55 protein-coding genes (2 of these 55 cut by a window edge) are annotated in these 57,671 nt (G+C 35.2%); 33 read left to right on the forward strand and 22 right to left on the reverse strand.

The window, feature by feature from the left end:
- The 7 genes from ACEN2H_RS06550 to ACEN2H_RS06580 all read left to right on the forward strand — a co-directional run.
- A protein-coding gene (locus ACEN2H_RS06550) for a FecR family protein (RefSeq protein ID WP_441731524.1) crosses the window boundary here: on the forward strand, nt 1-1,088 show its 3' portion. The gene continues 22 nt to the left of window position 1, outside the view; the window shows 1,088 of its 1,110 coding nt (coding positions 23-1,110); the start codon falls outside the window, past its left edge; its stop codon occupies nt 1,086-1,088.
- Between the two features lie 156 nt (nt 1,089-1,244).
- A complete protein-coding gene (locus ACEN2H_RS06555; RefSeq protein ID WP_441731525.1) occupies nt 1,245-4,958 on the forward strand; it encodes a SusC/RagA family TonB-linked outer membrane protein in 3,714 nt (1,237 codons plus the stop codon).
- Nucleotides 4,959-4,967: 9 nt separating this feature from the next.
- Entirely contained in the window at nt 4,968-6,449 is a 1,482-nt protein-coding gene (locus ACEN2H_RS06560; protein WP_441731526.1) for a RagB/SusD family nutrient uptake outer membrane protein, read from the forward strand.
- Nucleotides 6,450-6,461: 12 nt separating this feature from the next.
- A complete protein-coding gene (locus tag ACEN2H_RS06565) occupies nt 6,462-7,325 on the forward strand; it encodes a zinc-binding metallopeptidase (RefSeq protein WP_441731527.1) in 864 nt (287 codons plus the stop codon).
- 70 nt (nt 7,326-7,395) lie between these two features.
- A complete protein-coding gene (locus ACEN2H_RS06570; protein ID WP_441731528.1) occupies nt 7,396-8,733 on the forward strand; it encodes a DUF4302 domain-containing protein in 1,338 nt (445 codons plus the stop codon).
- A 175-nt stretch (nt 8,734-8,908) separates the two neighbouring features.
- A complete protein-coding gene (gene bshC, locus ACEN2H_RS06575; protein ID WP_441731529.1) occupies nt 8,909-10,498 on the forward strand; it encodes a bacillithiol biosynthesis cysteine-adding enzyme BshC in 1,590 nt (529 codons plus the stop codon).
- Nucleotides 10,499-10,586: 88 nt separating this feature from the next.
- The gene (locus ACEN2H_RS06580) at nt 10,587-11,006 is read left to right on the forward strand and encodes a nucleoside-diphosphate kinase (RefSeq protein WP_441731530.1); all 420 of its coding nucleotides are present in this window, start codon (nt 10,587-10,589) and stop codon (nt 11,004-11,006) included.
- Nucleotides 11,007-11,148: 142 nt separating this feature from the next.
- On the opposite strand, the gene ACEN2H_RS06585 is transcribed toward ACEN2H_RS06580, so the two are convergent.
- The 12 genes from ACEN2H_RS06585 to ACEN2H_RS06640 all read right to left on the reverse strand — a co-directional run bounded on the left by ACEN2H_RS06585 (nt 11,149) and on the right by ACEN2H_RS06640 (nt 20,523).
- Nucleotides 11,149-11,445 (reverse strand): DUF721 domain-containing protein, encoded by a 297-nt coding sequence (locus ACEN2H_RS06585; RefSeq protein ID WP_441731531.1) that lies wholly within the window; start codon nt 11,443-11,445, stop codon nt 11,149-11,151.
- Nucleotides 11,426-11,869: a hypothetical protein gene (locus ACEN2H_RS06590; protein ID WP_441731532.1), complete on the reverse strand. Its 444-nt coding sequence runs from the start codon at nt 11,867-11,869 to the stop codon at nt 11,426-11,428. Before ACEN2H_RS06590 ends, ACEN2H_RS06585 begins: the two co-directional genes overlap by 20 nt.
- Nucleotides 11,870-12,851: 982 nt before the next feature.
- Complete coding sequence (gene ftsY, locus ACEN2H_RS06595; protein WP_441731533.1) at nt 12,852-13,805, reverse strand: signal recognition particle-docking protein FtsY; 954 nt, start codon at nt 13,803-13,805, stop codon at nt 12,852-12,854.
- A 126-nt stretch (nt 13,806-13,931) separates the two neighbouring features.
- Nucleotides 13,932-14,084: a DUF4295 domain-containing protein gene (locus tag ACEN2H_RS06600; RefSeq protein ID WP_007138098.1), complete on the reverse strand. Its 153-nt coding sequence runs from the start codon at nt 14,082-14,084 to the stop codon at nt 13,932-13,934.
- A 9-nt stretch (nt 14,085-14,093) separates the two neighbouring features.
- Nucleotides 14,094-14,276 carry a 50S ribosomal protein L33 gene (gene rpmG / locus ACEN2H_RS06605; protein ID WP_007138097.1) on the reverse strand — a complete coding sequence of 61 codons (183 nt, stop codon included), beginning with the start codon at nt 14,274-14,276 and terminating at the stop codon, nt 14,094-14,096.
- A gap of 28 nt (nt 14,277-14,304) precedes the next feature.
- A complete protein-coding gene (rpmB, locus tag ACEN2H_RS06610; protein ID WP_291250705.1) occupies nt 14,305-14,541 on the reverse strand; it encodes a 50S ribosomal protein L28 in 237 nt (78 codons plus the stop codon).
- Between the two features lie 72 nt (nt 14,542-14,613).
- Nucleotides 14,614-15,867 (reverse strand): CinA family nicotinamide mononucleotide deamidase-related protein, encoded by a 1,254-nt coding sequence (locus ACEN2H_RS06615; RefSeq protein ID WP_441731534.1) that lies wholly within the window; start codon nt 15,865-15,867, stop codon nt 14,614-14,616.
- Between the two features lie 93 nt (nt 15,868-15,960).
- On the reverse strand, nt 15,961-16,305 hold the full coding sequence (locus ACEN2H_RS06620) for an Hpt domain-containing protein (protein WP_441731535.1): 345 nt from the start codon (nt 16,303-16,305) through the stop codon (nt 15,961-15,963).
- Nucleotides 16,305-16,916: a fumarylacetoacetate hydrolase family protein gene (locus ACEN2H_RS06625; protein ID WP_441731536.1), complete on the reverse strand. Its 612-nt coding sequence runs from the start codon at nt 16,914-16,916 to the stop codon at nt 16,305-16,307. The genes ACEN2H_RS06620 and ACEN2H_RS06625 overlap by 1 nt, the downstream gene beginning before the upstream one ends.
- A gap of 92 nt (nt 16,917-17,008) precedes the next feature.
- Nucleotides 17,009-17,779, reverse strand: a complete 771-nt coding sequence (locus ACEN2H_RS06630) for an exonuclease domain-containing protein (protein WP_441731537.1) — start codon at nt 17,777-17,779, stop codon at nt 17,009-17,011.
- Nucleotides 17,780-17,964: 185 nt separating this feature from the next.
- Nucleotides 17,965-19,275, reverse strand: a complete 1,311-nt coding sequence (locus ACEN2H_RS06635; RefSeq protein WP_441731538.1) for a dihydrolipoamide acetyltransferase family protein — start codon at nt 19,273-19,275, stop codon at nt 17,965-17,967.
- A gap of 84 nt (nt 19,276-19,359) precedes the next feature.
- A complete protein-coding gene (locus ACEN2H_RS06640; protein ID WP_441731539.1) occupies nt 19,360-20,523 on the reverse strand; it encodes a glycosyltransferase family 2 protein in 1,164 nt (387 codons plus the stop codon).
- 241 nt (nt 20,524-20,764) lie between these two features.
- On the opposite strand from ACEN2H_RS06640, the gene ACEN2H_RS06645 reads away from it, so the two are divergent.
- The 3 genes from ACEN2H_RS06645 to ACEN2H_RS06655 all read left to right on the forward strand — a co-directional run bounded on the left by ACEN2H_RS06645 (nt 20,765) and on the right by ACEN2H_RS06655 (nt 24,718).
- Entirely contained in the window at nt 20,765-21,727 is a 963-nt protein-coding gene (locus ACEN2H_RS06645; protein ID WP_441731540.1) for a T9SS C-terminal target domain-containing protein, read from the forward strand.
- Nucleotides 21,728-21,819: 92 nt separating this feature from the next.
- Nucleotides 21,820-23,682 (forward strand): ABC-F family ATP-binding cassette domain-containing protein, encoded by a 1,863-nt coding sequence (locus ACEN2H_RS06650; RefSeq protein WP_441731541.1) that lies wholly within the window; start codon nt 21,820-21,822, stop codon nt 23,680-23,682.
- A gap of 265 nt (nt 23,683-23,947) precedes the next feature.
- On the forward strand, nt 23,948-24,718 hold the full coding sequence (locus tag ACEN2H_RS06655) for a prolyl oligopeptidase family serine peptidase (protein WP_441731542.1): 771 nt from the start codon (nt 23,948-23,950) through the stop codon (nt 24,716-24,718).
- Nucleotides 24,719-25,701: 983 nt separating this feature from the next.
- On the opposite strand, the gene ACEN2H_RS06660 is transcribed toward ACEN2H_RS06655, so the two are convergent.
- Entirely contained in the window at nt 25,702-27,252 is a 1,551-nt protein-coding gene (locus ACEN2H_RS06660; protein WP_441731589.1) for an SDR family oxidoreductase, read from the reverse strand.
- A gap of 169 nt (nt 27,253-27,421) precedes the next feature.
- Here ACEN2H_RS06660 and ACEN2H_RS06665 point away from each other — a divergent pair, with 169 nt between their 5' ends.
- From ACEN2H_RS06665 to ACEN2H_RS06740, 16 genes are all read left to right on the forward strand, one after another.
- Nucleotides 27,422-28,201, forward strand: coding sequence for an O-methyltransferase (locus ACEN2H_RS06665; RefSeq protein WP_441731543.1), 780 nt, complete (start codon nt 27,422-27,424; stop codon nt 28,199-28,201).
- A 183-nt stretch (nt 28,202-28,384) separates the two neighbouring features.
- A complete protein-coding gene (locus ACEN2H_RS06670) occupies nt 28,385-29,071 on the forward strand; it encodes an ABC transporter ATP-binding protein (RefSeq protein WP_441731544.1) in 687 nt (228 codons plus the stop codon).
- 129 nt (nt 29,072-29,200) lie between these two features.
- Nucleotides 29,201-30,058: an ATP-grasp domain-containing protein gene (locus ACEN2H_RS06675; protein WP_441731545.1), complete on the forward strand. Its 858-nt coding sequence runs from the start codon at nt 29,201-29,203 to the stop codon at nt 30,056-30,058.
- Between the two features lie 48 nt (nt 30,059-30,106).
- Nucleotides 30,107-30,676, forward strand: coding sequence for a cob(I)yrinic acid a,c-diamide adenosyltransferase (locus tag ACEN2H_RS06680; RefSeq protein WP_441731546.1), 570 nt, complete (start codon nt 30,107-30,109; stop codon nt 30,674-30,676).
- A gap of 162 nt (nt 30,677-30,838) precedes the next feature.
- Nucleotides 30,839-31,060 carry a DUF2795 domain-containing protein gene (locus tag ACEN2H_RS06685; RefSeq protein ID WP_007138072.1) on the forward strand — a complete coding sequence of 74 codons (222 nt, stop codon included), beginning with the start codon at nt 30,839-30,841 and terminating at the stop codon, nt 31,058-31,060.
- Between the two features lie 84 nt (nt 31,061-31,144).
- Nucleotides 31,145-34,492 carry a preprotein translocase subunit SecA gene (secA, locus tag ACEN2H_RS06690; protein ID WP_441731547.1) on the forward strand — a complete coding sequence of 1,116 codons (3,348 nt, stop codon included), beginning with the start codon at nt 31,145-31,147 and terminating at the stop codon, nt 34,490-34,492.
- A gap of 262 nt (nt 34,493-34,754) precedes the next feature.
- On the forward strand, nt 34,755-34,964 hold the full coding sequence (locus ACEN2H_RS06695) for a hypothetical protein (protein WP_441731548.1): 210 nt from the start codon (nt 34,755-34,757) through the stop codon (nt 34,962-34,964).
- A gap of 7 nt (nt 34,965-34,971) precedes the next feature.
- Complete coding sequence (locus tag ACEN2H_RS06700; RefSeq protein ID WP_441731549.1) at nt 34,972-35,193, forward strand: site-specific integrase; 222 nt, start codon at nt 34,972-34,974, stop codon at nt 35,191-35,193.
- Nucleotides 35,194-35,205: 12 nt separating this feature from the next.
- Nucleotides 35,206-35,469 carry a GIY-YIG nuclease family protein gene (locus ACEN2H_RS06705; protein WP_441731550.1) on the forward strand — a complete coding sequence of 88 codons (264 nt, stop codon included), beginning with the start codon at nt 35,206-35,208 and terminating at the stop codon, nt 35,467-35,469.
- A 95-nt stretch (nt 35,470-35,564) separates the two neighbouring features.
- On the forward strand, nt 35,565-36,089 hold the full coding sequence (locus ACEN2H_RS06710) for a tyrosine-type recombinase/integrase (protein ID WP_441731551.1): 525 nt from the start codon (nt 35,565-35,567) through the stop codon (nt 36,087-36,089).
- Between the two features lie 122 nt (nt 36,090-36,211).
- Nucleotides 36,212-37,060, forward strand: a complete 849-nt coding sequence (locus ACEN2H_RS06715) for a helix-turn-helix domain-containing protein (RefSeq protein ID WP_441731552.1) — start codon at nt 36,212-36,214, stop codon at nt 37,058-37,060.
- Nucleotides 37,061-37,135: 75 nt separating this feature from the next.
- Nucleotides 37,136-37,318: a YgaP family membrane protein gene (locus ACEN2H_RS06720; RefSeq protein ID WP_441731553.1), complete on the forward strand. Its 183-nt coding sequence runs from the start codon at nt 37,136-37,138 to the stop codon at nt 37,316-37,318.
- A gap of 3 nt (nt 37,319-37,321) precedes the next feature.
- A complete protein-coding gene (locus tag ACEN2H_RS06725) occupies nt 37,322-38,122 on the forward strand; it encodes an SDR family NAD(P)-dependent oxidoreductase (protein ID WP_441731554.1) in 801 nt (266 codons plus the stop codon).
- Nucleotides 38,123-38,285: 163 nt separating this feature from the next.
- Entirely contained in the window at nt 38,286-39,398 is a 1,113-nt protein-coding gene (locus tag ACEN2H_RS06730; protein ID WP_441731555.1) for a ligand-binding sensor domain-containing protein, read from the forward strand.
- 326 nt (nt 39,399-39,724) lie between these two features.
- Nucleotides 39,725-40,126 carry a hypothetical protein gene (locus tag ACEN2H_RS06735; RefSeq protein ID WP_441731556.1) on the forward strand — a complete coding sequence of 134 codons (402 nt, stop codon included), beginning with the start codon at nt 39,725-39,727 and terminating at the stop codon, nt 40,124-40,126.
- Nucleotides 40,127-40,193: 67 nt separating this feature from the next.
- Nucleotides 40,194-40,745: a peptide-methionine (S)-S-oxide reductase gene (locus ACEN2H_RS06740; protein WP_441731557.1), complete on the forward strand. Its 552-nt coding sequence runs from the start codon at nt 40,194-40,196 to the stop codon at nt 40,743-40,745.
- A gap of 99 nt (nt 40,746-40,844) precedes the next feature.
- Here ACEN2H_RS06740 and ACEN2H_RS06745 read toward each other — a convergent pair whose 3' ends face one another.
- Nucleotides 40,845-41,720, reverse strand: coding sequence for an EamA family transporter (locus tag ACEN2H_RS06745; protein WP_441731558.1), 876 nt, complete (start codon nt 41,718-41,720; stop codon nt 40,845-40,847).
- A gap of 532 nt (nt 41,721-42,252) precedes the next feature.
- Between ACEN2H_RS06745 and ACEN2H_RS06750 the strand changes: the two genes are divergently transcribed.
- Nucleotides 42,253-42,381 carry a hypothetical protein gene (locus tag ACEN2H_RS06750; protein WP_441731559.1) on the forward strand — a complete coding sequence of 43 codons (129 nt, stop codon included), beginning with the start codon at nt 42,253-42,255 and terminating at the stop codon, nt 42,379-42,381.
- A gap of 236 nt (nt 42,382-42,617) precedes the next feature.
- Here ACEN2H_RS06750 and ACEN2H_RS06755 read toward each other — a convergent pair whose 3' ends face one another.
- The 3 genes from ACEN2H_RS06755 to ACEN2H_RS06765 form a co-directional block, all read right to left on the reverse strand.
- The gene (locus ACEN2H_RS06755) at nt 42,618-43,148 is read right to left on the reverse strand and encodes a fasciclin domain-containing protein (RefSeq protein WP_441731560.1); all 531 of its coding nucleotides are present in this window, start codon (nt 43,146-43,148) and stop codon (nt 42,618-42,620) included.
- A gap of 81 nt (nt 43,149-43,229) precedes the next feature.
- On the reverse strand, nt 43,230-43,421 hold the full coding sequence (locus ACEN2H_RS06760; protein WP_441731561.1) for a DUF4136 domain-containing protein: 192 nt from the start codon (nt 43,419-43,421) through the stop codon (nt 43,230-43,232).
- Nucleotides 43,422-43,443: 22 nt separating this feature from the next.
- On the reverse strand, nt 43,444-43,824 hold the full coding sequence (locus ACEN2H_RS06765) for a hypothetical protein (protein WP_441731562.1): 381 nt from the start codon (nt 43,822-43,824) through the stop codon (nt 43,444-43,446).
- A gap of 303 nt (nt 43,825-44,127) precedes the next feature.
- Here ACEN2H_RS06765 and ACEN2H_RS06770 point away from each other — a divergent pair, with 303 nt between their 5' ends.
- From ACEN2H_RS06770 to ACEN2H_RS06780, 3 genes are all read left to right on the forward strand, one after another.
- Nucleotides 44,128-44,547 carry a hypothetical protein gene (locus tag ACEN2H_RS06770; protein ID WP_441731563.1) on the forward strand — a complete coding sequence of 140 codons (420 nt, stop codon included), beginning with the start codon at nt 44,128-44,130 and terminating at the stop codon, nt 44,545-44,547.
- A gap of 241 nt (nt 44,548-44,788) precedes the next feature.
- Nucleotides 44,789-46,435 (forward strand): amidase family protein, encoded by a 1,647-nt coding sequence (locus ACEN2H_RS06775; RefSeq protein WP_441731564.1) that lies wholly within the window; start codon nt 44,789-44,791, stop codon nt 46,433-46,435.
- 453 nt (nt 46,436-46,888) lie between these two features.
- Complete coding sequence (locus tag ACEN2H_RS06780) at nt 46,889-47,404, forward strand: hypothetical protein (protein ID WP_441731565.1); 516 nt, start codon at nt 46,889-46,891, stop codon at nt 47,402-47,404.
- A gap of 220 nt (nt 47,405-47,624) precedes the next feature.
- Here the strand turns inward: ACEN2H_RS06780 and ACEN2H_RS06785 are convergent, their stop codons facing one another.
- The gene (locus ACEN2H_RS06785; protein ID WP_441731566.1) at nt 47,625-48,287 is read right to left on the reverse strand and encodes a TrmH family RNA methyltransferase; all 663 of its coding nucleotides are present in this window, start codon (nt 48,285-48,287) and stop codon (nt 47,625-47,627) included.
- Nucleotides 48,288-48,439: 152 nt separating this feature from the next.
- On the opposite strand from ACEN2H_RS06785, the gene ACEN2H_RS06790 reads away from it, so the two are divergent.
- The 3 genes from ACEN2H_RS06790 to ACEN2H_RS06800 all read left to right on the forward strand — a co-directional run bounded on the left by ACEN2H_RS06790 (nt 48,440) and on the right by ACEN2H_RS06800 (nt 53,013).
- Nucleotides 48,440-49,132, forward strand: a complete 693-nt coding sequence (locus tag ACEN2H_RS06790; protein ID WP_441731567.1) for an SIR2 family NAD-dependent protein deacylase — start codon at nt 48,440-48,442, stop codon at nt 49,130-49,132.
- Nucleotides 49,133-49,199: 67 nt separating this feature from the next.
- Nucleotides 49,200-50,546 (forward strand): adenylosuccinate lyase, encoded by a 1,347-nt coding sequence (purB, locus tag ACEN2H_RS06795; RefSeq protein ID WP_441731568.1) that lies wholly within the window; start codon nt 49,200-49,202, stop codon nt 50,544-50,546.
- A gap of 226 nt (nt 50,547-50,772) precedes the next feature.
- Nucleotides 50,773-53,013, forward strand: a complete 2,241-nt coding sequence (locus tag ACEN2H_RS06800) for a cation:proton antiporter domain-containing protein (RefSeq protein WP_441731569.1) — start codon at nt 50,773-50,775, stop codon at nt 53,011-53,013.
- 65 nt (nt 53,014-53,078) lie between these two features.
- On the opposite strand, the gene guaB is transcribed toward ACEN2H_RS06800, so the two are convergent.
- The 4 genes from guaB to ACEN2H_RS06820 all read right to left on the reverse strand — a co-directional run.
- Nucleotides 53,079-54,551: an IMP dehydrogenase gene (gene guaB / locus ACEN2H_RS06805; protein ID WP_441731570.1), complete on the reverse strand. Its 1,473-nt coding sequence runs from the start codon at nt 54,549-54,551 to the stop codon at nt 53,079-53,081.
- A 328-nt stretch (nt 54,552-54,879) separates the two neighbouring features.
- Nucleotides 54,880-56,277 (reverse strand): DUF5723 family protein, encoded by a 1,398-nt coding sequence (locus tag ACEN2H_RS06810; protein WP_441731571.1) that lies wholly within the window; start codon nt 56,275-56,277, stop codon nt 54,880-54,882.
- Entirely contained in the window at nt 56,274-56,825 is a 552-nt protein-coding gene (locus ACEN2H_RS06815) for a hypothetical protein (RefSeq protein WP_441731572.1), read from the reverse strand. The genes ACEN2H_RS06810 and ACEN2H_RS06815 overlap by 4 nt, the downstream gene beginning before the upstream one ends.
- A gap of 114 nt (nt 56,826-56,939) precedes the next feature.
- Nucleotides 56,940-57,671, reverse strand: the 3' portion of a protein-coding gene (locus ACEN2H_RS06820; RefSeq protein WP_441731573.1) for a hydroxymethylglutaryl-CoA lyase. It continues 132 nt past the right edge of the window; only the last 732 of its 864 coding nucleotides appear in the window; its start codon lies off the right edge, out of view — the gene reads right to left on this strand; its stop codon occupies nt 56,940-56,942.

The raw sequence follows: 57,671 nt of genomic DNA on the forward strand, positions 1-57,671 counted from the left end.
CCGAAATAGAAGATTTTTTAGCTGATGAGTCATTCCAGTCATGGGTACGCTCAAACGAAGACCTGAAAAACTGGGAAGAGTGGACTTTAGAAAATCCTTTACGAGCTAAATTAGTTGAGGAAGCAAGGCTATATATCTTAGCTATGAAGGTTCCTGAAAATAATTTAGATTCTTCCCAAATACAAACCGCACTAGTTGCCACTTGGAATAAAATTGAAAAGAAGGAAATATCAAGAAAAAAAGAAATTAAAATCTGGAATAGTAATTGGCTAAGGTCTGCTGCAGCAGTTTTGGTTTTTGGTTTACTCGCTGCTTGGACCTATAGTCATTTATTTATTACAAGTAATTCTACCCAAATATACAACGCACTTATACATGAAAATGACGAAGGCCTTGTGGAGCAAACCAATAATTCAAGCAAGCCTCAAATTATAACTTTATCTGACGGAAGCTCTGTCTTATTGCATCCAGAAAGTAAGCTGAGTTACCCTAAAAGTTTTGTGGGAAACGAAAGAAGAGTTTATTTATCTGGAGAAGGTTTTTTTGAAATTAGTAAAAACCCTAAAAAACCATTCCTCGTCTTTGCTAATGAAATTGTCACTAAAGTAGTTGGGACTAGTTTTAGGATAACTGCTTTTTCTAATGAACCAGATGTTGAAATACTTGTAAAAACGGGTAAGGTAAAAGTTCAGTCTAATGAAATGGCATTAAGTTTCAATAAAAAAGAGGAAATCACTTTGCTACCTAATGAAGCCTTAAGGTTCTCCCGCAAAAGTTCGACCTTCAATAAAATAACTGATATTACAAAAGATGAAACTTTGGTTCATTCTGTTAGAACAATAGAGCAATTGAGTTTTGATTTTACGGACATTCCAATTAGTAAGATATTTAAAACAATCGAACAAGCTTATTTAGTAAACATTCAATTTCCAAAATACAAATTGAAAGATTGCCATCTAACAACTTCACTAAACGATCAGCCATTACCCGAAAAACTTAAAATTATCTGCAAAGCGTTGGGAAACAAAACGAGTTATGAAATGAATGGAAACCAAATCACCATCTATTCTGATGGTTGTAATTATTGATAAAATGCCTATGTAACAAGATCAAAAAGAAAAAAGCGCCGAAGATGCTTTAACATTTTCGACGCTTAAGTGAAATCAAATTGCCTTCTCTAAAAAGCAATTTGTGTTGTCCCTATAATACCCGATAAAAAGTACTAACAAAAACAAACCAAAATTATGAAAAAACCTGTTGTTAAACAACGATTACTCTTCCGAATCATGAAAATAACATTATTTCAATTGCTTTTGGCCGTTGTATTTTCCACTGTAACCATGGCAAATAGCGTTAAAGGCCAGAAAAAATTAGATACTAAAGTTACCCTTAATATTGAAAACTTAAGCTTATACAATGCTTTGGCTAAACTTGAAAAAACCGCTAATGTAAAATTTTCATACAATTCAAGAATAAGTCAGCTGAATCTAAAAATAAATTACAAGGCTAATGATGAATTATTATCATCTATACTTAGTAATATTTTACAGCCGCTGAACATTACTTATTCTGAAGTAAGTAATCAGATCATATTGCAGAATAATACGACTCAAACTAATGGTTCAACGAGCAACACCTCTGCACCATTATTGTTAACTACTAATGCATTAGCCACTCAAGTTAAAGGGCGCGTTCTTGATGAAAAGGGAAACTCATTACCTGGCGCTACCGTATTGGTAAAGGGAACAAAAGTAGCTGTAATGACAGATATTGACGGTAATTTCAGTATCGAAGTGCCTGCAAATAGTACCATACTTGTTATTACTTATATAGGGATGGAAACCCAAGAAGTAGCTATAAAATCTACTCCGATGACCATTATACTAAGCGAGTTTGGCCAAAAATTAAATGAAGTAGTCATTACTACGGGATATGAAAAAACATCTAAAAGAACATTTACAGGAGCTATCAGTAAAATTTCTGAAAAAGATTTACTTGTAGAAGGAGTTGTGGATATTAGTAGAATGATTGAAGGAAAGGCTGCAGGAGTAACAGTCCAAAACGTAACAGGAACCTTTGGTACTGCACCAAAAATTACTGTACGTGGGTCATCATCTATTTTTGGTGATACTAAACCTCTATGGGTAATTGATGGTATTGTTCAAGAAGACATCGTAAATCTTTCTTTTGCTGATTTAGCATCTGGAAATTCAGAAACTTTATTGAGTTCATCCATAGCGGGACTAAACCCCAATGATGTTTTAAGTATCGAAATATTAAAAGATGCTTCGGCAACTTCTATTTATGGTTCAAGATCTTTGAATGGTGTTGTTGTAGTAACTACTAAACAAGGTAGACGTGAAGCTCCTTTGAGTGTTAATTACTCACTTGAACAAACAGCAAGAACAGTACCCAATTATAGCCAGTATGACATTTTGAATTCTCAGGAAACGATGGGCATTCTTAAGGAAATCGAATCGAAAGGATTCCTTGGCCTTCCTGACACTTCTCAGGGTCGCTATGGGGGAGTTTATAACATTCTTGCAAATGCCATTAATACTTACGATCAAACTAGCGGAACATACGGTGTTAGAAATGATGAGCCTAGTAGAAATGCATTTTTAAGAAAATATGAATTGACCAATACAAATTGGTTTAAAACATTATTCAGACCGTCCATTACACAAAATCATTCCTTAAGCTTTTCTGGCGGGGGAAAGAACAATGCTTATTTTGCCTCTCTTGGTTTTTATCATGATCCGGGTTGGACACTAGCTGATAGTGTTGATCAATTGACCACAAATATTAAAAACACTTTTTTTATAAATGATAAATTTAGCTTAACGCTGTCTACTCAGGCTTCGGTTAGAGATCAATCAGCTCCAGGTTCTTACGATAGTCTTCGGGATGGTGTGAGTGGAAGTACTACGAGAGACTTTGATATTAATCCATTTAATTATGTTTTAAATACAAATAGAACTTTAAGACCTTATGATGATAATGGTAATTATGAATATTATAGAAATAACTGGGCTCCAATAAATATAGTTGAAGAATTGCAAAACAATTATATGGATATTAAAGTTAAAGATATTCGTTTTCAAGCGGATTTAGCTTACAAAATAAATTCGAAATTGACGTATAACTTTACTGCGAATGCTCGTTATGCCAATACTACAAGAGAACATAACATTCTTGAAAACTCAAACATTATTGGAGCTTATAACGCTCAAGAAACAACAATTGTAAGAGATGCAAACATATTTTTGTATCAAAATCCAGATGACTTAACTGCTCCAAAAGTTTCTGTTTTACCCAATGGTGGAATACTTAGAAAATTTTCTAATGACTTGACTTCTTTCAATATTAGAAATAGTTTCAACTATAAAAATGTATTTGGCGAAAAACATGAACTAGAAGCATTATTTGGACAAGAATTAAGATCCGTTGACAGAAACAGTAATAATTTTACTGCGTACGGTTTACAGTATGATAGAGGCTTAACTGCTTTTACTGATCCAAGAATCTTAGAAAAATTAATCAACGGAGGAGAATCTTATTATTCATTCAATGAGGAAAGAGAAAGAACAGTTGGTTTCTTTGGCAAAGTAGGATATACCTATGATAGACGTTACACCGGTTCGATCACAGGTCGTTATGATGGATCAAATAGACAAGGAAATAGCGCTTCTTCAAGATGGTTGCCAACGTATACTTTCAGTAGTAAATGGAATATTAAAGAGGAAGACTTCATGAAAAACAACAATACCATAAATAACTTGAGCTTAAGAGGTTCTTATGGTTTAACTGCAACTGCTGGCCCAGCAACCAACTCATTAGCTATCTATAGAAGCTTTATTACAGATCGTCTTAACCTAGGCGATAGGGAAACAGGACTCAATATTGATGAACTCCAAAATGCAGACTTAACTTGGGAAAAACAATTTGAAACTAATATCGGTTTAGATTTAGGTTTATTAGATAACAGAATTCAATTCACAACTGATGTTTATAGTCGTAAAGCCTTTGACTTAGTTGACTTTGTCACAACTTCAGGAATTGGCGGTCAAAAAGTCAAACAAGGGAACAATGCTGATATGGAAACCAAAGGAATTGAAATAGCTCTTACAACTCAAAATTTAAATAATTCTCGACTTAAGTGGTCTACTTCTTTTAATTTTTCTGTTTTTAATCAAAAAATTACCAAGCTACAAAACAACCCTTCTGTTCTAGGTCTAGTTGATGGTACCGGAGGAAATACTCTTGGACATCCCAGAAATGGTCTGTATTCCTATCAATTTACTGGATTAAACAACCAAGGATTACCCACTTTTATTATGGCAGATGGAGAAGAGGATAATATTGCTGGTGCAAATTTTCAAGATTCAGAAAATGTAACTCAATACCTGAAATACGAAGGTTCTATTGAACCTAATAAATCTGCTGGTTTTTCGAACACATTTACTTATGACAACTGGTCTTTAAATGTGTTTATAGTGGCCGCTGGAGGAAACAAAGTACGATTAAATCCAATCTATTCTGATAGATATGACGATTTGACTGTTTTTACAAAAGAATTTACAAACAGATGGATTAATCCTGGCGATGAGGCCCTTACAAACATTCCTGTAATAGCTGATCAAAGATTAATTGCAAATTATGCAGCTGATTCTAAGGATTTAACAAGGGCTTATAATGCCTATAATTATTCAGACGAACGTGTTGCTGACGGAACTTTTGTGAGATTGAAAAATGTATCCTTACGTTACGAATTCCCGAAAGATTTAAAGAAAAAATTAGGTCTTAACGTTTTTTCAATGAAAGCTTCAACAGCTAATCCGCTATTGATTTATTCTGATAAAAAGTTAAACGGACAAGATCCTGAATTTTACAGAACTGGTGGAGTTTCCCAACCAATTACGAGTCAATATACATTCTCTATTAACGTATCCTTTTAATAAAAAAACATGAGAAAAATAAAATTAACCCTATCGCTATTAGCAATTTTAACGCTTAGTAGCAGCTGTGATGATTTCCTTTCGGAAATTCCAGACAACAGAACTCAATTAGACACACCAGAAAAAATATCAGAAATATTAGTTAATGCTTATCCACAAGGAAACTATATGGAATTTGCTGAAACAATGACTGATAATGTTTTTGATAGTGGAGATTTGACACTTACGACTATAAAAAATAGTCAAAATTACAATTGGGAAATGCAGGACGATATCAATAGAGATACCCCTTCAGATTATTGGGATGCTTGCTATGCTGCAATTGCACACGCTAATCAAGCGCTTGATGCTATTGAAAAACTAGGCAATCCAGCAAGTTTGAATCCACAAAAAGGAGAGGCCCTATTAGCAAGAGCCTATTCACACTTTATGTTGGTATCTCTTTTTTCTCAAAGATACAATCCAGCTACTGCCTCAACAGATCTTGGTATTCCTTATGTCTTAGAGCCAGAAACTGTATTGCTGAAAAAATACAATCGTAACTCAGTTGAAGAAGTTTATAAATATATCAAAGCAGACATCGAGCAAGGATTACCATTAGTGACCAGTGATTACGAGCAACCTAAATTCCATTTTAACAGGGGAGCAGCAAATGCTTTCGCCAGCCGTTTCTACGCCATAACAGGCGAATGGGATAAGGTAATAGAGGTCTCTAATGAATTAGGAAATACACCTATTGGTGAATTAAGAGATTACCAATCGTATTTAGATATAGACTTTGAAACAGGTACCAGAAAATATTCTCAAGAAAGTGAAAACACTAATCTATTGATTGCTTCCACTTCTTCAATTTATTCAAGAACTTTTTATTTAAACAGGTTTCAATTAACAGGTGCTGATGTAGATCAACTTTTTGGCTCGAACACCAATTTAACTAACCAAAACTACTTATACCGTCCTTTATCTTATAATGGTCAAATAACTGTTTTTGTGCCAAAATTTGTTGAGTATTTTAAATACACTAATGCTAATGCGGGCATCGGTGAACCTTATGATGCAATTGTATTACTATCTAATGACGAATTATTCTTAAATAGAATAGAAGCTCATATAATGACGAATCAATTATCCCTTGCAAGCGAAGAAATGGATTATTTTTTATCTATTAGGATTGAAGGCTATGATGTAGCGTTTGATAAAGTAACACAAGCTAAAGTAGTAGCTAAATACCCCGTTATTGATAATGAATACACGCCATTTTACAGTTTGACAGCTGTTCAATCTTCATACATCAAAGCTATTGCAGAAATGAGAAGAAGAGAATTCATCCACGAAGCTTTAAGATGGTTTGACATCAAACGTTTTGCTTTAAAAGTAACTCATAAAGTTTACAACCAACCTGACAATGTTTTAACTAAAGACGATTTACGTAAAGCAATTCAACTGCCGTTACATGTAACTAATACTGGAGTAGAGAAAAACCCACGTTAATATCTAAAAAAAATGAAAAAATTAAATTTTTATAAAAAAATAGTTGTGCTCTCCTCAGTTTTATTGCTTGGAGCTTGTTCAGGTGATGAACCACTTACAGATAGTATTCTTGATGTATCAACTCCTTCTAAAACGGAATTAGACAATTGGATTGATACTAATTATTTAAATCCATACAACATCAACATACAATACAAATGGAATCAAAATACGGTAGATAACAACCGCTTTTTATATCCTCCATTGCAATCAAAAGTTCAACCGGCCTTAGAAATTGTGCAAAAAATATGGTTAGATAGTTACAAAGCAATTGCTGGCCCTGATTTTGTGAAAACAATTGCCCCAAGAGAATTTGTACTTGTAGGTGGGAGAAATTTAAATACAACTGGAACCATAACACTTGGTCTAGCCGAAGCAGGACAAAGAATTACCTTATTTGAAACCGATAATGTAAATAAAAAAGATCGTGCTAATGTAAAACGCTTTGTGCAAACAATTCAACATGAGTACATTCACATACTGAACCAAACTAAACCGTTCGACGAAAAAACACTTGCTAAAATTACTCCAACAGGCTATACATCAAACTGGTACGCTACACCTACTTCTGTAGCAAGAGAGGAAGGTTTTATTACAGATTATGCAAGATCTAATATTAATGAAGATTTTGCAGAAATGTCAGCAACGATGCTTGTGAACTCGAAGGCTGAATATGCAGCAATCCTAGCCAGTATAACAAACCAAACAGCAGTGGCAAATATTAAACTTAAAGAGGCCGTCGTTGTAAAATATTTTAAGGATGCTTTTGGTATTGATTTCTACAAATTGAGAGATGAAGCAGAGAAAAACACAACAGCTGTAATAAACGGAAATTAGTATGTATAAAGAGCCTAATATAAAAAGTGCTCTTTTAAAAAATCTATTTATAACCCTATAAATTAATAGTATGAAACTAAAAACTATAATTAACTACCTATTCATTGCCGTTTTAGCAATGCAATTGGTTTCTTGCGACAATAAGGAAACCTTAGAATCCCCATTTAATGCGACTCCTACAGAGCGATTAAATGCGCAACAAAAAGAACTAAACGATGTATTAGAATCATCTGAATTTGGATGGAAAGCTATCTACTTTACCGACACCACGCAACTAGGAGGCTTCACACATGTATTTAAATTTAAAAACGGATCTGTAGATATGGCCTCTGATTATGATAATGATACTTCAGTTAATACTAGTGAGTACAGTATCGACTTAGGGAGTACGGTGAGTCTTGTTTTTACAACAAAAAACAGAATTCACTTATTATCTGATTCAAATAATTCCCCCACAGCAGCACTAAGGGGAAAAGGATATAAAGGCGATTTTCAGTTTTTATATTATGGCCAAGAAAACGGTGAAATTATTTTTAAAACAAATAGAAGTTTTGAAGAACTGCGCTTTATAAAAGCAACTGCAACAGATTGGACTGACTTAGCCAAAAACAGAGCTATGATTCCTAATGTAATTGGCGAACCTGCGAGACCATTATTTCGCCTGTTAGAAACCAATGACGGTTCTAAAGTAAATCAATTTGATTTTTCTTTTAGCGCACCATCTAGATATGCCACTGCTAATTCAATAGAAACTGGCTCCTCTGTGACAAGCAATATGGGTATTGCATATTCCCCTACAGGTATTATCGTAAGCCCCGCAGTAAAAGTGGGTACACAGGGTCTATCCGTATTTACTTATGATGCTGCGACTGGTAACTTCAATGCAACTGGAACTGCTGGAGTAACTGCCTCGATCAAATACACGACAAAACCTCTTGTATTAACGAATGATTACAAGATATTATTAGCTGGAAACCCATCAACAGCTTTTGGTTATATTGCATCCTATTTAAGTACTGCACCTACTAATTCGTTAGTAACTAGAAATTTATTAGAAGAAATAAATGCTACTCTTCCATCTGGTGTAACTATAAGTAGAGTTCAATTCCAATTCAATACTCCGTTTGGAAGCTATATACAATATCTTTTCGCCGGTGGCAAAGCAACTGAATTTCATTTCATAATTACCTCAGAAGACCCCGCTAATAAAACAATGATTCTTACAGATGATGGATGGAATTCAGGTACTGAACCAGCAATACTGAAAAAAATTGATGCTGAATTACTTAATCCGACAGGACTATATGTTAAAAGAGAAAACTTTAGGTTTGGCGGACCACCTAATACGATATACACTTTTACCAGTGCATCAAGTAATTTCAGAATAACAACTTACGCTTTTCAATAAAGTATAGTTAACGACCCTAAAAGGCTACCTCAAAAGGGTAGCCTTTTTTAATTCTAAGACTCCTTAAAAACTTCAGTTTTAATACTTAATTCAAAAATTCACAAAGCTTTCATAAACCTAAAAAGCCTAACTTTGTGTTTTATTACCTTAGCATTAAATTTAGAAATTCTTACTTATGCCAACAGACTGTATCAGCTATAAAAATTCAGGATATTTCTCTCCATTGATGAATGATTACTTAGCCGAAAAAACAAACTTACGATCCTTATATAATAGATTCCCAACACTTGAAAATTTTGAAGGACAAATCCTTGAAAAGCAAGCCAATTATAATGATGCCACCAGAGCTACGCTGGTTTCAGTATTGCAAAAACAATACTCAGACATTGCGACCTCTCATTTGACACAGCAAAACATTACAGTCTTAAAAGCATCCAATACATTTACCGTTACTACCGGACATCAATTGAATTTGTTTAGTGGCCCGTTGTATTTTCTGTACAAAATAATCTCTACCATAAACCTCACCAAGGAACTGAAGGCAAAGTATCCTGCCTACAATTTTGTTCCCATCTATTGGATGGCGACAGAAGACCATGATTTTGCGGAAATCAATTATTTTAATTTCAAAGGAAAAAAATTCAGATGGAACAGGGAAAGCACGGGACCCGTGGGGCGATTATCAACTGAAGGCCTATCGGATTTGTTTGAAATTTACGCACAAGAATTGGGTTCGAGTACCAATGTCAATACTTTGCAAAAATTATTTTCTGAAGCATATCTAGAACACGACAATTTAGCCGATGCCACACGCCATTTAGCCAATGCGCTTTTCGGGGCCCAAGGACTGGTAATACTTGACGCTGACAATCAGGATTTGAAACGCAGTTTTATTCCTTATGCAAAAGAAGAATTACTGAACCAAACATCTAATAAAACGGTGCTTGAAACCACCGAAAAATTAAAAGACTATAATATTCAAGTAAATCCCCGCGAAATCAACTTGTTTTATATCGAAGACCAGTTACGCGAACGCATTGTTCTTGAAAATGGGATATACAAAGTAAACAACAGCAAGATCGAGTTTACCGAAGAAGAAATCCTAAGATTACTAGACAATAATCCAGAAATGTTTAGCCCTAACGTGATTATGCGTCCGTTATTCCAAGAAGTGATTTTACCTAATTTATGCTACATTGGAGGAGGAGGAGAAATTGCATATTGGTTGGAACTAAAATCTTTTTTCGATGCAGTACAAGTTACTTTTCCGATACTTTTAGTACGAAATTCAGTGCTTTTGGCTACAGAAAAACAAGTGAAAAAAGCAGATAAACTAGAATTGACATGGAGTGATTTGTTTGCAAAACAAAACGTTTTAATAAACAATTTAACAAAAAAAGCCTCTCAATTCCCCATTGATTTAACAGCCCAAAAAGAACAATTGCGAAAACAATTTGAAACCCTGTTTGAATTAGCAAGACAAACTGACAAGTCCTTTGTCGGAGCGGTCAAGGCCCAAGAAGTAAAACAAACCAAAGGACTGGAGAATTTGGAGAAGCGCTTGCTTAAAGCACAAAAAAGGAAGTATAGTGACACATTGGAACGTGCAACAGCCTTGCAAAACGAATTGTTTCCTAACAAAAGTTTGCAGGAACGACAAGTTAATTTCTCTGAATTTTATTTAGAAAATGGCGAAAATTTAATTCCCGTTATAATCGAAAAATTGAAACCTTTAGAGCAAAATTTTGATGTCATTACCGTATAATTTCAGTTTCTGCACGATAATATAAAAATCGTAACATAACTAAGCAAAAAAGACTATTTTTGCAGACAAATTAAAAAAATATAACAAAATGGCTACTAATACAACATTTACAATGATTAAACCTGATGCTGTCGCTAATGGACACATCGGAAACATTCTTGCAATGATTACAAATGCAGGTTTTAAAATCGTTTCTTTAAAATTAACTCAACTTACTGTTGCTGACGCTCAAGCATTCTATGCTGTACACGCTGCAAGACCTTTTTACGGAGAATTAGTTGAATTTATGTCAAGAGGACCAATCGTTAGTGCTATTTTAGAAAAAGATAACGCTGTTGAAGACTTCAGAACTTTAATTGGCGCTACTAATCCAGCTGACGCAGCTGATGGAACTATACGTAAAGCATATGCTACTTCTATTGGAGAAAATGCAGTTCACGGTTCTGATAGCGATGAAAACGCAGCTATCGAAGGTTCTTTTCATTTTGCAGGAAGAGAGCAGTTTTAGTACTCAGTGTTCGGTTTTTAGTATTCAAGCTCAGATTGCTGGCAAAAACCTTCCAAAATAAAAAATCCCGTCCTGATTATAAATCGAGACGGGATTTTTATTTAAAAGTTCATATTAGTTGTAAATTAAAAAACTCAGATAATTACCTTAATACAACATTAGTCACCACATCTCGACGCAATTCTTCGTTAATCATTGTCACAATTTTAGATTTTCCATGATTCAATTCCTCTCGCAGTACAGACGAAGTTAACTCTACATACAAAGTACTTCCTTTCAAAACCACATTTTGCGTATAGCTGTTAACACCGTTCCCCATAAGATTTTTCCAAGCGTCTTTTACGTCTATCTGATCCATTCCTGGTTGCAATTTATTAACCTGGATGATTTTTTTGAGAACATCCCCTACCGTACTCTGATTATTTAATCTTTTCGCCATCTCCTGTCAAATTTATTGGTCCTGCTTTTTTATAATGATATTCATTTTTCTCTGTGTTCTTTACCACTAACTTCTTATCCGATAATGCGATCACCTCTTCGGTCCATTTGGCGTAAAGAGTAGAATAATCCAAGAATACCTTCTCTTCTTCAAATCGCACTGTTACATTTTCGTAGGCGTCATTCGTTAAAAAACTACCGTCTAATTGTGGCATCACTTTCTTTCTAATTCCCTTGTTTTCCTTCCCTATTTCAAAGTAATCATAACTCTCATTCATTTTATAATCTTTATCCTTACCCGAGTCGAAAACAACTTTTTCAATTTCCCAATAGCCATTTATCTTAGTAATATCGTTAGGTTCAACTTTTTGTTGACAGCCAATAAAAAACAAAGAGAGCAACAAAATTTTAAAGGTATTTTTCATATAATTATTTTATTTAGGCACTATTTCCTGCTGTATGGTATATCCCAGATAATAAGGCTAAGGTAAAAGAGTCTTGTTTTTCTAAGTCGGGATATTCATCTTCCATCAGGTCTATAAAATTTAGGAACTAATCGATTTTTTTATCAGTACAAAGTTAACCTTAAAAAAAGGCAAACTAAGAAAAAAAGCAAAAGTCATTAAACAATTTTACACATTTTTTATCTTACTAAAAACAAGTAATGCGATGGTGTCGAAAACAATCTATAATTTACTTATCCTTATTTTATATGTAAATACTATCTCAGAGTCTTCAGAAAATCCTCCTTTTACATCACCCGCAGAGAACACCTACTTTCCCTCACTTATGAGTGTTCAAAATGGAAAACAAAATCAATAAGAAGTTTCAAATGACAACAAGTACCAAAGCCTGCTTGCAATTTTAATGGACAATGAATGAAAATGGAAAAGTAATACAATCTTAACTAAAAACTATTTTGAGGCTAGTACAAACGAAGCGTAAATTATAAATTTAGGTTAAAGTTACCTTTAGTTGATAAATGACCAAAATATTTACCATTTACCACAATCATAATTACAGTTCTCTGGAAATCCCATACCTTTTGCAGCTGCAGATACGATTGTGGCTTTAAACAAAAATGAACAAAAGACATACGTAATACTCCGTAAGAACTTGGCTGTCATTAGAATGTATAATTTCGTAGACCATTCCAATTTGGCACAATCTAATTTTTATGATGCCTTATGGCAAAAAATTAATCCGTTATACCAATAAAAACTATTGCTGTTTTGTTTTTTTAATAAGGCCTAAAACAAAAAAACCTAATCCTACCACTAATAAAACATAATAGGCAACGATGTTTATGTCTCTAATAAGGTTTGCTATAACAAAGCAAAACACACTTATTAAGTAAAGGTAAATAGTCTTTAAATTTTTAATTGAAGAAAAATTCATTGTGTGTTTTTATTTGAAAAAGCTATCTACAAACTCAAATTTATTAAAGACCTGCAAGTCCTCGATTCCTTCTCCAACACCAATATACTTTACTGGTATTTTAAATTGATCCGAAATTCCAATGACAACACCACCTTTTGCGGTTCCGTCTAATTTGGTTACGGCGAGTGAAGTTACCTCAGTTGCGGCAGTGAACTGTTTGGCTTGCTCAAAAGCATTTTGCCCAGTTGAACCATCAAGAACCAATAAGACGTCATGAGGAGCATCAGCTACGACTTTTTGCATAACACGTTTCACTTTTGTCAATTCGTTCATCAGATTAACTTTGTTGTGTAAGCGTCCTGCGGTATCTATAATTACAATATCAGCATCTTGCGCAACTGCAGATTGCAAGGTGTCAAAAGCTACTGAAGCAGGATCACTTCCCATATTTTGTCTTACAATAGGAACTCCCACTCTATCTGCCCAAATTTGTAATTGATCAATTGCGGCAGCACGAAACGTATCTCCTGCACCTAGAACTACATTATAGCCCTGTTTTTTGAATTGATATGCTAGCTTACCGATAGTTGTTGTTTTACCTACACCATTTACCCCTACAACCATTACAACATAAGGCTTGGTTTGGCTTGGAATAATAAATTCAGTAGCTTCGCCTGTATTTGTTTCAGAAAGTAAGGCTGCTATTTCTTCTTGTAGAATTTTATTGAGCTCTTCAATACCAAGATATTTATCAGAAGCGACACGGTTTTCTATTCGGGTAATTATTTTTAAGGTCGTATCAACGCCTACGTCCGAGGAAACAAGTATTTCCTCTAAATTATCCAAGACATCATCATCAACTTTAGACTTTCCAGCTACTACTTTGCTTAGCTTCGAAAAGAAAGTACTTTTTGATTTTTCAAGACCTTTGTCTAATGTCTCTTTTTTTTCTGACGAAAATATTCTTTTAAAAAAACTCATTGTATTAACCGTATTAAGAATAAAGCATTGGACACAATGAACTAACACTTAGTTCTACGGGTAAAGATATAAAATAAAAAGCTACTTCCGAATGAAAGTAGCTCTTCTATATAATGCTTTAATTGATTATTTCTTTTTCAAGAATTCTTCAACTGCTTCAGGAGCCATAATAGATTCTACGAATGTATATGCACCAGTTTTTGGAGATTTCACCATTTTGATGGCTTTTGATAATCTCTTAGAAGATGTTTGTAAGGTTGCTACTGTTTTCTTTGCCATGACTAATTATTATTTAATTTCTTTATGAAGAGTTACACGCTTCAAGACTGGATTAAATTTTTTAATCTCTAATCTGTCTGGAGTATTCTTTTTGTTCTTCGTTGTTATGTATCTTGAAGTTCCCGCAACACCTGATGTTTTGTGTTCAGTACATTCTAAAATTACCTGGATTCTATTACCTTTCTTTGCCATCTTGCTATTTTTTTATTTTGGAAAAAGATTATTTTATAAATCCTTGTGACTGTGCTTTTTTCAAAACCGCAGCAATTCCATTTTTGTTAATTGTTTTTACCGTAGATGCAGCTACTCTAAGAGTAATCCATCTATCTTCTTCTGGAAGATAAAAACGCTTTTTCACTAAGTTCACAGAAAACTTTCTCTTAGTTTTATTCATAGCGTGAGAAACGTTATTTCCTACCATCGCTCTTTTACCTGTAAGGTCACAAACTCTTGACATTATGCTTATCTTTTATCGTTATTCAAAATCAGGGTGCAAAGAAAAGAAAAATAAACCTATAAACCAACAAATTTACAGCACTTTTTTAAAAAATTCTTCCTTTAACATCTCTAAACTTTTAATCACTGTTCTATCTATCACTTTTTCACGTGGTTGGCCAAAATTATATTCTTTAACAATCACTTCACTCGGAGTAGCAATTGCAATAAAAACAGTTCCGATTTCGGCATTTTGATCCCCTTTTGACGGTCCTGCATTTCCGGTCGTCGCAATTGCATAATCCGTTTTCATAAGAGCCTGAACACCCAAAGCCATGGCTGAAGCCACCTCAGCACTTACTACAGAAAACTCCTTAAGCAAGCTCTCTGAGATTCCTAAAACATCCTTTTTAGCATCTGTGGCATAGGACACGACGCTGCCTTTAAAATAATCTGAAGCGCCTGCAAAAGAGGTTAGACTTGCCGCTATTTTACCTCCCGTACAACTTTCGGCAGTAGATAAGGTTTTATGCTCCTTTTTAAACATTTCACCCACTAAAAACTCAATCGTTTCTTCTTCTTCATAACCAACAATAATATCGTTGATAATAGCATCTAAAGAAATCACATAGTCTTTTAATGCTATTTCCAATAATTCCTTGTTTGTACCCCTAGCAGAAATGCGCAAACGAACTTTTCCAGGACTCGGCAAATATGCCAGTTTTAAAAAATTGGGAAGACTATTTTCCCAATCTTCAATTCGCTCTGAAACCAGGCTTTCGCCTTGTCCATAAGTAAGAATGGTTTTATGGATAATATAGGGGCGTTTGTATTCTTTTACGACCTTAGGAATAATTTCGTTTTCGACCAAATATTTCATTTCATACGGCACTCCTGGTAACGAAATAAAAACCGTGTTTTCTTTTTTCATCCACATTCCAGGTGCTGTACCCACCTGATTGTGGAGCACCGTACATTTAGAAGGAACAAGAGCTTGATCCTTATTAATCTGTGTAATGGGACGTTTATAGAAACCTTCTATTATTTCCGTTACATGAGCCAAAACTTTTTGATCAACAACCAATTCATCCTCAAAATAATCACAGAATGTCTTTTTAGTAACATCATCTTTTGTAGGACCCAAGCCACCCGTGACAATCACTAAATCTACCTCGTTTTGAAGTTTTTCAAAAGTATCAATAATATGTTTTTTGTCGTCACTTATAGAAATCATTTCACTAATTTCGATTCCAATCCTATCCAAGGATTTGGCTATAAAAGCAGAATTAGTATCTACTATCTGCCCTATTAGAATTTCATCACCAATGGTAATTATAGTTGCTTTCATTATTGATATGATTTTAGGATTTAGCGTATAAACAAAATCAACATTCATGAAAAATGAATGTTGATAGATAGTAATTACAAAATATAAATAAATTTAAAGATCAAAGTCTTTCTTAATTTCTTTTACAGCATCATTAATTTGATTCTTAATACTTTTAAAAGTATCTTCAATATCTTTCTTTTTCCCCTCGGTTTTTGTCCAAGCTTCTAGTTGAAGAATTTCTGCAAAAGCGACATTTAATCCTAAAAGATCTAGGGTCGGTTTTATTTTATGAGCATAAGCGTAAGCATGCTTATGATCTTTCTTCTTTATTCCTTCTTTGATTTGAGCTAAATCCTCAGGAACTTCGGTTACGAACAATGTCAGAATTTCATTTACAAATTCTGAGTCGTTATCTGAAAGTGCGTACACTTTTGAGAGGTTATAATTTAAAGCCATTATTTTACTTGTATTCTAAATAGTTTGTGTCCTTCTAAAAATCCTTCTAAAACATCATCTGGCTGCACCGCAGCTACTCCTGAAGGTGTTCCTGTAAAAATAACATCCCCTATTTTTAATGTAAAATATTGAGATACATGCGAAATAAGCTCATCAATATTCCATAGCATCAAACTGGAATCCCCTATCTGTACTGACTTGTTATTATTAGTTAATTCAAAAGTAATGTTTTCTAAGGAACTAAATTGCTCTTTCGGCAAAAAATCGCCTATCACTGCTGAGCCATCAAAAGCTTTTGCTTTCTCCCAAGGTAGACCTTTTGCTTTAAGCTTGGCTTGCAAATCACGAGCGGTAAAGTCTATCCCTACGCTTATTTCGTCATAATATTTATGAGCAAACTTAGGGTCAATATACTTCCCAACCTTACTTATTTTGACTATAATCTCAATTTCATGATGGACGTCCTCGGTAAACTCCGGAATCACAAACGGATGCTGTTTTAACAAAATTGCCGAATCCGGCTTCATAAAAACTACTGGCTCCGCTGGGCGCTCATTTTGCAATTCTTCAATGTGGTCAACATAATTTCGACCGATGCAGATGATTTTCATAACTCTATATTCTATTTTAACAAGTGATCAAGTCGCTATTTTTTTTTTAGAAATCAGCTAAACTGAACACTAAAAATCCGCCCATTGAACATTTACTTCGTATTTAATTTTCTAAGTTTGATTGCAGTCAACACTTTCTTAGTATATAGAGGGAAATCAGCATTTTGAATCCAGCTGAAATAACCCGGTTCCTTTTCTAAAATAGTGTCTACTTTGACCCCTTTGTGTTTTCCAAAAGAGAATATTTCATTTCCTTCCTTATCAAAGGAAATCATTCCTGCAAAATCGGCAATCTTCTTTCTGGTCGAAAATTCCGATAATGACTTCATGTCGTTTTCCAAATCAGGGTATCGCGCTAATTGAGCTTTTAATATTTCGTAAGTCGCCATGGTATCAGCTTCCGCCGAATGGGCATTTTCTAAATTTTGTCCACAATAAAACTTAAGGGCAGCACCTAATGTTCGCTCTTCTTTTTTGTGAAAAATTGTCTGAACATCAACCGAAACGGAGTTTTTCATGTCAAAATCCACTCCAGCACGTAGCAATTCCTCAGCCAATAAAGGGATATCAAAACGATCCGAATTAAATCCGCCCAAATCACAATCTTTAATCATGTTATGCACTTGGGTCGCCAATTCATTAAAAGTTGGCTCGTTAGCTACTTTTTCATCTGTGATTCCATGAACCGCCGTCGTTTGGGCAGGGATTGGAATCGTAGGGTTTACTAGCCAGGTTTTACTTTCCTTATTTCCGTTTGGAAATACTTTGAATATTGATATTTCTACAATTCTGTCTTTTCCTATGTCAATTCCTGTGGTTTCAAGATCGAAAAAGCAGATTGGTTTATTGAGTTTGAGTTCCATTTTTTATTTTTGAGTCAGCACAAATATATAAATTTGAGTTTAAATTTGTCCGCCTATTGCCATTTAAAGTTTCTTAAAACTATAAAATAAGTCATCGTTTAAAGATTGTGGACTAAAAGATTCTAAAAAAGAAAACCCAACAAATTTTTAAATCTGTTGGGTTTTTATAAGCCTTTATTTAGTTTTTAAATGTCTCTGTTCACATCAAATGCCTCCAGATATTCAGCAACACGTTTCACGAATCCTCCTCCAAGCGCTCCATCTACGACACGATGATCGTAACTGTGCGAAAGGAACATTTTTTGACGAATTCCTATGAAATCCCCTTCTGGTGTTTCTATAACTGCTGGCACTTTTCTAATCGCTCCAAGAGCTAAAATACCTACCTGTGGCTGATTCAGAATCGGAGTGCCAAAAACACTTCCGAAAGTACCCACATTAGTCACGGTATAGGTACCACCTTGTGTGTCATCTGGTCTCAGTTTCCCCGCTTTTGCGCGACCTCCTAAGTCGTTTACCGCTTTGGCCATACCCACCAAGTTCAATTGATCCGCATTTTTGATTACTGGCACAATCAAATTACCATTTGGTAAAGAGGCTGCCATTCCTAAATTGATATTTTTCTTCTTGATGATAAAATCGCCATCAACAGAAATATTCAATCCTGGAAAATCCTTTAATGATTTTGCAACTGCTTCCATGAAGATTGGGGTGTAAGTCAACTTTTCTCCTTCTCTTTTCTCGAAAATCAATTTATTTTTTTCTCTCCATTTTACAATATTCGTTACATCTACTTCGATAAAAGATTGCACGTGAGCCGAAGTTTGTACTGAAGCGACCATATATCCTGCAATCAATTTGCGCATTCTGTCCATTTCAATAATCTCGTCACCGCCACTTACGGAAACCGGAGCCGCTTTTTGCGCAACTGGAACCTGAGCTTCAACTACTTTTGGAGCTTCAACCGATTTTGCAGGAACTTCTGCGGTTTGATCGCCTCTATTTTTTATGTATTCTAAGATATCATTTTTAGTAACTCTTGCGTCCTTTCCTGTCCCGTTAATCATCTCTAATTCGGATATGGAAATACCTTCTGCCGTAGCGATATTTTTGACCAAAGGAGAAAAGAATTTGTCAGAATCAGAGAAATCTGCCGGTGTGGCAACGCTTTCTTTAGCTGCATCAACAGTTTTTGTTACCGCAGCAACCACTTCTGGAGCAACCGCTTCTTCCACAAATGGGACAGCATCTCCATCTTCAGTCTCTATTATTGCAATTGTTTGACCAACCTGAACTAAGTCATCTTTTCCAAATAATTGTTCAACCAAAACACCTGAAACTTCACTAGGCACTTCACTGTCTACTTTATCAGTTGCAATTTCGAGTACCGCTTCATCAGCTTCAATTTTGTCTCCAACCACTTTCAACCAATTTGTGATGGTTGCTTCAGCGACACTTTCTCCCATTTTTGGAAGTTTTAATTCAAATCTTGCCATATTGTTAACCTAAAAGGTGGTTTTTGTTATCAGTTTGCGAAATTACTAAATTTTTTAAATATAAATTACATTTACTGTAATTTATCATTCAATTATTACTACTACCCCTCTTTCATTGGAATTATCACTTCCGATTAAAAAATTAGTTTTTCTGGGTAAAATTTTAAATGTTAAACCTTTGCTTTTAAACGATTCCATAAAATGAATACACTCTTTAAACGAAACAAAATGGTTGTCTAAAAGAATTTCGACAGTCGGCCTATCTTTAATTACAGACGAAATTACCATTTTTTCCGTGTTCAAATCGTGAAAGCCAACTTTTTTTTGAAAAATTGAAGTCATTTTTGTCGCTAATTCCAGATTAGAAGAGTAGAACAGAAATGATTGAGGTGCTTTCTTTGATTTAGGCTTAGCTTGTAGCATTTTTATCAATGAAAATAACACAATTCCTGTTTTCATCACTATCGAAAAAACTGCAGAAACCCTGAAATGCTTTTTATAGAAAAAATTCATGGCCTCCTGAAAGCGTTTCATATAAATTCCGTCTCTTAGCGTGCTTTCCCCCTTATAATGTAATACTGTCGTCTGGTTAAGGTAATAATTTGATTTCCCCTTCTTCAACATTCTGTAAGACAAATCAATATCATCCGAATACATGAAACAGTTCTCGTCAAAGCCTTCTAATTCAAGATAAAGTTGACGTTTCATGAACATAAAAGCCCCTACGAGGATATCTACTTCTCCCGTTTCATCTGCTTGAAGATGTTGGGCATAATACCTCCCAAACAATTCAAATTTCGGCCTGATTTTATAAAGACCTATCATTTTTGTAAAAGCAACGAAAGGAGTTGGCGTACCTCTTTTACTTTCAGGCAGGAAACTCCCTGTTCCATCAATTAGCTTTACCCCAACTATTCCAAGATCTTTTTTGCTTTCGGCGAAAGCCAAAACTTTAGTAAAAGTATCTTCTGCGACGACGGTATCAGGATTAAGGATACAAATATACTTTCCTTGGGCTTGATCTACGCCGATGTTATTCCCTTTTGGGAAACCAAGATTCTCTTTATTTTGTATCAGTTTGACCTCCGGAAAACGCAGCTGCATCATCGCGCAGCTATCATCAGAAGAATTATTGTCAACTACAATAATTTCGCCATCTATACTTTCTAAGGCGCTCTGAACACTTAAAACACAGAGTTCTAAAAAATAGCGGACATTATAGTTGAGAATAACTACTGATAATTGCATATGGCAAATATATATTTTAAGACACGAAAACACAAAGGTTCTGCGCTTCAAAATTGGCAATTAAAATCCATGTACCTCAAGTAGCCCCGATAGAGACGATATCCTTTGTGAGGAACGAGCAAAGATAAAGGCGAGAGCGGGAACCATACTTGCAAATAAAGCCTTTTGCTTCGCTCCTGATTTAGAATTAATCGCTAGGAATCCATTACTTTTGGAAAAACAGTACCATCATTTTTATTTTATGTTCTCAAAAAAGATACTCTTATTCCTTATATTAATAGCATCAGTTCAAAGCTATTCCCAAATTTCGGGTTGCACGGATCCGCTTTCGAAGAATTACAATCCACTGGCTACCCAAAATGACGGAAGCTGTAACTTTGTACGAAAAAGAGTAAAACCTAACTTTTCAGCTCAATTGAGCCCAATCTTGAAAGAAACTTCAAGTTTGCTTCTTTGGGATTCTCTATTGTGGACGAGTAACGACGATAGTGACACTAGCCTTTATGGTATGGATACAACAGGCGTTATTCAAAAGAAGATTCTTCTCAAAAAAATAACCAATACCGACTGGGAAGACATGTCGCAGGACAGTCTCTATTTTTATATTGGCGATTTTGGGAATAATGTTTCCGGTAATAGAAAAGACCTCCATATTCTAAGAATCGAGAAAGAGTCACTTGGACTGGATGTCCAAAAAATAGATACCCTTTCTTTTTCGTATTCGGACCAAACCGACTTTAGAAAGTCAAAACCCAATACTACTAATTTTGACTGTGAAGCTTTAATTGTTTTGGATGACAGCATTTATTTATTTACAAAGCAGTGGAAACAAAAAAGAACGGCTGTTTACGCATTAGCTAAAACTCCCGGCAATCACGTCGCACAGTATCAAGAATCCTGCAATATTGAAGGCCTTATTACTGGAGCGACTTATGTGCCACACAAAAAAGTTATTGCCTTAACCGGCTACAGCAAGAGACTCTCACCGTTTATTTATCTTTTGTATGATTACAACAACAGCAATTTCTTTTCTGGCAACAAGAGAAAGATTAAAATTGCGCTACCGTTTCATCAGGTCGAGGGTATCACTACTCAAGATGGCCTACTCTTTTATCTTACTAATGAAAATTTTGTCAGAAAACCAATCATTAATAGTCCGCAACGGTTGCACATACTTGATTTAAGTAGCTTATTATCTCCTTAGCTTTCCTACTAATTCGGGTTAAAAAAGCCAGATACCGTTAAACAATTCGTAAATCGAGTTTAATAGTTTAGTTTTGCAAAAAATTTAGACTTGTGAATTACTTATCTGTAGAAAATATCTCCAAATCTTTTGGTGAAAGAACTCTTTTTGAAAACATTTCTTTTGGGATTAATAAAGACCAAAAAATCGCTTTTATTGCCAAAAATGGCTCTGGAAAAACGACTATTATGAGCATTATTAATGGCCTAGACGAACCTGATACAGGAAATGTCGTTTTAAGAAAAGGTATAAAAATGGCTTTTCTTTCGCAAAACAATAATTTGCAGGAAGAACTTACAATTGAAGAAAGCATTTTCGCCTCGGATAATGAGACATTGAAAGTGATTGAAGCCTATGAAAAAGCATTAGAAAATCCGGAAGACGAAGAAACTTACCAAAAAGCTTTTGACGGTATGGACCGTCACAACGCCTGGGATTTTGAGACTCAATACAGACAAATTTTATTCAAACTGAAACTGGAAGACTTCGACCTTAAGGTGAAAAATCTTTCTGGGGGACAGCAAAAACGTTTGTCGCTAGCCATCATTCTGATCAACCGTCCTGATTTATTAATCCTGGATGAGCCCACGAATCACTTGGATTTAGAGATGATAGAATGGTTAGAATCTTATTTTACCAAAGAAAATATTACCTTATTTATGGTGACGCACGACCGTTTCTTCCTAGAGCGTGTTTGTAACGAAATCATCGAACTAGACAATGGGAAATTATACCAATACAAAGGAAACTATTCCTATTATTTGGAGAAAAAAGAAGAACGCATTGCCTCTGAAAATTCGAGTGTTGATAAAGCACAAAATTTATTCGTAAAAGAATTGGAATGGATGCGACGTCAGCCGAAAGCGCGAACGACCAAATCGAAATCGCGTCAGGACGACTTTTATGATATCAAAGAAAAAGCACAAAGTCGCCGTAAGGAAAACAAGGTGGAACTGGAGATTAATATGGAACGTATGGGAAGTAAAATTATCGAGCTTCACAAAATATCCAAAAAATTCAAGGACCATGTAATAATGGACAATTTTAGTTTTGACTTTCAACGTGGCGAGCGCATTGGGATCATCGGGAAAAACGGAACCGGAAAATCGACTTTCCTGAATTTACTAACCGGTGTAATACCACTGGATTCTGGAAAAGTTTCAATGGGTGAAACCATAAAAGTGGGTTACTATACGCAAAGCGGAATAAACCCAAAACCGGGACAACGTGTTATCGATGTCATTAAAGAATACGGAGAATTCATTCCATTGATGAAAGGGAAATTGATTTCGGCTTCTCAATTGCTGGAACGTTTTCTTTTTGATTCAAAAAAACAATATGATTTTGTAGATAGATTAAGCGGTGGGGAATTGAAACGTTTGTACCTGTGTACGGTTTTGATCCAAAACCCCAACTTCCTTATTCTCGATGAGCCAACCAATGACTTGGATATCGTTACCTTGAACGTCTTAGAAAGCTTTCTTTTGGATTATCCTGGATGTCTATTGGTAGTTTCTCACGACAGGTATTTCATGGATAAAATTGTAGATCACTTGTTCATTTTTAGAGGCGATGGTGTGGTTGAAGATTTCCCAGGAAACTATTCTGATTTCAGAGCCTACGAAGACAGTACGGATGTGGCCCAAAAAGAAGAAAACAAAGCCGATAAGAAAGACTGGAAACAAAATAACCCAACGGGGAATTTGACTTTCAACGAACAAAAAGAATATCAGAAAATTGAGAAAGAAATCAAAGATTTAGAAGTTCAAAAAATAAAAATCGAACAATTGTTTTCGGAAGGAAAAGTCGAAGAAAGCAAGGTTTTAAACAAAGCAAAAGAATTAGAAAATATTATTTCTAAAATGGAAGAGAAAGAAGAACGTTGGTTTGAGCTTTCTGCCAAGATAGAAGGATAAATTACTGCTTTCGGTGAAGCTCGCGAAGAAAACAGAGAAAGCCTTAGTGTCTAAAGGCGCTTTTGTATTTCTTCGAACAGTCTCCGAGAATCTTCGTTTAACAAAATATATAATGAACCCCAACAGGTTTAGCGGTAGCGCTAAAAATGTTGGGGTTTCTATTTTACTAAGAAATACAAAAAACAAATAAAAAATATAATTAGTCTCTCAAAGACATCTTTTATAAATTAGCAGGATTCTAAAACTCATTTTTAAAGCCGTAAACATGAAAATATTAAAATCTACAAAGCCCATCTTGCTGTTATTCCTCATTTGCTGTGGAAGCATTTCAAACACCTATTCACAATCATCACTTTTTAGTTTTGAAAAATATACTAATGCAACTGGAGACACTTTAAAATATAGACAGCTTGTGCCAGATTATGCCATTAGCGGCAAATATCCTCTGGTTATTTTTTTGCATGGTTCAGGAGAACGAGGAAACGATAATGAGGCGCAACTAAAGTGGGGAGTACTCAATTTTGCAACAGATGAGAATATGAAACTTCACCCTGCGATTGTTATTGCGCCACAATGTCCTCAGAAGAACCAATGGTATAACTTTTCAGATAAAGATAATTCACTACTACCGCAAGCTTCAAAACCTATGGGACTAGTGATTGAGCTAATTAAAGAAACAATGGAAAAATATCCCGTTGACCTCAATCGCATATACATCACAGGACTATCCATGGGCGGGTATGGAACTTTTGATGCAATATCCCGATTCCCCGATTTATTTGCAGCAGCAGTGCCAGTTTGCGGAGCAGGCGACCTGACGAAAGCACCATTAATAGCGCATATCCCGATGTGGATTTTTCATGGAGCGCTTGATGGAGCAGTAGATCCAATACATTCGCAAGACATGCTAAAAGCCCTATCTAAAGAAGGAGCGCATCCGGGATTTACCCAATATCCTGAAGTAGGACATTTCTCCTGGATTGCTGCATACAGTGACCCTATGATGATGGCTTGGTTATTCAGACAACAAAAGTAAGCTCAATAATCAAAACTACTTGTTTTGTGTTGTACTCTTACCCGACTCTACATTTGGGTTTGAGACGAATTGTTTAGCAGCAAGATTAGCTTAGGTTTATTTTCCAAACTATAAGCAGTCTGCACCATTTAATATAAAGCGCTACTGCCCGAAGGTAACCGAAGGAATTGATAAAATAAGTGATTGTTTTTCAAACCTATAGAACTCCTAGCCATTCGGGTCTTTCAAAATAACCAAAAATGTAAAAACCACAACAAAATCTAATTCTGTTGTGGTTTTTATAATTTATTTCAGCTCTAACAGCACAGTCAAATATAAGAGCTTCCAGCTTTTGTTTTTAGATTGAAATGACAATCGAAATATTAGACGGTACTCTAAAAAATCCGTCAGCTAAACAGCTCTTAATAATTTGATAAAACAACAATACAAACAAACAGTTCTAACTTAATTTACTTACATTTGCGCTGTTGTTTTATTAAAAAATAATTTTTAAACTTACAAAAATGTTAAAAAAATTTACAATTACAGACAAGTTGTTGTTCATATCCGCTTTCCTCTCACTAATATTCTCAGAAATTTTGTTTTTTGAAGGAAGTGAAAATCAAGCTATTTTTATCGGCCTTTGGGTTCCTTCCATCTTAGCTTTCGGAATTTATTTAAAACTTGTACAAAAACAATAAATATGTCTGACTTAATACCATACTTTGCAGCACTTATAACCGTTTTGTTTGGACTAGGATTTGCAATAGCACTCCAAGGATCTAACAAAAAAAAATAACAATGATTATTGTTTAGTGTATGTATAGTAGCTATCTCTTAATTAGTTAAGCTAAAGCCAAATTTTGATCTTGCGAAAAGTTTAAAATTAGTACTGATACTAGAACTGAATTCAAGAAATTGGTGGTTTAGATATAAAAACAAATAAAAACCACAACAGAATATGATTCTGTTGTGGTTTTTATGTTTATAAAATTTTACGGTTTTTACCAAGGAATCGGATTGTAATCTTTCAGGAATTTTCCACACCAGTGTTTTCCCGTATTGATGCCGTCAAGCAAAGGATCCATAACTCGTGCAGCACCGTCAACGATATCTAACGGCGGCTGAAAATCGTGCTGTTCTTGTTTCTTTTGGGCCAATTCAGCCGGGTCTTCGTCAGTTACCCAACCCGTATCTACCGCATTCATGAAAATCCCAGCTTTCGCCAAATCTCCTGCAGCGGTATGCGTGAGCATGTTCAAAGCGGCTTTGGCCATATTAGTATGCGGATGGCGCGCTTCTTTAAAAAAGCGATGAAATTTTCCTTCCATTGCTGAAACATTAATGATGTGTTTTTTCCCAGTATTATCTTTTTTCATCACTTCAGAAAGTCTATTGCACAATACAAAAGGCGCAACAGAATTCACCAACTGCACTTCAATCATTTCTGTGGTTTCTATTTGGCCCAGCTTCAAACGCCAGCTGTTAGTTTTTCGCAAATCCACTTGCTGCAAGTCGGCATCAAGTTCCCCTTCTGGAAAAACTTCTGTCGCCACCAATGCATTGTCAAATGAATACGGAATCTGAGATAATTTGGCGGAAGCCCGCAAACCAATTCCAGGTTCTGGACCGTGCCAAGTGACCGGCATATTTTGATTAGAAGAAGCTCCAGCAGTCAATACTTTTAGTTCATCTAAACAATTCATATGATCTAGCAATAATCCTTGTGCTTGCTTGGGTAAAGAGCTAATTGCTCGCTCTTCATTTTCCATCATGTGGGTGTAAAATCCGGCCGGCCGTCTTACAGTTTGTGCGGCATTATTGATCAAAATATCTAATCTCTCATATTTTTGCTCGATAAAATTGCAAAAAATCTCTACACTTGGAATGTGTCGTAAATCTAGTCCGTGAATTTTCAAGTTGTGTCCCCAATCCATGAAATCGGGCTCTTGCCCAAAACGCAGCGCCGAGTCCACCGGAAAACGGGTAGTCGCAATAACTGTAGCTCCTCCGCGTAACAACATCAAACTAATGTGATATCCTATCTTTAATCGCGAACCCGTTATAACGGCCACTTGCCCTTTTACATTGGCAGTTTGAAAACGTTTTGCATAATTAAAATCACCACAATCAGTACACATGGTATCATAAAAGTGGTGCATTTTTGTAAATTCTGTTTTACATACGTAGCAGTTTCTGGGAGTCTCAAGTTCCTGCTGTTCTTTTAGAGCCAAGTCTGTTAAAGCCAAAAGTTTTGGCGCCATAAAAATACTAGCTTCACGTGCATGACGAATTCCAGTTTCCTTGCGGGCCGTTCTGTCTCGCTTTTCCATTTTGCGTTTTGCAGCTACTTTTCCATCTTTCTTTCTGCGGGAAAGCTCATCCCGATCCGGCCTTGAAAATTGACCTGCAGCCTTGATCAAGGCTGTTCTTTGTTCTTTGGGTATATCAAATATTTGATCTGTATCTGTATTCAACTGTGCCAGAATGGCGATGCATCTTTCTATTTCGATTGCACTGATTGCATTCATCGTCTCCGTTTCTTCCTTGATCATCATAAAAATCTGTATTGTTCTTGATTGAAATAACAAGGCTGCAAATATATACTTAATAGTCCTAAAGTTTCAAAGCTGAAAGTCCTAAACTGATGCCTATAGCTTTAAAGCTTTTCACCATCGATTTTTTGTATCTTCGCGTCTCGTTTTTGAAGCTTTATTTACTGTTATGCTATTCCAAATAAAATCTTACCTAAAATTCCTTTGGCACTCTAAAAATGAACATGCCGTCCATTCCCCATTTGTGTTTAGTTTGATTACCAAATGTTTTTATGACCGCAAGCCAAAAACAGCGTATTCCGTTTTAGAGGATTACAGAAATTCGCTTTTGCAAAATAAAAAAAGTATTAGCGTTAGCGATTTTGGAGCAGGATCGAAAGTTTTTAAATCCAATAGTAGAGAAATAGCTAAGATTGCCAAAACCGCAGGAATTTCTGCTAAAAGAGCTGAATTGTTATTCAGAATCACCCATTATTTTCAGCCGGAATCTATATTAGAAATTGGAACTTCATTAGGACTGGCTACCTCTGCCCTATCCTTAGGAAATCCAACAGCAAAAATCATCACACTGGAAGGTTGCCCAGAAACGACAAGAATTGCTCACACCCAATTTAGACAATTTGGATTGTCCAATGTGAATGCAGTGGCAACAGAATTTAAAAACTATCTTATAAATAATCAATTGTCAATTGTCAATTATCAATTGATTTACTTTGACGGCAATCATTCTAAAAAAGCAACACTAGACTATTTCGAATTACTGCTTCCGACGATTACCAATGAGACTGTCTGGATTTTTGATGACATCCATTGGTCCTCTAATATGGAAGAGGCATGGGAAATGATAAAAAAACTTCCTAGGGTTACCGTCACAATTGATACTTTTCAATGGGGATTAGTGTTCTTCAGGAACGAACAGAATAAGCAAGATTTTATAATTCGAGTATAAAAAAGGAACTTACTATCAAAAATAATCAGCGCAGTGATAAAGTTGAGCTTCAACTGAAAATCACCAGACCAATATCTCAAATATTATTGTAACAAAAATGTATTTCAGGCAACATATATTTAATTCAAAAGTCTTTTGTACTTTTAAAATCCAGAAACTATAATTCATCAATTGCAAATACCTATGTCAAACCCATTAATTAAAATTACCAATATCAAAAGAGATTTTGTACTTGGAAACGAAATCGTTTATGTTCTCAAAGGAATAGACTTAGAAATAAATAAAGGTGAATATGTAGCCCTTATGGGACCTTCTGGCTCAGGAAAATCGACATTGATGAATCTTTTGGGTTGCTTAGACACTCCCACCTCTGGGAATTACATCCTTAATAGTAAAGATGTAAGTAAGATGAAGGACGATGAATTAGCGGAAATACGTAACAAAGAGATAGGGTTTGTTTTCCAAACTTTTAATTTATTACCCAGAACCACAGCACTAGACAATGTAGCTTTGCCCATGATATATGCTGGCTATTCGAAATCCGAAAGAAGTGCTCGCGCTTCTGAAGTCCTTACACAGGTAAATCTTGCGGATAGGATGGATCACCAGCCCAACCAACTCTCGGGAGGACAGCGTCAGCGTGTAGCCATTGCCAGAGCACTAGTTAACAAGCCTTCTATCATCCTAGCAGATGAACCTACAGGGAATTTAGACAGTAAAACCTCTGAAGAAATCATGAAACTTTTTAATGATATTCATGCCCAAGGCAATACCGTCATTTTAGTGACTCATGAGGAGGAGGTTGCCGCATATGCTCATAGAATAATCCGTTTACGCGATGGTATGGTAGAAAGCGATATTACCAAATAACATTTTTTAGGAATAATTTCCGGCTGTTCGCTTGTACCTTACTCTTTTTTAAATAAAAAAAAGGAAGATACCGCCTACACTAATTCGCAGTGCAAACCCAAATCACAGTACTATTTAAAATACCAAAAAATGAAAATCGCCATACTAACCTGCGAAAAGCTTCCCGATTTAACACAAAATGACCAACTGCTAATTCCAGCACTGGCAAAGGTTAATATTGCGGCCACTGCCGTGATTTGGAACGACAAAACAGTGAACTGGAGCGATTTTGATTATTTAATTTTTCGCAATACTTGGGACTACTTTGAGAAAGAAGCCGAATTTAACCTTTGGCTTAAACTGATCGAGCAATTGGGAATTAAGACATTGAATTCCATAGACATCATCAAAAAAAACAAGCACAAGTTTTATTTGCGTGAGATTGAAAAACAAGGCATAAAAATTCTTCCTACTGTTTTTCTAGATAAAACGGATAAGCTTGACCTCGATAAAGTAATGCCTGCACATTGGAAAAAAGCAGTCATAAAACCAGCCTTTTCTGCGGGTTCCTATCAAACCGAAGTCTTTGAATCAAAAGAGGCACAAAGAATCAATACCGCCTACAAAAAAATAGCCTCCGAAAAAGAATTGCTATTACAAGAGTTCATGCCTGAAATTCAAACTTTGGGAGAGACGTCCATTATCTTTTTTAATAAAAAATTCTCGCATGCCGTCAACAAAAAACCAATTGCAGGGGATTTCAGAATTCAAGTACAGTTTGGTGGTCAATATACTTTGGTACACCCCAAAGCTGAGTTGATTGAAAAGGCACAAGAAATTGTCAACAGCTTTGCTGGAGAACTTTTATATGCTAGAGTAGACGGAATCGTGATAGATAATCAATTGCACCTAATGGAAGTGGAATGCATTGAGCCTGATTTGTATTTTAATCTAAGCAAAGGTTCCTTGGAACGATTTGTTAACGCTATAGTAGATTTAATAAAGTAGCTTTGTGAAAACTTTGATAAAATCCACGCATAAAAAAATAAAACTAAAATGAAAGTATATACTAAAACTGGAGATACAGGTACCACTTCGTTATTTGGCGGAACACGTGTCCCGAAAGACCATATTAGAATTGAAAGTTACGGTACCGTAGACGAATTAAACTCCTATATAGGGCTTGTCCGCGACCAAGAAATGAACATCCACTATAAAGAAATACTTGTCGAAATACAAGATCGCTTATTCACAATTGGAGCCATTCTTGCTACGCCTCCAGAAAAAGAAATCAAAAAAAATGGAGAACTTCGTTTAAAAAAACTGGGGATTCTAGAGAGCGATATTGAATTATTAGAGAATGAAATTGATGCCATGGAGGCCGAACTCCCTCCAATGACCCACTTTGTGCTACCTGGCGGACATACTACAGTGTCATATTGTCATCTTTCGCGTTGTGTTTGCCGTCGTGCTGAACGATTAGCGGTGCATTTAAGCCACAATGAACCCGTAGCTGAAAACGCGATTAAGTATTTGAACCGACTTTCTGACTATCTTTTTGTATTGGCACGAAAGTTGTCTCACGATCTGAAAGCAGAGGAAGTTAAATGGATTCCGAGGAAATAGCAAACGGGAATTAGTAACAGTTTTTTGATAAAAAACGTGTAACTTTAATGCTAAAAAATAACACAATAAAACACGTTCTTAACTTTTTTTAAAAATAAACGAATTTTTACTTGTCTTTTTCAGTAAAAAAATTATTTTTGCACAAAACTAAATCAACAAAAGATGTATTGGACTTTAGAATTAGCATCCTATCTTAGTGATGCCCCGTGGCCTGCTAACAAGGACGAACTTATTGATTACGCTATACGTGCAGGAGCTCCTTTAGAAGTAGTTGAAAACCTACAGTCTATTGAAGACGAAGGCGAGATATATGAATCAATGGAAGAAATTTGGCCAGATTATCCAACCGACGAAGATTATCTTTGGAATGAGGATGAGTATTAAAAAATAAGCAAAGAAAAAGTCTCAAAAGAGGCTTTTTTTTTGGTTAAATTTACACTTTACAATAATCAGAAATACAAACATATTATGAGTTTCATAAATAGCATTCTTAAAGCCTTTGTCGGGGACAAGTCCGATAAAGATGTCAAGGCTTTACAGCCTTACTTAAACAAAATTAAAACTTTTGAAAGTAATTTAATTGCACTATCCCATGACGAATTAAGAGCTCGTACTTTTTTCTTCAAAGATCAACTGCAAGTTGCGCGTGCAGGTCTTGACGCTAAAATTGCAACTCTTAAAAAAGATGTTGAAGCAATTGAAGACATTGACCAGCGAGAAGATATTTATGTAGCTATTGATGCTTTAGAAAAAGAAGCTTACGATTTGTCTGAGAAAACATTACTTGAAATCCTTCCCGAAGCTTTTGCTGTGGTCAAAGAAACAGCGAGACGTTTTAAGGACAACTCAGAAATTAGAGTAACCGCAACCGAAAAAGACAGAGAGTTTTCTGGAACTAAACCCTATGTTTCTCTTGATGGAGATCAGTCTGTTTGGCAAAATAAATGGAATGCCGCTGGTAAAGAAATTACCTGGGACATGATTCACTATGATGTACAACTAATTGGTGGAATGGTGCTGCATGAAGGAAAAATTGCAGAGATGCAAACCGGTGAAGGAAAAACATTAGTAGCAACCTTACCACTTTACTTAAATGCTTTGACAGGAAACGGTGTGCATTTAGTTACTGTAAATGATTATTTGGCTAGACGTGATAGTACTTGGAAAGCGCCTTTATTTGAATTCCACGGTATGACTGTTGATTGTATTGATAATCATCAACCAAGTTCTGAAGGACGTAAAGCAGCTTACAATGCAGATATCACTTATGGAACGAATAATGAATTTGGTTTTGATTATTTAAGAGATAACATGACCCATTCTCCAGATGATTTAGTTCAAAGAAAACACAATTATGCAATTGTCGATGAGGTCGATTCTGTATTAATTGATGATGCTAGAACACCTTTGATTATTTCTGGTCCAGTACCACAAGGAGATCGTCACGAGTTTAATGAGTTGAAACCAAAAATTGAAAACTTAGTTGCTCTTCAACGTCAGATAGCAAATGGATTTTTGTCCGAGGCAAAAAAATTAATCAAAGAAGGAAAAACTAAAGAAGGTGGCTTCTTGCTTTTAAGAGCATATAGAAGTGCTCCAAAAAACAAAGCCTTGATCAAGTTTTTGAGTGAAGAAGGAATCAGACAACTGCTTCAAAAAACGGAAAATCAATACATGCAAGACAACAATCGTGAGATGCATAAAATTGATGAAGCTTTGTATTTTGTTATTGAAGAAAAAAACAATCAGGTTGAATTGACTGACAATGGAATCCGATTCCTTTCAGGAGATACTGACTCTGACTTTTTCGTTCTTCCAGATATCGGTACTGAAATTGCTGCTATCGAAAAGAAAAAATTAGAAAAAGACGCTGAAGCGGAGGAAAAAGAAAAATTATTCCAAGATTTTGGAATAAAAAGCGAACGTATCCATACATTGACCCAACTTTTGAAAGCGTATAGCCTTTTCGAAAAAGACACTGAATACGTAATCATGGACAATAAAATCATGATTGTCGATGAACAAACGGGACGTATCATGGATGGTCGTCGTTATTCTGATGGATTACACCAAGCTATCGAAGCTAAAGAAAATGTAAAAATTGAGGCAGCAACCCAAACATTTGCCACGGTAACTTTACAGAATTATTTCAGAATGTACAACAAACTAGCTGGTATGACAGGAACTGCGGTTACTGAAGCCGGTGAGTTATGGCAAATATACAAGTTGGATGTAGTAGAAATTCCTACTAACAGAGCAATGGCAAGAGAAGACAAAGAGGATTTCATTTATAAAACGACTCGTGAGAAATTCAATGCCGTAATTGAAGATGTAACTGCATTATCAAAGGCGGGAAGACCAGTTCTTATTGGAACAACTTCAGTTGATATTTCGGAATTATTGAGTCGAATGTTAAAAATGAGAGGTGTTGCGCACAATGTATTGAATGCAAAAATGCACAAACAAGAAGCTCAGATTGTTGAAGATGCAGGAAAATCTGGAGTAGTTACCATTGCTACAAATATGGCTGGTCGTGGAACAGATATTAAGTTATCTGCCGAAGTAAAAGCGGCTGGAGGACTTGCTATTGTAGGTACAGAACGTCACGATTCACGTCGTGTAGACAGACAGTTAAGAGGTCGTGCAGGTCGTCAAGGTGACCCTGGAAGTTCTCAATTCTATGTTTCTCTTGAAGACAACCTCATGCGTTTATTTGGTTCCGAAAGAGTGGCCAAAGTAATGGACAGAATGGGATTAGAAGAAGGAGAAGTAATCCAACATTCGATGATGACTAAATCTATCGAACGGGCACAGAAAAAAGTAGAAGAAAACAACTACGGTGTGCGTAAACGTTTGCTAGAATATGATGATGTAATGAATGCACAACGTGAAGTGGTGTACAAACGTCGTCGTCATGCTTTGTTTGGAGAACGTTTGAAACTGGACATTGCTAACATGTTATATGACACTTGTGAACTTATAGTACAAGACACAAAAGCAAACAATGATTTCAAAAACTTTGAAATTGACCTTATTCGTTATTTTTCTATCACTTCTCCTGTTTCAGAAAGCGACTTCTTGAAAACGACCGAAATAGAATTGACTGGAAAAGTATACAAAGAAGCTTTAAAATATTACACGGAGAAAACGGAACGTAGTGCTAGAGAGGCTTTTCCTATCATCAAGAATATATACGAGGATAAAAAAAACCAGTTCGAACGCATCGTAGTTCCGTTTACTGATGGGGTGAAATCTTTAAGCGTAGTCACTGATTTGAAAAAAGCCTACGAAACTGAGGGTAAACAATTAGTAGCTGATTTCGAGAAAAACATCACATTATCAATTGTGGATGAAGCTTGGAAAAAGCATTTACGCAAAATGGATGAATTGAAACAATCAGTTCAACTCGCAGTTCACGAACAAAAAGATCCTTTGCTAATTTATAAATTTGAAGCTTTCAATTTATTTAACAGTATGCTGAATGGTGTAAATAAAGAGGTGATTTCATTCTTATTCAAAGGAGATTTACCACAACAAAGTGCTCCAGAGATTGAAGAAGCAAAAGAGGTAGTGCGTAAGAAAGAAGATTATAAAACTTCGAAAGACGAAATAGGATCTAGCGAAGCAGATAATCGCGAAGCAGGACAAACGCAACAACGACAAGTTACTGAAACTATCGTAAGAGAGATGCCAAAGATTAATCGCAATGATACCGTTAGGATTCAAAACGTAGCTAACGGACAAACTCAAGAAATGAAATTCAAAAAAGCGGAGAGCTTAGTAGCCTCAGGCTCATGGGTTATCGTTAAAGAATAGTAACTCTATTTCTCCATAAATTAAATTCCTCAATTGCGACAGTAGTTGGGGAATTTTTTTATCCTGAATTTATTTCAGGATCTTTTTCAAGAGCTATTCCTGCTATATGTTACAAACAAAGTTCCATGAATCCTTTAAAATTAAAATATAGTGCAGTAATCCTTCCTGTAATCACAAGAACATCTCCATTTATAATTCGGTTTTTAAAATCAGTATTCCTATTCGCTTTTTCTTATCTTTAAACTAAGAAAACCATCACAATATGAACTGGACAGCAAGACCTATTGTACACAAAGCCGAAAAACGCATTGCAGTCTATTTTGAAAAAAATGCTGACTTAATTGCGCGCATCAAACAAATAAATGGAGCCAGATGGAGCCAGCAAAAAGTGCTTTGGCATATTCCTGATACGCTAGAAAACCGAGAACGTTTCAATATACCCCCCCCTTGCCCACTCTTTCCCCTCAGCTGAAGGAGAGGTGCAAATAGAGAAATTTAAGCAATGGATGCGCTCTAAACGCTATAGCGCAAGCACGATTACCACCTACAGCGACGCTTTGAAATCATTCCTCGTTTTCTACAGAGAAAAACCAGTTGCCGAAATCACTAATGAAGACGTGATTATTTACAACAACGACCATATATTAAAAAACAATCTGTCAGCTTCTTATCAAAACCAAATCGTTCACCCCGTTGGATAAAAAATCGAACCTATGTATTACTACGTTTATGTTTTGTTAAGTGAAAAAGATAATCAATTTTATACTGGTTACACCTCCGATTTAAAAAAGAGGTTAAATGAACATCTATCTGCTAAAGTTCAATCTACTAAAGATAGATTGCCTATAAAATTAATATATTTTGAAGGTTGCATAAATCAACAAGATGCTACTAGGAGAGAGAAATATTTAAAATCCGGAAATGGAAAAATATATCTTAGAAACAGAATGCGTCATTTTTTTTATCCTACGGGGTAAACGCCATAAAGCTATTCTTCTTAACGGTTAGGGAAACCAAGATAGAAATCGATAAAATTCACCGTCCCAAACGAGCCAAGCTTTTACCAAATGTTTTGAGCAAAGAAGAAATAAAGTTGATCTTGGATGCACACAGCAACATCAAACATAAAATGATGCTTTCGTTGATTTATTCCTGTGGGTTGCGTTGTGGCGAATTGCTGGCACTTGAGCCGGTTCATATCGATTCAAAAAGAAACATAGTATTACTCAAAAACTCCAAAGGAAAAAAAGATCGGATTGTACCCTTGAGTCCAAAGATATTAGAAATGCTGCGTGATTATTATAAAGTATACAAACCCACGGTTTATTTATTTGAAGGTCGAACAACCGGGCTGCAATATGATGCTCGAAGTTTACAGCTAATAATAAAACAAGCATTACAAAAAACAGGAATCACAAAGCCTGTCACCTTGCATTGGTTGCGGCATAGTTATGCAACTCATCTACTAGAAAGCGGCACTGATTTGCGCTATATTCAGGAATTATTGGGACATAACAGCAGTAAAACTACTGAAATATACACTCACGTTAGTACGAAAAGCCTGCAACAAATAAAAAGCCCCTTTGATGATTTGTAAGAAATAAAGTAATATATTTGAGAGGACAAAACGAAACAAAACTTCGTATATACACCCAAAAAAGGGTAGATTGGCGAAGTTTTATTTCGCCTATATACTAGTTGGACACAATTTAAGATTAATTGGAACACAGTAAAAAAATATTAACCTATAAGGGCAAAGTTGTTTTTGAAAAACTCAGCCTTCCCTATTTTAATGGTTTAGTGCCAAAAGAATATTTTAAAAATGAAGCCTGTTTCATTTTTGTAAATGAAGGAGATATTACTATCAAAGCGCAAACTGAAAATTTACATTTAAAAAAAGGAAGTGGATTGTTGGCGAAATGTATGAACTACTTTGTGGAATCGAACAACAAACCGCCTTCAAAAGGAGAAGGCATTGAGGTAATTGGATTGTTAATGTATCCTGAATTAGTAAAAGACTTATCTGATTTTACTATCCTTAAATCAAATCATACCGTAAACTTCAACCTTAAAGAAATTGAAGTCAATCAACTTTTGGAACATTTTAAATGCAGCATTGATATTTTAATTGAAAACCCTGAATTGGCAGATGAAACACTAATACAGAATAAGCTGAAAGAGTTCATTATTCTTATGACCAAAACAGTAAACGCGCCCTCTGAGTTGGATTTTCTTTCGGCTATGTTTAAACCAAATTTCGCCTTATTTGAAGAGGTTATTCAATTCAACCTATATTCAAACATGGCTCTTGAAGAATTGGCAACACTTTGTCATATGAGTTTGTCTTCATTCAAAAGAAAGTTCAAAGAGATTTATTCTGAAAGTCCAATAAAGTACCTATCGAAAATCAAAATTGATAAGGCAAAAGAATTACTTCAAAATAGTGATTTTCGAGTATCTGATATTGCCTATGATATAGGTTTCGACTCTTTGACAACGTTCAATAGAAGCTTCAAATCTTTAACAGGCAAATCACCATCAGCATATCGATTGAGCCGAATCGGTTAGTTTTTGAACTAATCTGCAAAACAAGCTTTTCTAATCTTACCGTTCTTTGTACTCATAAACCTAAAAATAGGAGCAATGAACAAAAATGTAGGTAAAACAGACAAAATTGTACGAGTGATATTAGCGCTATGCATTATTGCTTTGGGGTACGTAAATCAACCATGGTGGGGACTAATCGGTGTAGGAATTTTAATTCCAGCAATTGTAGCTTCCGATCCATTGTATACACTTTTTAAAATTAACACGAATAAAAACTGAATTATGGATATTAATTTCAAGAAAAAATACGGAAACTGGGCTTTAGTAACTGGCGCTACTTCGGGGATTGGAGCAGAATTAACAAGTCAAATCGCTGCCAAAGGGCTTAATATTATTTTGGTAGCGCGAAAAGAAAAAGAACTAAAAGGACACGCTGATGCTTTAAGCACAAGATATGGTATTGAAACCAAGTATATTTCTGCAGATTTAGCTACTACAGAAGGTGTTGAATTAGTGAAAACGGTAGGAGAAGATATTGGACTTTTAGTAATTGCAGCAGGTGTTGAAGTAAATGGCGCTTTTGAAAAAACATCCATTGAAAAAGAATTGAAGCTAATCCAGATAAATGTAGTTTCGACCTTACAATTAGCACATTATTTTAGTAAAGGGATGGTTGAACGAAAAAAAGGTGGCATATTAATGGTGGCAAGTTTATCTGGGCATATGCCTAATCCTTATTTTTCAAATTATGCGGGTTCTAAAGCCTACGTATTACATTTTGGAGCATCGCTTTATGGCGAGTTAAAACCAAAAGGTGTTGATGTAAGCGTGTTGTCTCCGGGATTAACAAAAACACCTATGGTAGCAAATAACGGAGTAGATTGGAGTAAAACTCCGATGACAGCAATGGAGCCATCCGTTGTGGCAGAGGTTGGCTTAAATGGACTTGGCAAACGGTTTCTTTCAATCCCAGGATTGAAAAACAAAGTAATGGCGGCAATGGCAAAACATAGTCCATTTGAAATGCAAGCAAAAATGAATGAAAAAATGATGAAAAAAGCACTTGTTCATAGCAAAATTTAGCTGGTAAAACTGTGTCCAACATTGTATAAAAGCAATACCGGTTTGGGTGAATACTCGAACCGTTTTGCATTTAATTAAGTATCTTGCTATCCGAAAAGTAAGTGCATTTAAATCCGCTACTGCTCTTATAATAAACGTTAGCAACAATTATAAAACCAACAATATGACAAACATTGGTTATAAGACAATATTCAAAGCTAGAAATTTACTTTTGGTAGTTCTGTCACTTCAAATCTCGGCCTGTATAGGACAGGTTAAAGAAAAATCTGTTTCTGATACAATAGAAAATCAAGTAAGCACCCAACCAATCATTTTAAAACAAAACACTACATTTCCGCAAATTCACACCAACTTAAGTGGAATGGTAAGAGAGTTTGTAAGAACAATGCATCAAGACAAAAATGGAAACTATTGGTTTGGAACAAATGGAGACGGGATTATTCGCTATGCTGGTCAAACACTTGAAAAAATGACAATTGCAGATGTCAGTCCTCATTTTAGGGTTTTAGAGATTGTAGAAGATAAAGCAGGTAATATTTGGTTTGGAACATCTGTAGGACTCATAAAATATGATGGTGTAAAATTTAGAACATTTTCAACAAAAGAAGGATTACCAGATGATGATGAGGAAATTTGGGGTTTAACAATTGACAAAAACGGACTTATTTGGATTGGGGCGACAGCTGGAGTTAGTCATTTTGACGGAGAGAAGTTTATACCTTTTTCGTTGCCAGTTTCAAGAGTCGAAAATGCAGAACCGATGCTATCTGATAAATTGGTTTTTAAAATTATCGAAGACAAGAACGGAAATATGTGGTTTGCTACTGATGGGAATGGAATTTTTAAATATAAAAACGGAGAATTTATTCATTTAACAGCTAAAAATGAACTTACCGATAATAACGTTGCAGATATTATAGAAGACAAACAAGGAAATATTTGGATTGGAACTTTTAATGGCGGTGTGAGCAAATTTGATGGTAAAGCTTACACCAACTTCACAAAAGATGGAATTATTGCAGGTGTAGAAACTTATAATTTTTATGAAGACAGCCAAGAGAATATTTGGTTTACTGCAGAAGGCAATGGTGTTTACCGATATGCTAGCAATAATTTCAAACAATTCACCACCGAAGATGGCTTGACCTCTAATGTTACACAAAGTATATTCGAAGACAACAAAGGACAAATTTGGTTTGGAAGTTGGCAAGGATTAAGCATATATGATGGAAATAAAATTATGAATGCCATAGACAAAGAACCTTGGACGAAGTAAAAATAATTGTTGCTAACAGCCGTTTTGCAAAAGCGGAGGTTTCGTGCTTCTATGAAAGTGAAGTGCTAAATTCAAGCTTTGTACATCTAGTTAAATTTACTGCTAAAATTCGCCGCCTTCGCAAAGTGGCGGGAACGTTAAAGGCAAGTTTAAGAAACGACACAAAGGAATGAAATAGCCAAGAGAAACATTTAATTGGTATATTTCCCGTTTTAATAGTTAGACGGAACTGATCGAAAACTTAACTTTACAAATGTAGACTAGCGACCATAATAAAACGGTGCGATACTGAAAAGCCAGATGAGTAAGAAAAAAATAAAAATATTATGAAAACAAACGTATTCTGGTTTTATTTATTGGCATCAATTTTAGGTATTATTTCTATAGTGCTTCCAACATTTTTTATACCCGATTTAAAACAGTACGATTCTCCATTGTTTCCTCTGATTAGAACCGGAATTGAAGGAATTTCATTCTGGAGTTTTGGCCTGTTACTTTTAAGCGGTTTTGGTGTGAAATTATTAAGTAATTTATCAGGTTGGAAAATCGGTTTAACAACAATGGCGCTTTTTCCAATGCTAGCAATATTTGAAATGTTTGTTGATTCATCATCTCACAATATGTTTCCATTTGAATTCATTTTTTATGCTGTATATGCTGTTCCTGCAATAATTGGAGCTTACATTGCACAAGGAATTAAAAAGGTTTTTACGGAAAAAATTGAATAGTTTGAAAACAAAAAAATAAAAAACTGATTTTCAGAATATTAAAAAAAAAACGGTACTCAGAATTAAAATGACAAAAAAAGAAACATTAATCGAACAAATAGTATCATCGGAAACCATATACCTTGCAGGAGGCTGCCTTTGGGGCGTACAAGAGTTCTTAAAACACCTACCTGGCGTACTTGAGACCCAAGCAGGCAGAGCTAATGGCTTTACGAACTCCACTAAAACAGCCTATGATGGTTATGCAGAATGTGTCAAAACAAGCTTTGACCCTAAAGTTGTTTCACTTGAAGATTTAATTCACTACTTTTTAGAAATCATTGACCCTTATAGCATCAACCAACAAGGAAACGATATAGGAGAAAAATATCGCACCGGTATCTACAGCACTGATCAAAATCAGCTGTTAAAGGCAAAAAAATATATTAAGAAAATAGAACAGACACTAAACCATAAAAACAAAACAATAAAAAAAATAGCTATTGAAGTGCTTCCTTTAACAAATTTTATCCCAAGTGATGCTGAACATCAGGATAGATTAACCCTGCACCCAAATGACTACTCTTATTGTCACATTCCTTTAGGCTTACTACATAAGTATAAAAAAAGTAACAACTAACATTTAGCTAGCTGACTATAATTTCGTCAAGACTGTAATTTAAACTAAGAATAGAAGAGCCAATCTTAAGCAGGCTTTCCATTCTTAACTAACAAGAACTTAGCTATTCTTATATGTATTTCTTTTATTTACGTATTCATTAATCGCAAGAGAAGCGAAAATAAGAATACCACCAATTAAAATCTTCTTAATATCTGCCTCTTTATTCCATATAACAAGGTTGACAATTAATCCTACTGGAATTAACGCATTATTCATAATCGCTAATGAGCCTGCATTTACCTTAATAACACCTTGGTTCCAAAAAAAATAACCTGCACCTGAAGCAACAGCACCCAGGTATATTAATATTGCCCATTGAACTGATGTAGTTGGCATCTTTTCTGTTAAGCCAAAAATGAAAAATGCAATTAATGCTACTAAAAATGCACCAATAAAAAACAATCCAAAAATAGTATGCTTAGGTGTACTTTCTAATTCAGGTGTAGATTTTAATAAATACTTGTAAGCAACTTGACCAACAGCAAAGCAAAGATTAGCACCTTGCGTGATCAAAAAACCTAAAAACACATTTTCACTAATGCTTGAGTATTGAATATAAGCAGCTCCTAAAACAGCTATTAAAGCAGTAAGTAGATGTCCTTTATGAAATCGCTTACTTAAAATGTCATTTAATAAAGTAATGTAAATTGGTGTCAATACACTAAAAAGTAACACTTCAGGCACAGTAAGAAATCTAAACGACTGAAAGTAAAAACAATACATCAAACCTAATTGAACCGCACCAACTGTGATAAGTCTGAAAATTGTTTCTGCTTTAATTCCCTTCAGCCTTAAAAAAGGCAAAAATATTATTGTAGCGATACCTATACGCATCAATACTGAAAACCATGCATCAACATACCCAGAAAGATATACACCAATTAAGCTAAACGAAAAAGCCCAGATAATAGTAACGCCAAATAAATACCTCATAAATTAATCATGCATCACTTAAAACAAAAATTCTTTACTTAAAAACGAATATATAAAATTATCTAAATAAAGACAATGAATTTTAATTAATACTACAGCTACAATTAACAAAGCGCTCAAACAAGACTCACTTTTGAATGTAATGATATAACAAATAAAATAAAGTTTTTTTGGAGGTACTAATAAGTCACATTTTGTTGAAACACCTAATTGTCGTAATAAACTATTTTACTAAAAATATAACACCTAATTGCATAGGCAAAAACTACTTCGAACAAAAGAGATAATTAATATAGGTTTTGGTATTTTATCCAAAAATTAGTGCGCTTTTATAATGTCCGCCGAATCTTTTAATTTGGCTTTAGAACAAAAAATATAAAACAAAATAGAAAGTTTTGGCTAAGTGCTTCATCGAAAATTCAGTAAAGTTAATTTGCTTGCTAACCATCGCCTAGGCGTTAGCAACCAAGCCTAAAATACGAATAGGACAAGTGATAAATTTGGACATTATTACTGGAGAAGCTTCTTTTTCATGTTTGTCATATTTTTCGGATCGTTCTTGGCATACCAATTAACCTCTGGTTTAAAAACAGGACATTGGGGAACTGCTGGAATATTATTTCTATCAACAGCAGTTGTAATCTTTCTTGGGATGAAGTAGATTACTTACAAATTGCAAGCTTAAAAGATCCATCAATTTATATTCTAAAACTAAAAGGGATTAAAAGGCGAGTCGTGATTTTAAAATTTGTTGAAAGAACATTTAAAAACAATCGTTTTGTGTCAAATATTGAACTTATCATAGACATAGTAAAAGGGCTTTCCTTCAACATATTTCTATTGAAATTTGAAGGAAAGCCCCTTTGAGGTTTATGGCATCAAAAACTTGAATTGCTCTTAATAACGGGAAGGTTCTATAAAGCCATCTATTATAAAAATCACTCCGTTTTTAGATTTGATATCTGCTTGAATGACTTTTGCTCCTCCAAAAGACAAATAATAAGAATCCTTATAAATTTCAATCTCAGTGTTATTTCCAGTAATGATGACATCAGCTTGCTTAAACTCATAACTACTATATTTATTTGATAAAAAATGGTCATTCATGAATTTAATCAGTTCTGTCTTGTTCTTTGGATTAGTCAATTCTGCAAAGCGTTTTATGGACATTTTGGAAAAAGTTTCATTGGTAGGAACTAACAGTGTATGGGGTTCTGTGGTAAGCGCCAAGGAGAGTTTGAGCCCAGAAAGCGTAAGCAAATTTGCAAAGGTCGAGAGATCTTTGTCCATATTTATTAACTCGATTGTTTTATACTCGCTGGTGTTTTCTACTCCGTTAAGAATAGTGCCATCCATCTGGGCAAAAGCGCTTGAACTGAACATAAATGTTGTAACTATAGTAATAATTTTGAAGAAATTAGTTTTCATAATATTTATTTTAGTATTAATTGTTTGTTTTCGTATTTCTATTTAAAGGATCTATTATTTCCAAAGAAGAAGTCTATTAGATTAACGATTCTTCGGGTATTTAGCGAACATATCGTCGACAAATTTTGCAATAGCTTTAGATTCATTTTCGCTTTTATAAATACTGTTGGAGGCCGTGCCTTTCCAAACAATATTTTTTGTCTCGCTATCCACTAAGCTCAACCTCAAAGTGCCTACCTTATAAGTATTAACATCTGTATTATAACCAATCAATTGATTATAGGCAGAATAGCCATTATAATAATAATTCTGATAATATGGGGCTCACACCGTATCTGCGTGCATAATGATTGGGGAAAGTTGCATAGACAGGTTCTTTTGTTACGTTCGTGTCCAAATCTGTTGAAGTGCTCAATAGTACTAATAAATCTGGATTGGTTCGATCTAGCGTGTATCCTAATTGCTGCCTGTTGGTATTGACACTTTCAATGACAGTCGTTCCGATGTTATTGTTGCCGTATCCCTTATCCAGATCCTCAAAATTGCTGTTTGGTAAATATGCAAACGTTTTGTAAATGCTCAAATCTTTAGTGGTAGTTTTAGTAGTATTTACTACAGGTCCACAAGCAGTTAGGCTCAGGGTGATAACTAAAAAAAATAAGTTCCTTAAATTCATAATAATGTTTTTATGTTATTAATTAATTCAACGATATCATCAATCTGCTTCAATAAGTTACGTAATAGTTAAGCATAGTTACACAATTCGCATATCGTGGTAATCATTGGATAGTTTAACCCGTATTGATGGTCAAGTTATGTTTTTATGCCTGGTCGAAAACAAATTTGAAAAATTAATCTGGTACTGTTTGCCTCTATTTCGAATGTTGAAGACCTACCACATACCATGGTTGTTTTCACCAACCAATCAAAATTAAGAAAGTAAGCTCTTCATCAAAGAAAATTCAAATGATCGCTAGGAGTGGTAGAAGAAAAATCTAACGTAATTGATAAAATTAATAATACAATCTTCGAAAATAGAAATGATGACAATTCAACTCTTTTTAAAAAAATAAGTAAGGTTTCAAAAGAAATAGTGTATAAAAAGAAAAATTATAAAAGATTTACTTATGCGAATTTTCCATCACAAAAAGCAATAATAAAAAAGGGTTTTGAAGCAATCTATAAAAATTCTCCAATCGCAATATTATACATTATTGGAACTGAAGATAAATATGTCGAATCAGAAAAAGAAACTGAACTGCTTGAAAGTTTTAACAATTCAAACACAGTAATTAAAAAAATAGAAGGTTTAAATATTGGAAATGAGAATGTTGAAAATATGTATGAAATAGATAATAAAGTAGTAACCGAAATAATCAACTGGACACAAAAACAATAACATCTGCTAACGTCGGTTTTACTGGATTTGAGTATTAGCTTTAATTTAAAGTTGGTTTTGTACTTAAAATAAAAGTAATAATGTGCAAGAAAAATCTTAACTTCGTGTCTTAAAAAAAGTAAAACAAAAGGGCATCTTGTATATTGGTAACAGCAGCAATCCTAAATACCCTTTTTAAATTTAAACGGTAAAATTCAACTCAAATAATAATTGTAATACAACACTATAAAAAACATTCCTCATGAAAAAAACAATCCTAATTTTATTGCTTATTATAGTTGCTTGTGCACGGAAACCTCAAACGACAATAGCACCTTGGGTTCCCTACGACGAATCCAAAGAATTAGCAGAAACTGCTAATAATCAATCAGTAAAATTGCGCTTCAAACTTATTCAATCAAGAGTATTGGATAAAAACACCATATGGAAAAATGTTGCTGATCAAATTAGAAGTTTTACAGAAGAAGATTACCAAAAGTTAAAGCCTTTGATTCTAGAACAAAACATTCCTACGATCCAATCACATATTGAAGATGGAAGCCTTAGTTATGAAACACTCACACAATGGTATTTGTACCGAATTGTAAAATATGAAAATAACAAAAACGAATACCTAAACAACATCATATCTATTAATCCGGATGCTGTAAATGAGGCCCGCAAAAGAGATAAGAACAAATCAAGTAATGATCACCCTATCTATGGAATCCCAATTCTATTAAAAGACAACATTAACTTTGAAGGATTAGCCACCACGGCTGGGACTGAACTTTTAAGAAATAAGGAAGCAACAGATGCATTTATAGTAAAACGGATCAAAGAAAAAGGCGGCATCATATTAGGCAAGGCTAATCTAAGTGAATGGGCAAATTTTCTTTGTTTAGAATGCCCTAATGGTTATAGTGCAGTGGGCGGTCAAACACTAAACCCGTACGGACGCAAAAAATTCGACACCGGAGGCTCAAGCTCTGGTAGCGGTTCATCTATAGCTGCGAACTATGCAGCAGCAGCAGTGGGGACAGAAACCTCGGGATCTATACTTTCTCCTTCAAGTTCAAATTCTATTGTAGGGCTTAAGCCAACAACTGGTTTACTTAGCCGCAGCGGTATCGTCCCACTATCTAGCACATTAGATACTCCAGGCCCTATGACAAAAAATGTTATCGACAGCGCCATATTAGTTTCAGCAATGACTGGAGAAGACAGCGCCGATATAGTTACTAAAAACAGTCCTAAAAACAATAAAAAATATTGGGAAAATCTACAAAATGGAAGTCTAAAAGGTCTGCGTTTTGGTGTAAACAAAGGTTTTTTAGAGGATTCAATTTATAAGCTAAATGTAGAAAAAATAGTAGCATTAGGAGGTATTGCGATTGAATTTGAGCCTAGACAAATGGATTTCGAAGGATTTGGCACTTTACTTGACGCTGACATGAGAATTGATCTTCCAAATTATTTAAAACAATATGCATCCAAAGAACTGACTTTACGAACCGTATCTGATATCGTAGCTTATAACAAGCAAGATAGTTTAGATAAGATCCCTTACGGTCAAGGTCGTTTTGAAAAAATTCTTGACACCAATCTTAGCGCGAAAGAGTTAGCTGAATTGAGAGTAAAGTTACATGATGCAGGCGTTAGCCTTTTTGAAAAGACTATGACAGAGCACCAACTAGATGTCATCTTATCTATCAATAATTGGAACGCAGGCGAAGCTGCAGCTGCTAACTATCCGTGCCTAACTGTCCCGATGGGTTATACTAAAACCGGAGCACCGATTGGCATAACATTTATTAGTCGACCTTATGAAGAAGATAAACTACTGAAAATAGGATATGCCTTTGAAAAGGCCACAAAAGCCAGAAAGTTACCTAAACAATATAAGTAAAACAGCATCTAATAAAGATACAACCTGAGCGACGAAATAAGTATATGCTAATTTTAATATTTGTAAACAAAGGTCGGTACACTGCGAACTCTTAATGAATTGCCGCTAGATTTAATAGGAACGAAATACCAAATTACTAAAAAGACCGAATCAACTATCCTCGAAAAGAAAACTTGATTTTAGTTTCTAGCTTATGGTTTTGGGGAATAGTGAAGTTAATCTTGAGTACAATCATTTTTTTTTAATCATAAGCTCGGACGAGACAAGGACTCAACTTTATTATAATCATTGGGAAATAAAAACATAATTTAAGCCACTTTCCGGAGTGAAAAGGTCTCTTATATGGAAAAAGTTGTTTTATTTTGTATTTTTGTTTGGCCAAAAAGACTCGATCTGCAACCTATCAGAGCTGAAGTTCCGCTTGTACTAACTTGATATCTAAACATAAAAATCATGATGGAAAAATATTTGCGCCAATTAATTTCAATTGTATTTGAAGATAAAAAAGAAGTCTTTACCGGTTTTCTAATTGACTGGACTGAAGATTGGATATTGCTAAAAAACAATCCCTATGATTTTATAATTGATGGTTACAGCATTTTGAAAAATACAAATGTTAAGTCCATTATTCAAGATGAAGATTATGAATTTACAGAAAGAATAATTAAGCTCAAAGGCCTAAAAACAAGTTCTGAAGAAATAATTCCGCTTAAAGATTTGCCTTCCATTATAAATTTTCTGGCAATAAAGCACGAGATCTTCCAAATTGCAAAAAAATCAGACAAAGCAGTTTATCTTGGTAAACTTATCGAAGTAAATGAAGATGAATTGACTATTGATTTTTTAGGAACAGAAGGGAGATTTGACGGGGAAATGAGTTTTAATCTCAATAAAATAAGAGTCATAGAATTTGATACTGATTACATCAACTCTTTGAAATTAATTATCCCTGAAGCAAATAAAAAATAAGTGACTGATAATTAGCAAATTTAATCATACTTGTGTAAAAGAAACAGTGCTTTCTATAATTTATTTTTTGTAGTGCAAAAACTAGACTCTGTACATTTGTACTCCTAGCCTCTAAATTGCAAGCACTTACTGTAAATACTCTGAGCACAAGGAGTAGGTCGTTCCTTGTAATGATCTAGACAAACCCAAAACTGAAAGCTACGAGGTATAAGTAGTTCTGCTATTTGGCGTTTTCTTCAAAATAACGAGCTTCTATCCGCTTAATGTCCTTGATTGAATTCTTAGCCCAAGCCAGGCGCTTCACTAAAATTTCCTCTTCGGATAAATGCCAATTAATATTAGAGTTCCTTAATCTGTTAGTTAAGTTTTGGATTATGATGGCTGCTGAAACTGAAATATTCAAACTTTCAGTAAAACCAACCATGGGAATTTTTAGGAATCCATCAGCTCGCTGTAAAATTTCTTCAGACAGTCCGTCTCTCTCTGTACCAAAGAACAAAGCACTCGGTTTCGAAATATCAAAGTCCTCTAATAAGCAATCATTATCATGTGGAGTGGTAGCGATGATTTGATAGCCTTTGTTTTTCAAAGTATCCACACAATTAGAAATGCTGTCAAAGGCATTGATATCGACCCATTTCTGGGCTCCCATCGCTATTTCCTTATCAATACTTTTTCCGTAACGCTGCTCAATGACATTCAATTCTTGTATCCCGAAAACCTCGCAGCTGCGCATCACTGCGCTGGTATTGTGCATTTGAAAAATGTCTTCCACAGCAATAGTGAAATGATTGGTTCTGTTTTCCAATACTTTCAGGAATTTCTCTTTGCGGTTGTCCGTCAGGATATTTTCAAGGAAATTAAGGTAATCGATATCAATCATTGTGAACTTGTTTTTTTGCAAAAATAGTAAAAAAGACTAGCTTTAATTAAATATAATACCTTTGTCCTTTCGGAAAACAGTAAGTAGCTTGTGGGTAGTTAATTATGGAACTCCTCCTTTACCGCAAGACAAGATAAAGAAAAAATAAAAGCATGAAAAAAAAATTAGTCGTCCTGACAGGCGCGGGAATAAGTGCCGAAAGTGGTATCAAAACTTTTAGGGACTCTGACGGACTATGGGAAGGACACGACGTAATGGATGTAGCCACACCAGAAGGCTGGTATAGAAATCCCGAATTAGTTCTTGACTTCTACAATCAAAGACGTAAACAACTCAAGGAAGTACAGCCTAATTTAGGTCATCAGATACTAGCTGAATTAGAATCTCATTTTGATGTTTTTGTAATCACTCAGAATGTAGATGACTTGCATGAACGAGCCGGAAGTACTAATGTGTTGCACCTACATGGCGAATTATTAAAAGTACGAAGTGAAGCAAACCCTAACTATATTCTAGATTGGCAAGACGATTTGAATATTGGCCACTTCGATAATGATGAGAATCAACTAAGACCTCATATTGTCTGGTTTGGAGAAGAAGTCCCGGCACTTGAAGAGGCGGTTGCGCTAACTGAAGCTGCCGATTATTTTGCAGTTATTGGAACTTCACTTCAAGTATATCCTGCGGCTGGATTGATTGATTTCACCAATTCCAAAACCCCCATATATTACATTGACCCAAAACCCATTAAAATTCCGAATCTACGAAACCCGCTGCAGGTCTTCCCATACGTTGCATCTGAAGGAATGAAACTATTAAAAAAGGAGCTTCTTCGATTTATTTAAAAAACAATCCTTTTCGAAATTGCTTCTAAAGGTTTATATTTGTGCTTTTCGAACAAATAACACAACAATGAATACTTTAAACGAATTGAATGCTATTTCTCCTATTGATGGAAGATATAGAAACAAGACTCTTTCTTTGGCTCCTTTTTTCTCGGAAGAAGCCTTAATCAAATACCGCGTATTGGTTGAAATTGAATATTTCATTGCTTTGTGCGAGGTTCCTTTGCCACAGCTTAAAGCTGTAAATCCAGATTTATTCGAAAGTTTACGTAATATTTACAGGAATTTCTCAACTGAAGACGCGCTTTGGATTAAAGAAACCGAAAAAGTAACCAATCACGATGTTAAAGCGGTTGAATACTTCATTAAGGATGCTTTTGAAAAACTAGGACTATCTCAATACAAAGAGTTCATCCATTTTGGATTGACTTCACAAGATATAAATAACACAGCGATTCCACTTTCGACAAAAGAAGCTTTCGAGAGAGTGTATATGCCTTCATTGATCACCCTAACATCTAAATTGAAAGATTTAAGTGTGCAGTGGAAAGATATTCCAATGTTAGCAAGAACCCACGGCCAACCGGCATCCCCTACTCGTTTGGGTAAAGAAATCGGTGTTTTTGTGGAACGCTTAGAAGAGCAAATGCGTTTGTTGTTCAATATTCCTTTTGCAGCTAAATTTGGTGGAGCAACAGGAAATTACAATGCACACCATGTGGCTTACCCACAAATTGATTGGAAAAAATTTGGCGGGAATTTTGTCGAAGAGAACTTAGGTTTACACCACTCTTTCCCCACAACACAAATTGAGCATTACGACCATTTTGCAGCATTTTTTGATGCTTTAAAAAGAATCAACACCATTATTATTGATTTGGACAGAGACATTTGGACCTACGTTTCGATGGAATATTTTAAGCAAAAAATCAAAGCAGGAGAAATTGGATCTTCAGCGATGCCACACAAAGTAAACCCAATTGATTTTGAAAACTCAGAAGGAAACTTAGGTATAGCTAATGCCATTTTCGAACACCTGTCTGCGAAGTTACCATTGTCAAGATTACAACGTGATTTAACTGATAGTACCGTTTTGAGAAATATTGGGGTACCTATTGGACATACTCTAATCGCTTTTGAAGCTACTTTAAAAGGATTGAATAAGTTGCTATTAAATGAGCCTAAGTTTCACGAAGATCTAGAGAAAAACTGGGCAGTTGTTGCTGAAGCTATCCAAACAATTTTAAGACGTGAAGCCTATCCAAATCCTTACGAAGCATTGAAAGGATTAACGCGAACTAATGAGGCTATTGATAAGAAAGCAATTCATGACTTCATTGCTACTTTAGATGTTTCTGAAGCAGTAAGAGCAGAGTTAATGCAGATCACTCCAAGTAATTTCTTAGGGATTTAAAGAACTAGAAAGAAATCAAGAATTCTTAGTTTATATTTTTAGACTATAACAAAAGTGTTTACTACATAAAATATAGAAAAAACCTCTTCAAAAAAAGCTATCTTTATCGATAGCTTTTTTTAAGCCTTTTAAGAAGGTTCGTTTTTTAAAGCAAATTTCAAATACTTATCTAAATCATACTAGCCCAGATTCAAATGGAAAGCTAGAATAGCTACAACAACAAATTATGAGTGCCGCAGCAATAATAGCCGAAACTACAACACATTTAGAACCCCTAATCAGCGACTTGGGATTAATTCTTATGACCGCAGGTATAGCCGTTTTAATATTTAAAAAACTAAAACAACCCTTAGTTTTAGGATATCTGATTGCGGGTTTTTTGGCAGGGACCCATTTTGATTTCTTCCCTTCGGTTAGAGACGTAAAAAGTGTAGAGGTATGGGCTGAAATAGGTGTAATCATCTTACTGTTCAGCCTAGGTCTGGAGTTCAGTTTTAAAAAATTGATGAAAGTTGGAGGTACCGCCTCTATTACTGCTATTACCCAAATAATCACCATGGTGATGATGGGGTTTTTAGTGGGACAATGGATGGGATGGAAACAAATGGATTGCATTTTTCTGGGCGTAATCCTCTCTATTTCTTCCACCACAATAATTCTAAAAACCTTTGATGAACTAGGTGTCAAAGCCCAGAAATTTGCCGGAATTGTCATTGGCTCCCTTATCGTACAAGATATTATTGCCATTTTAATGATGGTGTTGTTATCCACGGTTGCGGTAAGCCAGCAATTTTCGGGTACGGAACTACTGATTTCTGTATTAAAATTAATATTTTTTCTAACGATATGGTTTATCAGCGGAATATTTTTCATCCCTACTTTATTAAAGAAAGCAAAACACTTATTAACAGATGAGATGATGTTAATTATCTCGCTGGCCTTGTGCTTGATGATGGTGATCTTAGCTTCAAACGTTGGATTTTCTCCAGCTTTGGGTGCTTTTATAATGGGTTCCATTATTGCTGAAACAACACAGGCCGAACAGATTGAACATTTAGTAAAACCTGTGAAAGATTTATTTGGAGCCATCTTCTTTGTTTCTGTTGGAATGTTAATAGACCCAGCAACTTTATATGAATATGCTATACCTGTTATTATTTTAACTTTTATAACAATATTTGGTCAATCCATTAGTTCCACGATTGGCGCTTTAATTTCAGGACAGCCACTAAAGCAATCTATCCAAACGGGAATGAGTTTAGCACAAATTGGTGAGTTTTCTTTTATTATAGCCACTTTAGGTATGTCTATGAATGTAACTAGCAATTTCTTATATCCAGTTGTAGTAGCTGTTTCTGCAGTGACCACCTTCACCACGCCCTTTATGGTAAAGATGGCTACTCCCTTTTCGGAATTCTTAGAAAGAAAGTTACCCCGAAGATGGTTAAAAAGAATAGCCCGTTATAGTGCAAACACACAGTCCATAAAATCAGTGAGTACCTGGCAGATCGTCTTAAGGGCTCATCTTTTACAAATCGTGCTTCATACTATAATCATTACGGCAATCATACTCTTGTCGTCAAAATTTGTTTTGCCATTGGTAGCAGATTCACTATTTGGAAACGCCACAGCAGCTTTGATAACACTTATTATAATATCTCCATTTTTATGGGCATTATCACTGCGTCGCGTTGCCGTCAAAGAAGTTGAAATCTTGAGACAGGAGCGCAAATATAATGGGCCGATAATGATGATGATTCTATTTAGGATAGGATTAAGCATATTCTATATTGGTTTCTTACTGAATATTTTTTTCTCACCAATAGTTGCGTTTTTTGCCTTAATTATAGCAGTAGGCGTTTATTATTTTTTCCCTAAGCAATTACATGTACTGTATCTTAAAATTGAAAATCACTTTCTAAAAAATCTTAACGACAGAGAAATAAAAAAAATAAAAAGAAGATATGCCAGTCTAACTCCTTGGGACGGTCACATGACCACATTCCAAATTAATAAAGAATCTAATATTGCTGGTAAAACTTTAAAGACTTTACGCGTTCGCGAAAAAATGGGTATCAACATCGCTTTTATTAAGAGAGGAGAAATAATGATCAAAATTCCAACTAAAAATGAGCGGTTATTTCCTGGAGACGAGATTTGCGTAATCGGTACGGATGCACAAGTAAAAGAATTTAAGACCTACTTACTTCGAAACGAAATCGAAATTCCAAAAAATGTGGAAAAAGCAGAAATCATTTTACAGCAATTAGAATTAGACAAAGAAGAACTGATTGGGAAAAGCATTAGCCAGTCGCTGATACGAGAAAAAGCAAACGGTATGGTAGTGGGTATCGAACGAAATGGAAAACGCCTGCTAAATCCTGAATCCGATTTGATTTTAGAAAAGAATGATATTCTATGGGTTGTAGGTGATAAAAAACGAATGAGCGAATTGTTCAAAAATTAAGAGTAATAAAAAAGGGCATAAGTTTAAAACTTATGCCCTTTCTGGTTTAATATACTTTCTATAGATTATCTAGAATAATTTGGAGCCTCTTTAGTAATAGTAACGTTATGCGGATGACTTTCGTTGATTCCACTTGCAGTGATGCGGATAAAGCGTCCCGTTTCTTGCAAAGTAGGAATATCTTTTGATCCACAGTATCCCATTCCAGCGCGAAGACCACCAATGAATTGCTGCATGCTTTCATTCAACTCTCCTTTATAAGGAACACGTCCCACAATTCCTTCTGGAACTAGTTTCTTAACATCATCTTCTACATCTTGAAAATAACGGTCTTTAGAACCCTCTTGCATTGCTTCTACAGAACCCATTCCGCGGTATGATTTGAATTTTCTTCCCTCGAAAATAATAGTCTCTCCCGGAGATTCTTTAGTCCCTGCTAGAAGTGATCCTAGCATTACACAATCAGCACCTGCAGCAATTGCTTTAGGAATATCTCCTGTGTAGCGAATTCCTCCATCAGCGATTACAGGAACTCCAGATCCTTTTAATGCAGCGGCTACTTCTAATACAGCAGAAAACTGTGGAAAACCTACCCCAGCTACAATACGAGTTGTACAAATTGAACCAGGTCCAATTCCAACTTTAACCCCATCAGCACCGTTTTCAACTAAATACAAAGCAGCTTCCGGTGTAGCTATATTACCTACAATTACATCTAAATCAGGAAATTTAGCTTTCACTAATTTTAATACGTCAACCACTCCTTTAGTATGACCATGGGCAGTGTCTATAATCACAGCATCCACTCCTGCGTTTACTAAAGCAGTCGCTCTTTCAACCGCGTCTGGTGTTACGCCTAAAGCAGCAGCGACTCTTAAACGGCCATATTTATCTTTATTAGCATTTGGTTTTTGCGTCAATTTAGTGATGTCTCTAAAAGTAATCAAACCAACTAACTCATTTTTATCATTTATAACTGGTAGTTTTTCAATTTTATATCCTTGTAAGACTACCTCAGCTTGCCCTAATGAAGTTCCTTCGGCTACAGTAACCAAGTTTTCACTTGTCATTACTTCGATAATTGGTCTTGTATTGTTTTTTTCGAAACGTAAATCCCTATTGGTAACGATTCCTTTTAGGATCCTATTTCCGTCTACAATTGGGATTCCTCCAATTCCGTATTCTTTCATTGCGTTTTTCGCATCTGCCACCGTAGAAGTTAGAGGCAATGTCACCGGGTCAATAATCATCCCTGACTCTGCACGTTTTACTTTGCGCACCTTAGCAGCTTGCTGTTCTATGGTCATGTTTTTGTGCAAAACACCTATTCCTCCTTCTTGAGCCATAGCAATTGCCATTGCACTTTCAGTAACAGTATCCATAGCAGCTGATACTATAGGAACGTTTAACGTTATATTTCTTGAAAATTTTGCTTGGATACTCACTTCGCGGGGAAGCACATTCGAGTAGTTGGGAACTAATAATACATCATCGTATGTTAAACCTTCACCGATAATCTTTGAGTTGTGTGCTATCATGTTGCAATTTGTAGTTGAATTGCGTGCAAATATAGCAAATTATTTTGATTTATTTTTAAAAGTAGTAACGAAAAAATTAGTTCTTCCACTGAAAGTTTACTTTGGGAGTCTAATGGTCTAGAAACTGTTTTAGAGCAGAGACAAAATTTGTTAAAACTGTGGCCCTAGAGCGGAAAGCAATGAAAAGCATCTAAAATAAAAACAAATCTTTTTGTTAGTTTTAAAAATCTACTAATAGAAGCTCATTTACTACTTTACAAAAATGTCGCATTTATGAAGTGCTTGAAATGAATTACTGGACTAGCTCCTAAAGAATGCGAAAGGCTCATCAATAAGGTTCATTGTCATCTTTAAAAACAAAGTTAAGTCCAAATTGAAAAGAAAGGCTGTTGGCTTTTGATATATCGCGATACTCCAAAAGGTTATCAGCCATAACATACATGTTAAACTTTCCTAAGTTAGTGGACAAGCCTAAGCCTATATTTGTGTAAGAATAGGAATCTATTGTATAGGTCGCTTTCATCTGTAAATTACTAAGAACATTTCTTCTATAATAACCCGTCAACGCCATAATTGGCGCTCTTGGCGCAGTCATTACAAACAACTGAGCGCCTACAGCGTTTTTATAATCTGCATCATCACCAATACAGTTGCAGTCAGCCCCAGCTCTGGAATCATCAAATGCATATTGATAGGAAGCATTGAGCTTTGCAGGTCTCCAAGTAGTGTATTTAGAGTAGATTGTGTCCAAAGGAATCGCATCGTTAAATTCTTGGTAGATATTACTGGGAGCATCACTGTCATTAAAGCTAGGGTTTATACCTTCGTATTTATACAGCCCTTTAAAGGTAAAAGTTTCAACCTCTTTCGAATGCCTTATAAAACCAACGTCTAAAATACTAGCGGTAATTTGAATGTTTTTTTTAGGATAGTAGGTAAAGCCCAAATCAAAACCAAGACCTAGGTTGCCTCCTAAAAAAGTCTTTTTCTTTATATCCCTCGCCGCATCTACATCACTATTCTCATCAAAATAACCAGAAACCCCAGAGGTATTGAGTTGTAAATTCGAATAAATAACTTGTTCGTAGGCTGTTGTTGTGCTAGGAATTGTATAAATATATCCCGAATTATTGCTTGAAGTAGCATTGAAAATACTTGAATAAATCTTTGCTCTAGCTCCAACGATAAGGTTCTCTTTAATGTCTTTATGATACCCAAAGTGCAATACCGACAGCATTTCTGCTTTAAGCTTTAAATCGCCCAAATCGAATCTCTTGCCTAAGTAGTTGCTATTTCCTTCGAGCGCTAGTATTGCTAAATCCTTTGGCACATATGATATAAAATCAAATTCCTGATACATTCCAAAAGAAACATATCCATGATTTTGCCAATCCCCAACTTTAAATCCTCCATTAAACAACTCAATTTGCTCATTTAAAGTCACTTTATCTTTTCTGGTCGTCGAAGCTACTGCTTCACGCAGTTTTATATTAAAGTCTACTCCGTTATTAGCAAACAAGTCATAGGCCGAAAAACCCGTGGAACCCACATTTAATGAAACTCCTGAAAGTAAAGAAACACCAAAGTAATACTTATATTTAAAATCAGTTCCTGGATTTGTCAACAAAGACTGAGGCACTGTGCTAAAGTTATATAAAATCTGTTTGTTTTGTGAGAAGCAACTAATTGACATAAATAGAAGCAAAATCAAATATTCTTTTCTCATTCTACCAATAAATAAACTGTTGCACTTGAACTTAATTTAAAACTTCCTAGGCTATTCTCACTTAATGCAGGGCCAGGAGCCATGATAAGATCAAATTCCATACGCTTCGTGGTTTTTAACAAGTCGAGTGTGGTGTTTTGAAAAATTTCGGTCTTTTTTATAATAACGGGAGTACCCGTAGAAGCGGGAACATCAAAACGTATCGTATACACTGTCTTGTTACTTTGGTCTAAAAAGTTTAAACCTAAAGAGTAGGCTCTGTTTATGGTGTTGGTGATTTCGAAATCGAAATCAGCTCTTTGTAGATTATCCCGAAAAAACTTTTCGCTAAAAAAATCAAAACCTTGGACATCTAAAGAAATATCCTTCTCCATACCATTATCGACAAAGTCCTTTGCGGGAACATCAAAGTAGCTTAAATTAGCAATAAAAACAGGCTCTAGCTTTAGATCGTTTACTTGATTAAAGTCCAAGTCACTGCTACAAGAAAAAGAAAGTAATGTCAGTATGACAATTCCAAAAAGTCGTGTTTTGTTGTATGCCTTCATGTTAAATTGTATTGATAAACGTAAGCTAGCTCTACGGTTAGTAACGTTTGAATTTCGTAAATATTATTTTTTATTCTTTATTTCTTTTGCTGTATCAAAAAAGCCACCTACTTCTTAATGAAACTCTCCAAACAATTTAGAAGCTCCATTATAAGCACTTTCAAAACTAAGAGGATTAAGGTTTGTGTTTTCCTTATTAGCAGTAAAATACGATAATAATTTTTCCGTAGGCATATTACCGGTCAAATCATCTTTGGCCATAGGACATCCACCAAATCCCTGAATAGCGCCATCATATCGACGACAACCGGCTTTATAGGCTGCGTCAACTTTTTCAAACCATTTATCAGGTGTAGTATGCAAATGAGCTCCAAACTCAATTTCAGGATATTTCGGAATTAGATTCGAAAACAAATAACTAATTACCTCTGGGCTTGAACTACCTACTGTATCTGATAGGGAAAGAATCTTGACCCCCATAGTAGATAATTTCTCGGTCCAGTCCCCTACTATTTCTACGTTCCATGGATCTCCGTAAGGATTTCCAAAACCCATAGATAAATAGGCAACTACTTCCTTATTGTTTTTATCTGCAATCTCAAGAATTTCCTGTAAAGTAACTAAGGATTCTGCTATAGTTTTGTGAGTGTTACGCATCTGAAAGTTCTCAGAAATCGAAAAAGGGAAACCTAGATATCGAATTTCTTTATACTTAGACGCTATTTCTGCCCCTTTGGTATTGGCTATAATCGCTAATAATTTACTCTTTGTTTGAGACAAGTCTAGTCGTGCCAGAACCTCAGCTGTATCCTGCATTTGCGGAATTGCTTTGGGGGAAACAAAGCT

The organism is Flavobacterium sp. W22_SRS_FP1 (assembly GCF_052113685.1).
In the GTDB taxonomy this organism is placed as follows: Bacteria; Bacteroidota; Bacteroidia; order Flavobacteriales; family Flavobacteriaceae; genus Flavobacterium.

Excerpts from the sequence above, each read along its gene's own strand:
- ACEN2H_RS06555 (WP_441731525.1), top strand. The coding sequence starts at position 1,245 with ATGAAAAAACCTGTTGTTAAACAACGATTACTCTTCCGAATCATGAAA.
- ACEN2H_RS06560 (WP_441731526.1), top strand. The coding sequence starts at position 4,968 with ATGAGAAAAATAAAATTAACCCTATCGCTATTAGCAATTTTAACGCTT.
- ACEN2H_RS06565 (WP_441731527.1), top strand. The coding sequence starts at position 6,462 with ATGAAAAAATTAAATTTTTATAAAAAAATAGTTGTGCTCTCCTCAGTT.
- ACEN2H_RS06570 (WP_441731528.1), top strand. The coding sequence starts at position 7,396 with ATGAAACTAAAAACTATAATTAACTACCTATTCATTGCCGTTTTAGCA.
- bshC (WP_441731529.1), top strand. The coding sequence starts at position 8,909 with ATGCCAACAGACTGTATCAGCTATAAAAATTCAGGATATTTCTCTCCA.
- ACEN2H_RS06580 (WP_441731530.1), top strand. The coding sequence starts at position 10,587 with ATGGCTACTAATACAACATTTACAATGATTAAACCTGATGCTGTCGCT.
- ACEN2H_RS06585 (WP_441731531.1), bottom strand. The coding sequence starts at position 11,445 with ATGGCGAAAAGATTAAATAATCAGAGTACGGTAGGGGATGTTCTCAAA.
- ACEN2H_RS06590 (WP_441731532.1), bottom strand. The coding sequence starts at position 11,869 with ATGAAAAATACCTTTAAAATTTTGTTGCTCTCTTTGTTTTTTATTGGC.
- ftsY (WP_441731533.1), bottom strand. The coding sequence starts at position 13,805 with ATGAGTTTTTTTAAAAGAATATTTTCGTCAGAAAAAAAAGAGACATTA.
- ACEN2H_RS06600 (WP_007138098.1), bottom strand. The coding sequence starts at position 14,084 with ATGGCAAAGAAAACAGTAGCAACCTTACAAACATCTTCTAAGAGATTA.
- rpmG (WP_007138097.1), bottom strand. The coding sequence starts at position 14,276 with ATGGCAAAGAAAGGTAATAGAATCCAGGTAATTTTAGAATGTACTGAA.
- rpmB (WP_291250705.1), bottom strand. The coding sequence starts at position 14,541 with ATGTCAAGAGTTTGTGACCTTACAGGTAAAAGAGCGATGGTAGGAAAT.
- ACEN2H_RS06615 (WP_441731534.1), bottom strand. The coding sequence starts at position 15,867 with ATGAAAGCAACTATAATTACCATTGGTGATGAAATTCTAATAGGGCAG.
- ACEN2H_RS06620 (WP_441731535.1), bottom strand. The coding sequence starts at position 16,305 with ATGGCTTTAAATTATAACCTCTCAAAAGTGTACGCACTTTCAGATAAC.
- ACEN2H_RS06625 (WP_441731536.1), bottom strand. The coding sequence starts at position 16,916 with ATGAAAATCATCTGCATCGGTCGAAATTATGTTGACCACATTGAAGAA.
- ACEN2H_RS06630 (WP_441731537.1), bottom strand. The coding sequence starts at position 17,779 with ATGGAACTCAAACTCAATAAACCAATCTGCTTTTTCGATCTTGAAACC.
- ACEN2H_RS06635 (WP_441731538.1), bottom strand. The coding sequence starts at position 19,275 with ATGGCAAGATTTGAATTAAAACTTCCAAAAATGGGAGAAAGTGTCGCT.
- ACEN2H_RS06640 (WP_441731539.1), bottom strand. The coding sequence starts at position 20,523 with ATGCAATTATCAGTAGTTATTCTCAACTATAATGTCCGCTATTTTTTA.
- ACEN2H_RS06645 (WP_441731540.1), top strand. The coding sequence starts at position 20,765 with ATGTTCTCAAAAAAGATACTCTTATTCCTTATATTAATAGCATCAGTT.
- ACEN2H_RS06655 (WP_441731542.1), top strand. The coding sequence starts at position 23,948 with ATGAAAATATTAAAATCTACAAAGCCCATCTTGCTGTTATTCCTCATT.
- ACEN2H_RS06660 (WP_441731589.1), bottom strand. The coding sequence starts at position 27,252 with ATGATCAAGGAAGAAACGGAGACGATGAATGCAATCAGTGCAATCGAA.
- ACEN2H_RS06665 (WP_441731543.1), top strand. The coding sequence starts at position 27,422 with ATGCTATTCCAAATAAAATCTTACCTAAAATTCCTTTGGCACTCTAAA.
- ACEN2H_RS06670 (WP_441731544.1), top strand. The coding sequence starts at position 28,385 with ATGTCAAACCCATTAATTAAAATTACCAATATCAAAAGAGATTTTGTA.
- ACEN2H_RS06675 (WP_441731545.1), top strand. The coding sequence starts at position 29,201 with ATGAAAATCGCCATACTAACCTGCGAAAAGCTTCCCGATTTAACACAA.
- ACEN2H_RS06680 (WP_441731546.1), top strand. The coding sequence starts at position 30,107 with ATGAAAGTATATACTAAAACTGGAGATACAGGTACCACTTCGTTATTT.
- ACEN2H_RS06685 (WP_007138072.1), top strand. The coding sequence starts at position 30,839 with ATGTATTGGACTTTAGAATTAGCATCCTATCTTAGTGATGCCCCGTGG.
- secA (WP_441731547.1), top strand. The coding sequence starts at position 31,145 with ATGAGTTTCATAAATAGCATTCTTAAAGCCTTTGTCGGGGACAAGTCC.
- ACEN2H_RS06695 (WP_441731548.1), top strand. The coding sequence starts at position 34,755 with ATGAACTGGACAGCAAGACCTATTGTACACAAAGCCGAAAAACGCATT.
- ACEN2H_RS06705 (WP_441731550.1), top strand. The coding sequence starts at position 35,206 with ATGTATTACTACGTTTATGTTTTGTTAAGTGAAAAAGATAATCAATTT.
- ACEN2H_RS06720 (WP_441731553.1), top strand. The coding sequence starts at position 37,136 with ATGAACAAAAATGTAGGTAAAACAGACAAAATTGTACGAGTGATATTA.
- ACEN2H_RS06725 (WP_441731554.1), top strand. The coding sequence starts at position 37,322 with ATGGATATTAATTTCAAGAAAAAATACGGAAACTGGGCTTTAGTAACT.
- ACEN2H_RS06730 (WP_441731555.1), top strand. The coding sequence starts at position 38,286 with ATGACAAACATTGGTTATAAGACAATATTCAAAGCTAGAAATTTACTT.
- ACEN2H_RS06735 (WP_441731556.1), top strand. The coding sequence starts at position 39,725 with ATGAAAACAAACGTATTCTGGTTTTATTTATTGGCATCAATTTTAGGT.
- ACEN2H_RS06740 (WP_441731557.1), top strand. The coding sequence starts at position 40,194 with ATGACAAAAAAAGAAACATTAATCGAACAAATAGTATCATCGGAAACC.
- ACEN2H_RS06745 (WP_441731558.1), bottom strand. The coding sequence starts at position 41,720 with ATGAGGTATTTATTTGGCGTTACTATTATCTGGGCTTTTTCGTTTAGC.
- ACEN2H_RS06750 (WP_441731559.1), top strand. The coding sequence starts at position 42,253 with ATGTTTGTCATATTTTTCGGATCGTTCTTGGCATACCAATTAACCTCT.
- ACEN2H_RS06755 (WP_441731560.1), bottom strand. The coding sequence starts at position 43,148 with ATGAAAACTAATTTCTTCAAAATTATTACTATAGTTACAACATTTATG.
- ACEN2H_RS06765 (WP_441731562.1), bottom strand. The coding sequence starts at position 43,824 with ATGAATTTAAGGAACTTATTTTTTTTAGTTATCACCCTGAGCCTAACT.
- ACEN2H_RS06775 (WP_441731564.1), top strand. The coding sequence starts at position 44,789 with ATGAAAAAAACAATCCTAATTTTATTGCTTATTATAGTTGCTTGTGCA.
- ACEN2H_RS06780 (WP_441731565.1), top strand. The coding sequence starts at position 46,889 with ATGATGGAAAAATATTTGCGCCAATTAATTTCAATTGTATTTGAAGAT.
- ACEN2H_RS06785 (WP_441731566.1), bottom strand. The coding sequence starts at position 48,287 with ATGATTGATATCGATTACCTTAATTTCCTTGAAAATATCCTGACGGAC.
- ACEN2H_RS06790 (WP_441731567.1), top strand. The coding sequence starts at position 48,440 with ATGAAAAAAAAATTAGTCGTCCTGACAGGCGCGGGAATAAGTGCCGAA.
- purB (WP_441731568.1), top strand. The coding sequence starts at position 49,200 with ATGAATACTTTAAACGAATTGAATGCTATTTCTCCTATTGATGGAAGA.
- ACEN2H_RS06800 (WP_441731569.1), top strand. The coding sequence starts at position 50,773 with ATGAGTGCCGCAGCAATAATAGCCGAAACTACAACACATTTAGAACCC.
- guaB (WP_441731570.1), bottom strand. The coding sequence starts at position 54,551 with ATGATAGCACACAACTCAAAGATTATCGGTGAAGGTTTAACATACGAT.
- ACEN2H_RS06810 (WP_441731571.1), bottom strand. The coding sequence starts at position 56,277 with ATGAGAAAAGAATATTTGATTTTGCTTCTATTTATGTCAATTAGTTGC.
- ACEN2H_RS06815 (WP_441731572.1), bottom strand. The coding sequence starts at position 56,825 with ATGAAGGCATACAACAAAACACGACTTTTTGGAATTGTCATACTGACA.